38 protein-coding genes and 6 pseudogenes (2 of these 44 running past the window's edge) are annotated in these 57,671 nt (G+C 40.6%); 42 read left to right on the forward strand and 2 right to left on the reverse strand.

Annotation, left to right across the window (positions count from 1 at the left end; genetic code table 11):
- The 12 genes from QM941_RS01140 to QM941_RS01195 all read left to right on the forward strand — a co-directional run.
- Positions 1 to 2,716, forward strand: the final stretch of a protein-coding gene (locus tag QM941_RS01140) for a ZmpA/ZmpB/ZmpC family metallo-endopeptidase (RefSeq protein WP_414337939.1). Its footprint begins 3,206 nt before the window's first position; 2,716 of the gene's 5,922 nt are visible here — the last part of the coding sequence; its start codon lies beyond the left edge, outside the window; its stop codon occupies positions 2,714 to 2,716.
- Between the two features lie 158 nt (positions 2,717 to 2,874).
- Entirely contained in the window at positions 2,875 to 3,435 is a 561-nt protein-coding gene (locus QM941_RS01145; RefSeq protein WP_414337942.1) for a TlpA family protein disulfide reductase, read from the forward strand.
- A 9-nt stretch (positions 3,436 to 3,444) separates the two neighbouring features.
- Positions 3,445 to 4,560: a peptide-methionine (R)-S-oxide reductase MsrB gene (gene msrB / locus QM941_RS01150; RefSeq protein WP_414337944.1), complete on the forward strand. Its 1,116-nt coding sequence runs from the start codon at positions 3,445 to 3,447 to the stop codon at positions 4,558 to 4,560.
- A gap of 279 nt (positions 4,561 to 4,839) precedes the next feature.
- A complete protein-coding gene (locus QM941_RS01155) occupies positions 4,840 to 5,331 on the forward strand; it encodes a hypothetical protein (protein ID WP_414337947.1) in 492 nt (163 codons plus the stop codon).
- Between the two features lie 67 nt (positions 5,332 to 5,398).
- Positions 5,399 to 5,875, forward strand: a complete 477-nt coding sequence (locus QM941_RS01160; RefSeq protein WP_414337950.1) for a DUF2975 domain-containing protein — start codon at positions 5,399 to 5,401, stop codon at positions 5,873 to 5,875.
- A 17-nt stretch (positions 5,876 to 5,892) separates the two neighbouring features.
- Positions 5,893 to 6,096 carry a helix-turn-helix domain-containing protein gene (locus tag QM941_RS01165; protein ID WP_004252288.1) on the forward strand — a complete coding sequence of 68 codons (204 nt, stop codon included), beginning with the start codon at positions 5,893 to 5,895 and terminating at the stop codon, positions 6,094 to 6,096.
- A 151-nt stretch (positions 6,097 to 6,247) separates the two neighbouring features.
- Positions 6,248 to 11,254: an SIALI-17 repeat-containing surface protein gene (locus tag QM941_RS01170; protein ID WP_414337952.1), complete on the forward strand. Its 5,007-nt coding sequence runs from the start codon at positions 6,248 to 6,250 to the stop codon at positions 11,252 to 11,254.
- Positions 11,255 to 11,372: 118 nt separating this feature from the next.
- Positions 11,373 to 13,094, forward strand: a complete 1,722-nt coding sequence (gene pabB, locus QM941_RS01175; RefSeq protein ID WP_414337954.1) for an aminodeoxychorismate synthase component I — start codon at positions 11,373 to 11,375, stop codon at positions 13,092 to 13,094.
- Positions 13,095 to 13,712 carry an alpha/beta fold hydrolase gene (locus QM941_RS01180; protein ID WP_414337956.1) on the forward strand — a complete coding sequence of 206 codons (618 nt, stop codon included), beginning with the start codon at positions 13,095 to 13,097 and terminating at the stop codon, positions 13,710 to 13,712. It begins immediately after the preceding gene.
- Between the two features lie 49 nt (positions 13,713 to 13,761).
- The gene (locus QM941_RS01185; RefSeq protein WP_414337958.1) at positions 13,762 to 14,622 is read left to right on the forward strand and encodes an excalibur calcium-binding domain-containing protein; all 861 of its coding nucleotides are present in this window, start codon (positions 13,762 to 13,764) and stop codon (positions 14,620 to 14,622) included.
- A gap of 105 nt (positions 14,623 to 14,727) precedes the next feature.
- A complete protein-coding gene (locus QM941_RS01190) occupies positions 14,728 to 15,687 on the forward strand; it encodes an ROK family glucokinase (RefSeq protein WP_414337960.1) in 960 nt (319 codons plus the stop codon).
- A 98-nt stretch (positions 15,688 to 15,785) separates the two neighbouring features.
- A complete protein-coding gene (locus tag QM941_RS01195) occupies positions 15,786 to 16,625 on the forward strand; it encodes a thymidylate synthase (RefSeq protein WP_414337963.1) in 840 nt (279 codons plus the stop codon).
- Between the two features lie 43 nt (positions 16,626 to 16,668).
- Here the strand turns inward: QM941_RS01195 and QM941_RS01200 are convergent, their stop codons facing one another.
- Entirely contained in the window at positions 16,669 to 16,839 is a 171-nt protein-coding gene (locus tag QM941_RS01200; RefSeq protein ID WP_060956055.1) for a DUF3042 family protein, read from the reverse strand.
- Positions 16,840 to 16,961: 122 nt separating this feature from the next.
- Here QM941_RS01200 and miaA point away from each other — a divergent pair, with 122 nt between their 5' ends.
- The 21 genes and pseudogenes from miaA to pyrE all read left to right on the forward strand — a co-directional run bounded on the left by miaA (position 16,962) and on the right by pyrE (position 44,588).
- Complete coding sequence (miaA, locus tag QM941_RS01205; protein ID WP_414337966.1) at positions 16,962 to 17,846, forward strand: tRNA (adenosine(37)-N6)-dimethylallyltransferase MiaA; 885 nt, start codon at positions 16,962 to 16,964, stop codon at positions 17,844 to 17,846.
- The gene (gene hflX / locus QM941_RS01210; RefSeq protein ID WP_414337968.1) at positions 17,839 to 19,077 is read left to right on the forward strand and encodes a GTPase HflX; all 1,239 of its coding nucleotides are present in this window, start codon (positions 17,839 to 17,841) and stop codon (positions 19,075 to 19,077) included. The genes miaA and hflX overlap by 8 nt, the downstream gene beginning before the upstream one ends.
- Positions 19,070 to 19,693 carry a cystathionine beta-lyase gene (locus QM941_RS01215; RefSeq protein WP_414337971.1) on the forward strand — a complete coding sequence of 208 codons (624 nt, stop codon included), beginning with the start codon at positions 19,070 to 19,072 and terminating at the stop codon, positions 19,691 to 19,693. The genes hflX and QM941_RS01215 overlap by 8 nt, the downstream gene beginning before the upstream one ends.
- A 14-nt stretch (positions 19,694 to 19,707) precedes the next feature.
- Complete coding sequence (gene rnz / locus QM941_RS01220; RefSeq protein WP_414337974.1) at positions 19,708 to 20,637, forward strand: ribonuclease Z; 930 nt, start codon at positions 19,708 to 19,710, stop codon at positions 20,635 to 20,637.
- A gap of 20 nt (positions 20,638 to 20,657) precedes the next feature.
- On the forward strand, positions 20,658 to 21,413 hold the full coding sequence (locus QM941_RS01225; protein ID WP_414337977.1) for an SDR family NAD(P)-dependent oxidoreductase: 756 nt from the start codon (positions 20,658 to 20,660) through the stop codon (positions 21,411 to 21,413).
- A gap of 189 nt (positions 21,414 to 21,602) precedes the next feature.
- A complete protein-coding gene (locus QM941_RS01230) occupies positions 21,603 to 22,670 on the forward strand; it encodes an ankyrin repeat domain-containing protein (RefSeq protein ID WP_414337979.1) in 1,068 nt (355 codons plus the stop codon).
- 44 nt (positions 22,671 to 22,714) lie between these two features.
- The gene (locus QM941_RS01235; protein ID WP_414338867.1) at positions 22,715 to 23,302 is read left to right on the forward strand and encodes an SMI1/KNR4 family protein; all 588 of its coding nucleotides are present in this window, start codon (positions 22,715 to 22,717) and stop codon (positions 23,300 to 23,302) included.
- A 297-nt stretch (positions 23,303 to 23,599) separates the two neighbouring features.
- The gene (locus QM941_RS01240; RefSeq protein WP_414337981.1) at positions 23,600 to 25,348 is read left to right on the forward strand and encodes a glycoside hydrolase family 13 protein; all 1,749 of its coding nucleotides are present in this window, start codon (positions 23,600 to 23,602) and stop codon (positions 25,346 to 25,348) included.
- Positions 25,349 to 25,645: 297 nt separating this feature from the next.
- Positions 25,646 to 25,793 (forward strand): annotated as a pseudogene (locus QM941_RS01245) (YSIRK-type signal peptide-containing protein); the annotation flags it as partial.
- A gap of 104 nt (positions 25,794 to 25,897) precedes the next feature.
- Positions 25,898 to 31,915: pseudogene (locus tag QM941_RS01250) on the forward strand (Ig-like domain-containing protein); the annotation flags it as partial.
- Between the two features lie 30 nt (positions 31,916 to 31,945).
- Positions 31,946 to 32,776, forward strand: a pseudogene (locus tag QM941_RS01255) (SIALI-17 repeat-containing surface protein); the annotation flags it as partial.
- Between the two features lie 825 nt (positions 32,777 to 33,601).
- Positions 33,602 to 33,788 (forward strand): annotated as a pseudogene (locus QM941_RS01260) (hypothetical protein).
- Between the two features lie 32 nt (positions 33,789 to 33,820).
- Entirely contained in the window at positions 33,821 to 34,408 is a 588-nt protein-coding gene (locus QM941_RS01265) for an ATP-binding cassette domain-containing protein (protein WP_414337983.1), read from the forward strand.
- 3 nt (positions 34,409 to 34,411) lie between these two features.
- Entirely contained in the window at positions 34,412 to 35,596 is a 1,185-nt protein-coding gene (locus QM941_RS01270) for a hypothetical protein (RefSeq protein WP_414337985.1), read from the forward strand.
- 208 nt (positions 35,597 to 35,804) lie between these two features.
- Positions 35,805 to 36,506, forward strand: a complete 702-nt coding sequence (locus QM941_RS01275) for an ABC transporter ATP-binding protein (protein WP_414337987.1) — start codon at positions 35,805 to 35,807, stop codon at positions 36,504 to 36,506.
- A gap of 1 nt (position 36,507) precedes the next feature.
- Positions 36,508 to 39,213: an FtsX-like permease family protein gene (locus QM941_RS01280; RefSeq protein WP_414337989.1), complete on the forward strand. Its 2,706-nt coding sequence runs from the start codon at positions 36,508 to 36,510 to the stop codon at positions 39,211 to 39,213.
- 95 nt (positions 39,214 to 39,308) lie between these two features.
- A complete protein-coding gene (gene murD / locus QM941_RS01285) occupies positions 39,309 to 40,661 on the forward strand; it encodes a UDP-N-acetylmuramoyl-L-alanine--D-glutamate ligase (RefSeq protein ID WP_414337991.1) in 1,353 nt (450 codons plus the stop codon).
- A gap of 1 nt (position 40,662) precedes the next feature.
- Positions 40,663 to 41,721, forward strand: coding sequence for a UDP-N-acetylglucosamine--N-acetylmuramyl-(pentapeptide) pyrophosphoryl-undecaprenol N-acetylglucosamine transferase (locus QM941_RS01290; protein WP_414337992.1), 1,059 nt, complete (start codon positions 40,663 to 40,665; stop codon positions 41,719 to 41,721).
- A 9-nt stretch (positions 41,722 to 41,730) separates the two neighbouring features.
- Positions 41,731 to 43,014, forward strand: coding sequence for an FtsQ-type POTRA domain-containing protein (locus QM941_RS01295; RefSeq protein ID WP_414337994.1), 1,284 nt, complete (start codon positions 41,731 to 41,733; stop codon positions 43,012 to 43,014).
- Between the two features lie 201 nt (positions 43,015 to 43,215).
- Positions 43,216 to 43,917, forward strand: a complete 702-nt coding sequence (pyrF, locus tag QM941_RS01300) for an orotidine-5'-phosphate decarboxylase (RefSeq protein WP_414337996.1) — start codon at positions 43,216 to 43,218, stop codon at positions 43,915 to 43,917.
- Between the two features lie 38 nt (positions 43,918 to 43,955).
- Positions 43,956 to 44,588 (forward strand): orotate phosphoribosyltransferase, encoded by a 633-nt coding sequence (pyrE, locus tag QM941_RS01305; protein WP_036755409.1) that lies wholly within the window; start codon positions 43,956 to 43,958, stop codon positions 44,586 to 44,588.
- Positions 44,589 to 44,700: 112 nt separating this feature from the next.
- On the opposite strand, the pseudogene QM941_RS01310 reads toward pyrE, so the two are convergent.
- Positions 44,701 to 44,871: pseudogene (locus QM941_RS01310) on the reverse strand (IS3 family transposase); the annotation flags it as partial.
- A 639-nt stretch (positions 44,872 to 45,510) separates the two neighbouring features.
- On the opposite strand from QM941_RS01310, the gene QM941_RS01315 reads away from it, so the two are divergent.
- From QM941_RS01315 to QM941_RS01355, 9 genes and pseudogenes are all read left to right on the forward strand, one after another.
- Positions 45,511 to 46,317 (forward strand): hypothetical protein, encoded by an 807-nt coding sequence (locus QM941_RS01315; RefSeq protein WP_414337998.1) that lies wholly within the window; start codon positions 45,511 to 45,513, stop codon positions 46,315 to 46,317.
- A 21-nt stretch (positions 46,318 to 46,338) separates the two neighbouring features.
- Positions 46,339 to 47,586 (forward strand): toxic anion resistance protein, encoded by a 1,248-nt coding sequence (locus QM941_RS01320; protein ID WP_414338000.1) that lies wholly within the window; start codon positions 46,339 to 46,341, stop codon positions 47,584 to 47,586.
- A 332-nt stretch (positions 47,587 to 47,918) separates the two neighbouring features.
- On the forward strand, positions 47,919 to 51,287 hold the full coding sequence (locus QM941_RS01325; RefSeq protein ID WP_414338001.1) for a type I restriction endonuclease subunit R: 3,369 nt from the start codon (positions 47,919 to 47,921) through the stop codon (positions 51,285 to 51,287).
- A 265-nt stretch (positions 51,288 to 51,552) separates the two neighbouring features.
- On the forward strand, positions 51,553 to 52,623 hold the full coding sequence (locus QM941_RS01330; RefSeq protein ID WP_414338003.1) for an AbiH family protein: 1,071 nt from the start codon (positions 51,553 to 51,555) through the stop codon (positions 52,621 to 52,623).
- An 11-nt stretch (positions 52,624 to 52,634) separates the two neighbouring features.
- Positions 52,635 to 53,819: pseudogene (locus QM941_RS01335) on the forward strand (restriction endonuclease subunit S).
- Between the two features lie 172 nt (positions 53,820 to 53,991).
- A complete protein-coding gene (locus QM941_RS01340; RefSeq protein WP_414338005.1) occupies positions 53,992 to 55,593 on the forward strand; it encodes a type I restriction-modification system subunit M in 1,602 nt (533 codons plus the stop codon).
- A gap of 410 nt (positions 55,594 to 56,003) precedes the next feature.
- Positions 56,004 to 56,399 carry a CopY/TcrY family copper transport repressor gene (locus QM941_RS01345; protein WP_414338006.1) on the forward strand — a complete coding sequence of 132 codons (396 nt, stop codon included), beginning with the start codon at positions 56,004 to 56,006 and terminating at the stop codon, positions 56,397 to 56,399.
- Positions 56,400 to 56,409: 10 nt separating this feature from the next.
- Positions 56,410 to 56,781 (forward strand): cupredoxin domain-containing protein, encoded by a 372-nt coding sequence (locus tag QM941_RS01350; protein WP_414338008.1) that lies wholly within the window; start codon positions 56,410 to 56,412, stop codon positions 56,779 to 56,781.
- 9 nt (positions 56,782 to 56,790) lie between these two features.
- Positions 56,791 to 57,671 carry the start of a heavy metal translocating P-type ATPase gene (locus tag QM941_RS01355; RefSeq protein WP_414338010.1) on the forward strand. 1,342 nt of this gene lie beyond the right edge of the window, so the window shows 881 of its 2,223 coding nt (coding positions 1-881); its start codon is at positions 56,791 to 56,793; its stop codon lies beyond the right edge, outside the window.

Below are 57,671 nucleotides of genomic sequence, written 5' to 3' on the forward strand. Positions count from 1 at the left end.
AGATATTGATGCTGACGACTACTTCACTTATTCAAGAACCAAACGTAATTATAGTGTTGATGACGTGAGTGAAGGTAAAAAATCCTTTAACAATTCACGTAAAATTCCAAGTATCTCACTGGCTGAAGCCGAGAAGAAAATTGAAGCAATGGGAATCACTGCTGATAAATTTACCAGCAGCAAGCCAATTGAAGATAAGCTTAATAACAGTCTAAACAAAGACGATCAGTACAAAGCAATTGATAGTTATGATGCAACTCGTGAGCTAGCTTACCGTAATATTGCAAAACTTCAACCTTTCTATAATAAAGAGTGGATTGTAGACCAAGGTAATAAATTAGCTACAGGAAGTCCTCTCTTGACTAAAGAAGTATTGTCTGTAACTGCTATGAAAGGCAATACCTTTGTGACGGAATTGGCTGATGCTGATCATATTATGATCCACTATGCAGATAAGACAAAAGATATCTTTACCATTTCACCTAAAGATTCAAAAGTGAAACAAGTGAAAGAGTACGGTATTGCAGAACTTGGTGAAGTTGTTTATACTCCGAACATGGTTGACAAGGACCGTAGTGATCTCATCAATGCTATTGTTGAAAAATTGAGTCCTGTGGAATTACAATCTGATCCAATCTACACGCACCTTGGTAGAACTGGTCCTAACAAAGTAAATGCGATTAAGAACCTTTACCTCGAAGAAACCTTCAAAGAAGTCAAGGATAATCTGGCGAAATTTGTGAAACAGTTGCTTGAAAATGAAGATCATCAATTAAACACAGATGAAGCTGCTAAACGTGCCTTGATCAAGAAGATTGATGACAACAAGGCTGCTGTTCTTCTTGGTTTGTCTTACCTTAATCGATACTACGGAGTTAAGTTTGATAACTTTAATATCAAGCAACTCATGTTGTTCAAACCAGACTTCTATGGTAAGAATGTAAGTGTATTAGACTTCTTGATTAAGATTGGTTCCAAAGAAAATAACATTAAAGGTGATAGAACTTTAGAAGCTTATCGCGAAACTATCGGTGGAGTTATCGGCATAGGCGAGTTAAACAGTTTCTTAGACTATAATATGCGTCTATTCACAGAAGACAAAGATCTAAATGATTGGTTTATAAAAGCAACTAAAGATAATGTCTATATCGTGGAACCAAAAACAAGCAATCCTGATTTTGCAGATAAGAAACATAGAGCTTACGAAGGATTAAATAACGATATGCATGGCAAGATGATTTTACCACTCTTGAACTTAAAAGATGCCCATATGTTCTTGATTTCAACTTACAATACAATGGCTTATAGTTCATTTGAGAAATATGGTAAGTACACTGAAGCAGAGCGTAATGCCTTCAAAGCTGAAATCGATAAAGTTGCAAAAGGACAACAGAATTACCTAGATTTCTGGTCACGTCTATCTCTAGATAAAGTACGTAATCAGCTCTTGAAGAGCAATAATATGGTTCCAACACCTGTACTGGACAACCAGAATTATAAAGGCATTAGTACTGATCGTTATGGCCATACAAATGGTGGTAAAGATGTGGCACCTATCCGTGAATTGTATGGACCTACCGACCGTTACCACGCAACAGATTGGCGTATGGGAGCTGTGGCTCGCGTTTATGCGAATCCATATAAGGATGATTCTGTCTTCTTTATGGTGACGGATATGATTAGTGATTTTGGGGTATCTGCCTTCACTCACGAAACGACTCACGTCAATGACCGAATGGTTTATCTAGGTGGCTCAAGACACCGTGAAGGTACTGATTTGGAAGCATTTGCTCAAGGGATGTTACAAACTCCGTCAGTATCAAATCCAAACGGTGAATACAAAGCACTAGGTCTCAACATGGCTTATGAACGTCCAAACGACGGAAATCAATGGTATAACACTAATCCAAATGACCTTAAATCACGTGACGAAATTGATCGTTACATGAAGGGCTACAACGACACTCTTATGCTTCTGGATTATCTTGAAGGAGAGGCTGTCCTCGATAAAGCAAATCAAGATTTAAACAATGCTTGGTTCAAGAAGGTTGATAAGCAATACCGAGGAAATAACACCAAGAATCAATTCGACAAGGTTCGACCTTTAAGTGATGAGGAAAAAGCTATTCCTTTACACACAGTAGATGACTTAATTACGAACAACTTCATGACCAACCGTGGTCCAGGTAATAGAGTTTATAATCCATCTGACTTTGATTCTGCTTATGTGAATGTTCCAATGATGACTGGTATCTATGGTGGTAATACAAGTGAAGGTGCTCCTGGAGCGATGTCCTTCAAACACAATACTTTCAGAATCTGGGGTTACTATGGCTATGAAAAAGGCTTCCTGAACTATGCTTCTAACATGCTAAAAGCTGAATCTAAAAAAGCTGGTAAAGATACTCTAGGTGATGACTTCATCATTAACAAGATTTCTGAAGGAAAATTCAACAATCTTGAAGAATGGAAGAAAGCTTACTTCAATGAAGTTGTAACAAGTGCCAAAAATGGAATTCAGTCTATTGAAATAGATGGTAAAACATACAATAGCTATGAAGACTTGAAACGTGCATTTGCTGAAGCAGTTGATAAAGATAAGGCTACTCTAAGTAACGGCGCTGTCAAATTTGACAATACTGTTGCACTGAAAGAAAAAATCTTTAAAAAATTGCTGCAACAAACTGACAGTTTCAAAACCTCTATCTTTAAATAATCAATTGACTCTCACCTGCTAAGCAGGTGGGTGTTTTTTGTGCCCCAAAAGATGCCTTTTTTTCCAAACAGATTTTAAGTATTTTTAGGGTGATAGGTATATAATAGAGCTATAATACAATATCTATATTCATATGATGAGCGAGAAAGGTGATGAAAATGAAAAAATGGCAAGCAACTGTATTGGTCTGCGCTAGTCTGGTCTGTCTATCGGCTTGTAACAATCAGATGGAGAATCAAGCTGATAAGCAAAATAGAGACAAAAATGCACAAGTTAGCTCTCAAACTGCAAAAAAAGGAGAAGAAGTTCCAGACTTTGAGCTTACGGGAGTTGATGGTAAAACTTATCGCCTATCAGATTATAAAGGCAAAAAAGTCTATCTCAAATTTTGGGCATCTTGGTGCTCTATTTGTCTAGCCAGCCTCCCTGATACCGATGAACTGGCAAAAGAAGCTGGCGATGACTTTGTCATCTTGACAGTTGTTTCTCCTGGTCAAAAAGGAGAGCAAGCAGAAGAAGCCTTCCAAAAATGGTATCAGGGCTTGGACTATAAAAATCTCCCTGTCCTTTTAGACCCTTCGGGACAACTTTTAGCGAGTTACGGAGTTCGTTCTTATCCGACTCAGGCCTTTATTGATAAAGAAGGTAAACTAGTTAAGACCCAGCCAGGCTTTATGGACAAGGAAACTATTTTACAGACGCTAAAAAGCATAGATTAGAGGCTCATCATGAATGATAAATTAAAAATAATTGTATTCATTGGAATCATTATTTGCGTTATTATCGGACTTTTATTTCTTTGGGAAAAAAGGAGCGCAAGCTACACAGATACCACTCAAATTGAGAAGGCAGCAGTTAGTCAAGGGCAAAAAGTCACGAAAAAAACTGAGCCAAGTAAAGATGCTGACTTACATGAAATATATCTAGCGGGAGGCTGTTTCTGGGGAGTTGAAGAGTATTTTTCAAGAGTAGCAGGTGTGACAGATGCTGTTTCTGGCTATGCGAATGGCAGAGGAGAAACAACCCAGTATGAATTGATCGGCCAAACGGGGCATGCTGAGACTGTTCATGTGACCTACGATGCCAATCAAATTACTCTAAAAGAGATCTTGCTCCATTATTTCCGCATTATCAATCCAATTAGTAAGAATAAGCAAGGAAATGATGTGGGGACTCAGTACAGAACGGGAGTCTACTATAAGGACGAGCAGGACCTAGAAGTCATCAATCAAGTCTTTGAGCAAGTTGCTCAAAAGTATGAGCAGCCTCTAGCGGTTGAAAAGGAAGCCTTAAGAAATTTTATCGTGGCTGAGGACTATCACCAAGATTATCTCCAGAAAAATCCCAATGGATATTGCCATATCAATGTCAATCAAGCATCCTATCCTGTTATTGATGCGAGTAAATATCCAAAACCGAGTGACGATGAATTAAAAAAACTCCTATCTCCAGAGGAGTATGCAGTGACTCAAAATAGTCAAACAGAACGGGCCTTTTCAAATCGTTACTGGGATAAATTTGAAGCAGGCATTTATGTAGATGTAGCAACTGGCGAACCACTCTTTTCTTCGAAAGATAAATTTGAATCGGGCTGTGGTTGGCCAAGCTTTACCCAGCCTATCAGTCCAGATGTTGCGACCTATAAGGAAGACAAGTCGTACAATATGGTCAGAACAGAAGTCAGAAGTAGAACTGGAGATTCCCATCTGGGACATGTCTTTACAGACGGACCTAAGGACAAGGGAGGGCTCCGCTATTGTATTAACAGCCTGTCTATCCGTTTTATTCCAAAGGATCAAATGGAAGAAAAGGGTTATGGTTATTTGTTAGATTATGTTGAGTGAACCTGATATACTTACAAAAGAGTTTACTAGAAAAATGTTTTAGATTCATATTTGATTTTTTAGAAGTCTTGACTATAATATTTGAAGTTTCATTACTCTTAAATAAAGATATTTTTAAATAAAAGAAAAAAATTATCAAAAAACGATAAAAAAGTGTTGCGTTTCAAAAAAATTATGCTATACTAGATATATCGATAAACAATAATAAGTTTTCGAGTAGTAACAAAAAGAGCTCATTTGTTGCTAAAACAAAAATATTTTATAATAGAGGAAATCATCATGAAAAAAACTACATCAACTAAAATCGTAAACTTTACTAAATCACTTGTTACATTAGGCTCTAATTTCGGAATCTTTACCCTCAGTTTCTTTAGTATCGCTTCCTTAGTTCTTCTCCTTGGTCAATTTGATATCAGCCAACTAATGCCTGAAAGTGCAGAGGTAACAAGATCAGGCTACGAAGCGTGGGGAGGAGTTAATGCCTTTGTTCTAACCTTTTTTGCTGGTAATACACTTCTAACTTATGGCCTTATCAAATTAAAACAGTTTGCTAAGGACTTTAAGGAAAGCGATTTTTTTGAAGATACAACCATTTCATTCTTGAAAAAAGGTGCAGTTTTAATGACACTAGTAGGAGCAATCCAAGGTATTACAGAACTTATTCTTAACCCAGCTCATATTATTTTTAACTTCTCGATTGCAGCATTTTTGTTTCTTGCTAGCTTGGTGCTTACCTCTATCAAAAATCAATTTTCAGATAAAGTAGCATAATACATATACGTAAAACTTACTAATATTGTATAATATAGTAGAGATTAGAAACGAGGTTTTGAAATTAATGTCTAAGAAAAATTCCTACTTACCATTTGCTTTAGGTTTTATTAATATCCTACTTTTTATCTTGGGAGTGTCTTTAGTTATATCCATCCTTTTAACAGTTTTCAATGTAACTGAGATTAGCCTATTTAACCTTGGAACTATTTACTTAAAACCTGATATGGTGAATACTTCAATACTAGTGAGTGCTTTGTCCTTTATCAATAGCTTTATCATTCTGTTTGTACTATTCTGTGTTAGACAGTTCTTCCAAAATATCATTCATGAACAGATTTTTACAGTTCATAATGTCAAACTTGCTAATCGTATTTCTCTTTCCCTCTTTATTGCCTCATTTCTAGGAGATGGGATTTTGACACTCAATGGTTACTCATTCTTAAATATAACATTCATGGTTACTGCTCTCGTTGTTTGGACAATTGGAAAAATCCTTGAAAAAGCAAACGAAATTGCAGAAGAGAATGAGTTTACAATTTAGAGAAAGGAGACTATCCTATGATTGTTATTAATCTAGATGTTGAATTAGCAAAGAAAAAAATGCGTTCAGGAGATTTAGCAGAACGTGTAGGTATTACTCCCGCAAATCTTTCAATACTGAAGACAGGTAAGGCTAAAGCTATTCGTTTTTCAACGCTTGAAGCCATCTGCAAAGAACTTGGGTGCCAACCTGGTGATATATTGGAATATGTACCAGACTAAAAATGTGGTTCAGCGAATGCTGATCCGCTTTTTTATTTAAAAATAATCAATTTATCTCGAAAATATTTTGTAAAAAAATCAACAAAATATTATAATAAGATTATAAAAGCGGAACAAAGGAGATGTCTTTAAGGACAAGAACAAAGCTGACATGGAAGATAGAAAAAAACTACAAAAATTTGCCATTCGCAAACTGAGCATGGGAGTTGGATCGGTATTGATTGGACTTGCCTTCATTGGAGGAACACTTGAACCAAAACTGGTTCAGGCTGATGAAACCAAGCAAGTTTCCTTTCACTATTTAGCGGAATCGGAGTTGACAGCTGCTGAACGTGAACTCATTCACCATGAATTGCCACAAGATCTTAGCCAAGAGAGCTATTATCTAGTTTATCGCAAGCAGGGACCAGCCATCTTACCTCAAACAGGATCTGTCACCTTCCCCTTGGCTGGTCTTGGTCTTTTGACGGCTAGTTTGGTGCTTTTCCTATTTTCTAAGAAAAAGCCCTCGAAGATAGTTGGAGTGCTATTGATTGCTGCGGTGGGTAAGAGTTTATTACTCCCTTATCATGTATTTGCTTTTGAGCACAAGGACTTGCTAGCTTATGATCAGACTAAAACCCTTGTGTCTGCAGATGGCTTATCTCAAGGGATTATTGACATTAAAGGCTATGAATATGTCGGCTATTTATTAGAGTCGGATTTAAGAGGAATAGGCCAAGATCTAACATCTAGTGCAAGCCCAGAAATTCCTGCAAAACCAGTAAATCAAGCAGCTGTTCATGAAATTCCCGAATTTACAGGTGGCGTATCAGGCGAGTCCTTGGTTGAGCCAACAAAACCAACATTTGAAGGTGGGATCAATGGAGAAAGTACCGTAGCTGAATCCTTACCAGAGTATACACCAGAATTTAGTAGCCAAAGTGGCGTCCCAGAAGTCCACAACAAACAAGAGTTTACAGGCGGAGTATCTGGCGAATCATTGGTTGAGCCACCTAAACCAACATTTGAAGGAGGAGTCAATGGCTCAGGTACAGTAGCTGAAGCCTTGCCAGAGTATACACCAGAATTTAGTAGTCAAAGTGGCCTACCAGAAGTTCATGACAAACCCGAATTTACAGGTGGGGTATCAGGCGAATTCTTGGTTGAGCCGTCTAAACCAATATTTGAGGGTGGAGTCAATGGCCCAGGTACAGTAGCTGAAGCCTTGCCAGAGTATACACCAGAATTTAGTAGCCAAAGTGGCGTCCCAGAAGTTCATGACAAATCAGACTTTACAGGTGGGATATCAGGCGAATCCTTGGTTGAGCCAACAAAACCAATATTTGAAGGAGGAGTCAATGGCCTAGGTACAGTAGCTGAAGCCTTACCAGAGTATACACCAGAATTTAGCAGTCAAAGTGGCATCCCAGAAGTCCATGACAAACCAGACTTTACAGGCGGTGTATCAGGCGAATCCTTGGTTGAGCCAACAAAACCAACATTTGAGGGCGGCGTCAATGGCCAAGGAGCAGTATCCGAAGCCATACCAGAGTATGAAGGAGGTGCAGTTCCAGTTGATACTTTGAAACAGGAACTCCCTGAGTTTACAGGTGGGGTATCAGGCGAATCCTTAGTTGAACCAACAAAACCATCATTTGAGGGTGGCGTTAATGGTCCGGGTACAGTAGCTGAAGCCTTGCCAGAATATGAAGGAGGCGTAGTTTCAGTTGATGCTCTGAAACAGGAACTCCCTAGCTATAGTGGTGGTGTGAATGCTACTGAAGCGCTAGTTTTAGATGCAAAACCGACTTTACATATTGAAGTCCGAAAAGAGTTGATTCCTAAACAAACTAGGGAAAAGATTGATCCAGACATGCTTGTCGGTGAAACAAGAATCGAGCAAGTCGGTCAAGATGGTGAGAAAGAGATTGTTACCAGCTATGAGGAAAAAGATGGGAAACGTATTTCAGAGCCGAAAGAAATAACACGGATTTTAACAGAAGCTAAAGATCAGGTTATCATCCGTGGAAGTAAGGAAAAAGAAGAAATTAAACCTGAACCTGTCCTAACTCTTTCAAATATTACTGGAAATTCGATGGGCCGTTCAGCTCGCTTAAGCTATAACTTGGACAAGGCAGATGGCGTTACCGTTTCAAAAATCAGTGCCACTATTAAAGCCAAGGGGCTAGAGGATCAGACTCTGGACTTGACGAGTGATCAGCTGGAAGCAACAGTTGATAATCTAAAACTCTACACGGACTACACTATTTCTACAAGGATGGTCTACAATCGTGGTAAGGGTGAGGAGAGCACTCTGCTTGAGGACAAGAAGCTTCGTTTAGAGCTTAAAAAGCTAGAAATAAAAGATATCAAGGAAACAAGCCTTGTTAAGGTTGAAAATGGCAAAGAGTCTGTGATTCAGCACTTGACAGAAGTGCCAAGAAACTTGGAAGACTATTACCTCAAGATTAGTTCAGAGAGCCATAAGACCAGCCGTTTAGCCATCAAGTCTATTCAAACTGAGAGAATTGATGGAAAAGAATATTATAAGGTGAATGCTGAAGCAACTGACTTGATTCAACGCAATGCTCAGAAAAATTTTGAAGAAGGCTTTAGCTACTATCTGGCTAAGTCAAGTGCTGATTCTCCTACGATTGCTAATGTAAAAGAATACGCTTATAAGGATATTCAAGATTATGATAGTCGCCATGATCAAGCCTATCGCAACCTTGAAAAATTGCAACCGTTCTACAATAAAGAATGGATTGTGAATCAAGGAAATAAACTGGATCTTGATCACAATCTAGCCAAGAAGCAGGTAGTCTCTGTTATCGCCATGAAAGGGAAAGATTTTGTGACGGACCTGTCAGCGGCAGACCATATCATGGTTCATTATGCAGATCAAACCAAGGATATATTTGCAATCACCTCACAAAATTCTGGCTTGACTGCCATCAAGGAATACAAGATTGCTGACTTGGATCTGCTTTATACTCCAGATATGCTGGTTAAGAATCGTTCAGCCTTAGCCAAGGAGATAACATCTATCCTGAAAACAGTGGACTTACAGTCGGATGGAGTTTATCGAATCCTAGATGATCAAGCCACTAGCCTTGATAAAAAGGTTGAGGCAGTGAAGAACTGGTATCTAGAAGAAAGCCTTGCAGAGGTCAAAGCGAAGCTAGGAATCCTGGTTGATAAGTTACTTACAAATCTAGACTACCAGTGGAATGAATCGCCTGCTAGAACTGCTGCCTTGAAGAAAAAAGTTCAGGACAATCAATCAGCTATCATGCTGGGACTTGCTTATCTCAATCGCTATTACGGTATCCGATTTGCGGATTACAATCTGAAAGAACTCATGCTCTTTAAACCACATTTTTATGGCCAAAATGTGGATATCTTGGATCGATTGATTGAACTTGGTTCAAGAGAGAACAACCTAAAAGGCGACCAGACTCATGAAACCTTTGCCAGAGTCCTAGCCAAAGATACAAAATCTGAAGATTTACATGCCTTCTTAGACTACAACAGACAGTTATTGACGACTGACAAGGATATGAATGACTGGTTTGTGAATGCCACCAAGGGCCATGTCTACATAGCAGAGCGAGCTTCGAAGAATCAAGAAATTGCAAATCGAAAGCATCGGGCTTATGACAATCTTAATAACTGGTTGCATCGCAATATGATTCTGCCTTTGTTGAATGTCAAGAAGGCACAGATGTTCCTGATTTCCAACTACAATACCATTACCTTCGGATCAGCTGATAAATCTGGCAAAACCATAGACCAGATGAAGGCTGACATTGATCTAGTAGCGGACCGTCAGTTGACTTACTTGGACTTCTGGTATCGACTTGCTGCTGATGAAGTTAAAGACCGTATGGTTAAGAGTGATTTTAATGTAGCTACACCAGTTTGGGAAGGTTATCGCGTTGATAGACGTGGCTGGGTAGAGCGTTATGGACATACTAGTGGTATGGAAGACTACGCGCCAATTCGTGAAGTATTTGGACCAGCAGGACGTTACTATAAGGACAATAAGCTAGGGGCTTATGCTTCTATCTATCCTAAGATAAATGCCAGAGATGCTGTTCACTTTGTGGAAATCGATATGATGAGTGAGTATGGTTTGTCTGTCTACACCCATGAGACAACTCACGTCAACGATCGTATTGTCTATCTGGGTGGCTACAAACATCGTGAAGGAACCTATGTAGAAGCCTATGCTCAGGGCATGCTTCAGTCGCCAGCTGAGGAAGGTCATCAGGGTGAGTACGGGGCCCTCGGTCTCAACATGGCTTACATGCGACCAAATGATGGGGACCAATGGTACAATCCTGATCCAACTAAGTTGCAAACACGCCAGCAGATTGACCACTACATGAAGGGTTATAACGAGGCCTTGATGCTTCTAGATTATCTGGAAGGAGAAAGAGTTCTGGCTAAGAATGATCTCGCTTTGAAGAAGGCTTGGTTCAGCAAGATGACCAAGCAAATGCGCTATCAGGACCAGGATAATAAACTCCTTGCTCCTAACCAGTGGGATTATGTCCGTCCATTGACAGATGAAGAAGCCAAGACTCAGCTAAATTCTGTGGATGACTTAATCAAACATAACATCATCACCAATAGGCATTATCAGGGAACTTACCGACCAGAAGAACTCAAGACAGCTTATGTCAATGTCAAGATGGTGGATGCTATCTACGGTGGAAATACCAGTCAGGGAGCTCCAGGAGCCATTTCCTTCAAGCATAATGCCTTCCGTATGTGGGGATATTATGGCTACGAAAATGGTTTCCTAGGCTATGCTTCTAATAAATACAAGGATGAGGCGTTAAGCGAGGGGCATGACACCCTTGGAGATGATTTCATTATCCAGAAGGTTTCGAAGGGCAAGTTCCAGAACTTAGAAGAATGGAAGAAGGCCTGGTTTGACGCTATTATTGCCAAGGCAAAACGAGGAATTCATAGTTTTGAAATTGATGGCCAACAAATTGATTCTTACGAGAAATTGCAAGATTTGTTTGACCAAGCAGTAGAAACGGATTACCGAAACTTTAAGTATGGAGGCTCAGTTGCAAACTATACAGTAGCTCTGAAGAAAAAAGTCTTCCAAAAACTATTGCAGGTCACAGATGCCTTTTCATCCGAACTCTTTCCCAAATGATAGATAAAAGAGAGTGTGTTTTTAGATTTGCTAAGGAAGTGAAATCTACTTTAGCATTCTCAGAGAATAAAATTGCCAGATTCCTGTTGGGGTCTGGCTTTTATGGTATACTTAGGATATGCATAGAAAAACAGTGATTGATTTTAGGGCTTTGGGCGAGCGATACACCTTTACCCAGCCTATTAAAGAGTTAAAAACCAGAAATTTAGCAGAAGTGACGGACTTATTAGCACAAGTGGAAAGCTATCAAGAGCAAGGCTATTATGTGGTAGGCTATGTCAGCTATGAGGCTGCGCCAGCTTTTGAGGAAACATTAGCAGTACACTCAGCTCCCTTACTGGGAGAATATTTACTTTACTTCACTGTTCATGACAGTGTTGAAATCTCTAGCATTCCTCTGACTTATGAGGAGGTGGATTTGCCATCAAACTGGCAGGAAGTAACATCTGCTGAGGACTATGAAAAGGCAATTGCTCAGATTCACCATCATTTACGACAGGGCGATACTTATCAGGTCAATTATACGGTTCAACTCAAGCAGGAGTTGTCTGCCAATCCTTTTGCTATCTACAATCGTATGGTGGTTGAGCAGGAGGCGGGTTACAATGCTTACATAGAGCATGACGACATGGCAGTGATTTCCATGAGCCCAGAGCTTTTTTTCGAGCAAAATGGTCGTGAGTTGACGACTCGCCCTATGAAGGGAACGACTAAACGTGGTTTGAATGATGATGACGACTTGAAAGAAGCAGCTTGGTTGGAGCAGGACCCCAAAAATCGTTCAGAGAATATGATGATAGTGGACCTCTTGCGCAATGACATGAATCGTCTGTCTGAGGTGGGTAGTGAGTATGTAGAGCGTTTATGCCAAGTAGAGCAGTATTCTACAGTTTGGCAGATGACTTCAACTATCAAGAGTCAGTTACGACCAGATGTTGACCTAGTTGAAATCTTCCGTTCACTCTTTCCATGTGGCTCCATTACAGGAGCTCCCAAGATAGCGACCATGGAAATTATCAAGAACTTGGAACCACAAGCTAGAGGAGTTTACTGTGGAACTGTTGGCCTCCTACTTCCCAATGGACGACGGATTTTCAATGTGGCTATTCGAACTATTCAACTGCATGGAGGGCAAGCTATCTATGGTGTCGGAGGTGGCATCACTTGGGATAGTACTTGGGAGTCAGAATACCGTGAAGTCCATCAAAAGGCAGCTGTTCTTTACCGAAAACAACCTCGTTTTCAATTGATTACGACAGGGAAAATCAGCCAGAAAAAATTGTTCTTTGAAAAGCAACATCTAGAAAGATTGCAAAAGGCTAGTCGTTATTTTGCCTTTCCATTTGACCAAGAAGTTTTGAAACAAAAAATAGAGAAGGAGTACCAGTCTTGTGGCGTCCATCAAGATTATCGGATACGAATCAGTCTCAGCAAATCTGGAGAGATTGAAATTGAACGACAAGTATTGACAACGCTTAGCTCTAGTTTTTGTCAGGCCAAGCTTTGTCAGCAAGAAGCTGATTTGGAGCAGGCCTTTACCTACTTTAAGACGACACACCGACCACATTTGACAGTGGGAGAGCAGGAAATCATCTATCACACTGCTGATGGAAAATTGCTTGAAACCTCTATTGGGAATTTGGTCTTAAAAATGGATGGCAAGCTCTATACACCTCCTAGTCAGCTAGGCCTGTTACCAGGGATTTATCGTCAACACTTGCTTGAGAGCAGGCAGACAGAAGAAAAGGTTTTAACCATAGGAGATTTGAAACAGGCAGAAGCCATCTATGCTTGTAATGCAGTGAGAGGTTTGTATGAGTTATCATTGCAGGAGAACTAAATGAAACTAATATTTTTACATGGACTAGGTCAGTCAGCGGAGAGTTGGCAAGAAGTGCAAGAATTGCTTGCAGATTATCCCTCTGAAGCCCTTGACTTATTCCCTACTGGAGTTACTAGCTATCAAGAAGTCAAGGAGCACATTTATCAGCACTTATCAAAGGAGACAGAACCTTTTATCCTAATCGGTTTGTCCTTAGGAGCTGCCCTTGCATTAGAGCTGTCAAGTTATGATTTGCCAAATCTTCAGGCCTTGGTTTTATCAGGTTGTCCATTGAAACTAGCGGGCAATATCCCTTTTTACATTCAGGTGCTGATATTTAAATTGCTGCCTAAGAGGATATTTGAGAAACAGGGAGCAGATAAGGCTCTTATGGTTGGAGTTTCTGAGGAATTAAAAACACTTGATTTAAGAGAGAGTGCACGGAATTGTCCCTATCCAAGCTTGTTAGTTTGTGGTAGTCAGGATAAGCCTAATCTCAGTTCAATGAAAGCTATTCAAGAACTGATGCCAAATTCCCAGTTTCAGATTATCCCTGACGGCCCTCATATTTTGAATAGGGCAAAACCAAAAGAGTTTGCAGAAATAACTAGAAATTTTCTTGAATTGCTGAAATAAGTTTGATAAAATAATATTGAAGTTGATATTATAATTTTAGGAGAAAATCATGAACAAACGTCATTTATTAAAACTAGGCCTAGCTTCTTTACCTGCTCTAGCTTTGTTTTTACATCCAGTTGTGGCAGATGAAAGTATCCATTTTTCAAGCTGTAAGGAAGCTTGGGAGAATGGTTATGCAGATATTCATAAGGGAGAACCAGGGTATTCTGCTACTCTAGATAAAGATCATGATGGGATTGCCTGTGAATCAAAGAATGCGCCTAAGGGTGTTTTAAAAGAGAAAAAGTCGAGTACATCTCAAGCTAACACCAATGTAGCACCTGATAGTGTAGCACCAAATAGTGCAACACCTACCCCAAGTGTAGCAGCTGAAAGTGGCTGGGTTCGTCAGAATGGATCTTGGTACTATTTTTCTGAAAATGGGAAACCAGTAACAAATACTTGGCAGGGTGCATACTATCTCAAGTCAGATGGAAGAATGGCTGAGAATGAGTGGGTATACGATAACTATTACCAAGCCTGGTATTACCTCAAATCAGATGGTTCTTATGCACGCAATACTTGGCAAGGAAGTTACTACCTCAAATCAGATGGTAAGATGGCTCAGGGTGAATGGCTTTATGATTCTTACTACAAAGCTTGGTATTACCTCAAATCAGATGGATCTTATGCGCGTAATACTTGGCAAGGTGCATATTACCTCAAGTCAAATGGGAAAATGGCTCAGAGTGAATGGGTTTATGACTATTCTTATCAATCTTGGTACTACTTAAAATCAGATGGCTCTTATGCTCGCAATGCATGGCAAGGAAACTACTATCTCAAATCAGACGGCAAAATGGCTAAGAATGAGCGAGTGGATGGTGGACGCTATTATGTAGATGCTTCTGGTTTGTGGAAACCATAGAATAGAAAAAAATCTGGAAAGTTAATGCAAACCTTTGCACAGATAGGCGGATTTTGGTATACTAGTACTGTAAGCATTTTCAATTTATAATAAAAGGAGAAAAAGATGAGTCAAAAGATTATCGGGATTGACCTTGGTGGGACATCTGTTAAGTTCGCAATTTTAACTCAAGAAGGAGAAATCCAAGAAAAATGGTCTATCAAGACTAACATTTTGGATGAGGGAAGCCATATTGTAGACGATATGATTGAATCTATTCAACATCGTTTTGAATTGCTTGGATTGTCTGCAGCAGATTTCCAAGGGATTGGTATGGGTTCACCTGGTGTGGTTGATCGTGATAAGGGAACTGTTATCGGTGCCTATAACCTCAACTGGAAAACTCTTCAACCAATCAAAGAAAAGATGGAAAAAGCCTTGGGTATTCCATTCTTTATCGACAATGATGCTAACGTAGCCGCACTTGGTGAGCGTTGGATGGGTGCCGGTGAAAACCAACCAGACGTTGTCTTTATGACTCTGGGTACAGGTGTTGGTGGCGGTATCGTGGCAGAAGGTAAATTGCTTCACGGTGTTGCAGGTGCTGCTGGTGAACTTGGACACATCACAGTTGACTTTGATCAACCAATCGCATGTACTTGTGGTAAAAAAGGCTGTCTTGAGACAGTAGCTTCAGCGACAGGTATTGTCAATTTGACTCGTCGTTATGCGGATGAATACGAAGGCGATGCAGAGTTGAAACGTTTGATCGATGACGGTGAAGAAGTAACAGCTAAAACTGTCTTTGACTTGGCAAAAGAAGGGGACGATCTTGCCTTGATCGTTTACCGTAACTTCTCACGTTACTTGGGTATTGCATGTGCCAACATCGGTTCAATCCTAAACCCATCAACAATCGTTATCGGTGGTGGTGTATCAGCTGCGGGGGAATTCCTTCTCCAAGGCGTGCAAAAGATTTATGATGAAAATACCTTCCCACAAGTTCGTACAACAACGAAATTAGCTCTTGCAACTCTAGGAAATGATGCTGGAGTTATTGGGGCAGCATCTCTTGTATTGCAATAAAAAGTAAAAAGGAGAAAAACACTAACTTAAAGCTAGTGATTTTCTTCCTTTCTTTTTTTATGCTATACTAGTTAAGACAATAATAGAGGTGAGAGTAAATGACAAAAGCAGATACGATTTTTAAAGAAAATATTGAGCGAATTCTCAATGAAGGTGTCTTTTCAGAACAGGCTCGTCCCAAGTACAAGGACGGGACAGTTGCCAACTCTAAGTATGTAACTGGAGCTTTTGCGGAGTATGATTTGTCAAAGGGGGAATTTCCCATCACAACTTTGCGTCCTATCGCTATTAAATCAGCTATTAAAGAAGTGCTTTGGATCTACCAAGATCAGACCAATAGTTTGGAAGTTCTCAATGACAAGTACAATGTTCACTACTGGAATGACTGGGAAGTTGGAGATACAGGGACTATTGGGGAACGTTATGGGGCTGTTGTTAAGAAGCATGACATCATTAACAAGATTCTCAAACAGTTAGAAGCCAATCCTTGGAACCGTCGTAATATCATTTCACTTTGGGATTATCAGGCTTTTGAGGAGACAGATGGCCTTCTTCCTTGTGCCTTCCAGACCATGTTTGATGTCCGTCGTGTAGATGGGGACATCTATCTGGATGCAACCTTGACCCAGCGTTCTAATGATATGCTGGTGGCCCACCATATCAATGCTATGCAGTATGTGGCTCTTCAAATGATGATTGCTAAACACTTTGGTTGGAAAGTTGGGAAATTCTTCTACTTTATCAACAACCTTCACATCTATGACAATCAATTCGAACAAGCTCAGGAATTGCTCCGTCGTGAACCTTCAAATTGCCAACCACGTTTAGTCTTGAATGTACCAGACAAGACTAATTTCTTTGATATTAAAGCAGAGGATTTTGAGTTGATCGACTATGATCCTGTGAAACCGCAATTGAAGTTTGATTTGGCTATTTAATAAATAAAAAGAAGTTGGAATTTCCAACTTCTTTTTTAAATTATTAGCGTGATACGCGACGACGAGCTGCTTTTTTACGATTTTCTTCGATGAAAGCTGCTTTTTGTTCTTCTGGTTCGATCACTTTCTTTTTAACTGCATAAACTGCACCTGCAACAGCAGCAACAGTTCCTGCGACACCTGTTACGAGACCTTTAGCAAAACCTTTAGCCATTAGTCTTCCTCCTTTAATTTATATATCAGGCAGAATTAGCTAGAAATATAGCATTTTTCTGCCTGTCTATTTTGTGATATAATAATAGTAACGAAAAAATGGGAATTTTTCAAGGAAAAACGATGAAAAGCAAAATAATTGTGATTGTTGGCCCAACAGCTGTTGGAAAGACTGCCCTAGCCATTGAAGTTGCTAAGCGTTTCAATAGTGAAGTAGTTAGTGGAGATAGCCAACAAGTATACCGAGGACTGGATATTGGAACAGCCAAGGCTAGTCCGGAGGAGCAGGCAACTGTCCCTCATCATTTGATTGATGTGAGAGATGTAACCGAGTCTTACTCGGCTTTTGATTTTGTTTCTGAAGCCAAGATGGCCATCGAGGATATTCAAAATCGTGGTAAACTTGCTATTATCGCTGGTGGAACAGGACTTTATATTCAGAGTCTACTAGAGGGATATCATCTAGGTGGAGAGATACCACACGAGGATATTTTAGCCTACCGAGCTAGTTTAGAGCCTTTTTCAGATGAGGAGTTAGCCCATCTGGTAGATCAAGCAAGTCTTGAAATTCCCCAATTTAATCGTCGTCGTGCCATGCGTGCCTTGGAAATTGCCCATTTTGGTAAAGACTTGGAAAATCAAGAAAGTTTATATGAACCGCTGATTATTTGCTTGGATGATGAGCGTAGTCATCTTTATGAACGGATTAACCACCGAGTGGATTTGATGTTTGAGGCTGGACTTTTGGAGGAAGCTAAGTGGCTGTTTGACCATTATCCAGATGTTCAAGCTGCTAAAGGAATTGGTTATAAGGAACTCTTTCCTTATTATCGTGGAGAGCAATCCTTGGAAGAAGCTAGTGACAGCCTAAAACAGGCGACTCGTCGATTTGCCAAGCGTCAGCTGACCTGGTTCCGCAATCGTATGCAGGTGACCTTTTATCAGATAGGAGAATCTGGTGTGAAAGACCGTATTTTAAGCCAGATTGAGGAGTTTTTAAATGATTGAAACGGAGAAAAAAGAGGAGCGTGTCCTGCTTATTGGAGTTGAACTCCAAGGCATGGATAATTTTGACCTCTCCATGGAAGAACTGGCTAGTTTAGCCAAGACAGCTGGTGCGGTCGTAGTAGATAATTACAGACAAAAACGTGAAAAATATGACACCAAGACCTTTGTTGGTTCTGGAAAGTTGGAAGAAATAGCGAAAATGGTGGATGCAGAAGAAATCACGACTGTCATCGTCAATAACCGTCTGACACCTCGACAAAATGTCAATTTAGAGGAAGTCTTAGGTGTTAAAGTTATTGACCGTATGCAGTTAATCTTAGATATCTTTGCCATGAGAGCTCGAAGCCACGAAGGGAAGCTCCAAGTTCATCTTGCCCAGCTCAAGTACCTCTTGCCTCGTTTGGTTGGTCAGGGGATTATGCTTAGCCGTCAGGCTGGGGGAATTGGTTCCCGTGGTCCTGGTGAAAGCCAGCTGGAGCTGAATCGTCGGAGTGTTCGCAACCAGATTACAGATATCGAACGACAACTCAAGGTGGTTGAGAAAAATCGGGCGACAGTTCGGGAAAAACGTTTGGAGTCAAGCACCTTTAAGATTGGCTTGATTGGTTATACAAATGCTGGGAAATCGACCATTATGAACACTTTGACCAGCAAGACCCAGTATGAGGCTGATGAGTTATTTGCGACTCTGGATGCGACAACTAAAAGCATCCATCTTGGTGGGAATCTCCAAGTAACTTTAACGGATACCGTTGGATTTATCCAAGACTTGCCGACAGAGTTGGTGTCAAGTTTCAAGTCAACCCTTGAAGAAAGCAAGCATGTAGATCTCTTGGTCCATGTCATCGATGCTAGCAATCCTTATCATGAGGAACATGAAAAAACAGTTCTCTCCATCATGAAAGACTTGGACATGGAGGATATTCCTCGCTTGACCCTTTATAATAAAGCGGATTTGGTGGAGGATTTCACGCCTACTCAAACGCCGTATGCCCTCATTTCTGCCAAGTCTGAGGATAGTCGTGAGCAGCTGCAGGCTTTATTTTTAGAAAAAATCAAGGATATTTTCGAACCCTTTACCCTGCGCGTGCCTTTTTCGAAATCCTACAAGATTCATGATTTAGAAAGCGTGGCAATCCTTGAAAGCCGAGAATATCAAGAGGACGGGGAAGTCATTACAGGCTACATTTCAAAGAAAAACAAATGGAGATTAGAAGAATTTTATGACTGATATCAAAACTTTGGCACTCAAGTATGGTGGCTATACAAGTCTAGACAAGGTCTATCTGGACCAACTTTTAGCTGGTAAATCTGAGCAGGAGCAGCTAGCCCTCATCACTCCTCCACCCAGTGTAGTCAATGCCTACTTTGCAGAACTCTACCAGAAAAAGAGCCCCGATGCTGCGACCGATTATTTTGCAGAAGTCAGCCAAGAACTGAACCTCTATAATGCTGAACCAAGTTTCACTGTAGAAAGCAAGCCCTTTATTCGCCTCAATCTATCTGGTAAATCCTTTGGATTTTGCTACGAGAAAGAAGGTCTTGGTCGCATTTTCTCAGAGAACGAGGAAGCAATTACGGATGAATTACTCTTTGAGATCGCGCAAATTTTTCCCCATCAGCTAGTTTTTGTGGAGTCTGGTAAGATTTACATGAAGGTGATTGGAGAAGAGGATGTTGTTAACGTGGAAAATCTCACAGCCTTGACAGATCTGGAAAATTTAGCAGATGGAAGAAAGCGACTTAAAGGGTACAGCCAAGAGGATTTACTACAAGAAGCTAGAGCTTTTTCTGGCAAATTTTATTACCGCTCGGAAAATAGAACTGCTATGTTATATATTGATTAATTAGAAAGTATCGAATGGATATTCAATTTTTAGGAACGGGGGCTGGTCAGCCCTCTAAAGCCCGCAATGTTTCAAGTCTCGCCCTGAAACTCTTGGACGAGATTAACGAAGTTTGGCTCTTTGACTGTGGAGAAGGAACGCAAAACCGCATTCTGGAAACCACGATTCGACCACGTAAGGTCAGCAAAATCTTTATTACCCACTTACATGGAGATCATATTTTTGGTTTGCCTGGTTTTCTTTCTAGCCGCGCTTTTCAGGCCAATGAAGAGCAGACAGATTTGGAAATCTATGGCCCTCAAGGTATTAAATCTTTTGTCTTGACCAGTCTACGAGTGTCAGGTTCACGCTTGCCCTATAAGATTCATTTCCATGAATTTGACCAAGCTTCTCTAGGGAAAATTCTTGAAACCGATAAATTTACAGTCTACGCGGAAGAGTTGGATCACACTATTTTCTGTGTGGGTTATCGTGTCATGCAAAAGGACCTAGAAGGGACCTTGGATGCTGAAAAACTCAAGGCTGCCGGTGTACCATTTGGACCACTTTTTGGGAAAATCAAGAATGGTCAGGATGTTGTTTTAGAAGATGGGACTGAGATCAAGGCAGCAAACTACATCTCAGCTCCACGACCAGGTAAGATTATCACTATCTTAGGTGACACTCGCAAAACCAATGCCAGTGTGCGTCTGGCTGTCAATGCGGATGTCCTTGTCCATGAGTCCACTTATGGCAAGGGTGATGAGAAAATTGCCCGCAATCACGGTCACTCAACTAACATGCAGGCAGCGCAAGTTGCAGTAGAAGCAGGAGCCAAACGACTCTTGCTCAACCATATCAGCGCCCGTTTTCTTTCAAAAGATATCAGCCAGCTTAAGAAAGATGCTGCAACGATTTTTGAAAATGTCCATGTGGTTAAAGACTTGGAAGAAGTGGAAATCTAGTTTCTAGAGAAAGGAGAATCATGCGAACCATTCTCATTACAGGTGCTAGCGGGGGTCTAGCCCAAGAAATGGTCAAACTCTTGCCTCAAGACCAACTCATTTTGCTAGGTAGAAATAAGGAAAAACTAGTTCAGTTATACGGAGATCATCCTCAGGTAGAATTGATTGAAATTGATATTACCGACGCTCAAGCATTAGAAGAACTAGTTGCTGAACTCTATCAGAGTTATGGCAAGATTGATGTTTTAATTAACAACGCTGGTTATGGGATTTTTGAAGATTTTGACAAGATTTCTGATCAAGACATTCATCAAATGTTTGAGGTTAATACCTTTGCTTTGATGAATCTGTCTCGTTTGGTTGCTTCTCGTATGAAGGAGATTCGAAAAGGGCATATCATCAATATCGTCAGCATGGCAGGATTGATTGCGACTGCTAAGTCTAGTCTATACTCTGCGACCAAGTTTGCGGCCATTGGTTTTTCAAATGCTCTTCGCCTTGAGCTCATGCCCTATGGTGTCTATGTGACAACGGTTAATCCAGGTCCAATCCGTACAGGATTTTTTGACCAGGCAGACCCAGATGGGACCTACCTCAAATCGGTTGACCGCTTCCTACTCGAGCCAGATGCTGTCGCGCAAAAAATTGTTAAGATCATCAGAAAAAACAAACGCGAGCTCAATCTCCCGATTTTGCTTAATTCAGCTCATAAATTTTATACCCTCTTTCCTAAGTTAGCAGATAAGTTGGCAGGAGAAACTTTTAATTATAAGTAAAAAAGCTATTCCTTTAAGGAATAGCTTTTTGATTTAATTTCATGAAAGAAGAGTGTTTTAAAATTAAAAATCAAGCTTATTAGTGCCTATTCATAGCTTTTAGGGTATAATACAAATAAAAGAAATCAAGAAGATACTTAGAGTACAATCTAGGTACAAAAAGATAGAATGATGGATACAGGAGAAAAAATGGCAAAAAAGAAAAGAGTTACCTTACCCAAGGACTTTAATGAACTACTAACTGATGGCAATATTGACCAATTAAAGGCCGTATATGATAAGTGTGAGTTAACTGCCCATGATGGTAGATATAGCTTAAGTACGGCTCTCCATTTCGGTGGTGTACCTGATGAACTGGTTATTTGGCTTGTAGAAGAGGGCTTGGATATCAATATCCCTGATTATTATGGAGCAACTCCTTTGTATCGTCAGGCAACCGTGGGAAGAGATACTGTAAAACTCTTGCTCGAATTGGGTGCAGACATTGAAAAAACCAATACTTATGGCAATACACCCTTGCATGTGGCAGCTCAGTTTTTTCATCCTAAGACCGTTGCACTTCTCATAGAAAAGGGAGCAAATGTCAACCCTAAAAATGATAGGGGACAGACCCCACTAGACTCCGTACTCACTGTCTGTCGAGGAATCTATATTGCCCAAACAGCTGAAATTGCCTCTATGCTGCTGGATGCAGGTGCTAAGAAAACATCTGCTATGAAAGAAAAGGTTGAAAATATTGGTAAGGATTTTGAATTTCATAGAGAAGGGATCAATCCCGACTATCTAGAAGCAGCAGATCAGGGTCTAGAAAAACTTTATGCTTTGTTTGATGTCAAGCCGGTAGCAAAACGAATAACCCACGATGGAGTTTCTCCGATTCTCGTAAAAGAAGGTAGCTGGGAGGAGCAATATGAGGAACTATGGTCTTTCTTGATTCCTTCAAGTGGAGCAGCCAAAACTGTTCAGGGAGAAGTTGTCCGTATCCCAGGCAGAGTTCGAGATGAACTGGATCGAAACGGTGGGGCTAACTGGGACAGAGACTACCGCAAGATGCTACAGGCTCTCCCTCAATACTTGTCTCTAGGAATCCCACTTTCAGAACAGGAATTAGCAGAGACTAAAGAGCTTATTGCTCAGGTTTATGGGAAAGATTTTGATGACGAGCCTCGCTTAGACCGCCTGTGTCAGCTAGCTATTGCTTGGATTGAGCAAAATCCTGAACCCCTTCCCCTAGAAGAACCAAGTTATAAGCGGTAAAAGGAATTTGAAGCTAGTTAAAATAAAGAACTCAAGGTGAAATGATGCAACTAATTGATCAAGTTAAAAAAATAGAAACTTATATTTGTGAGTGTTTTGAAGACTGGGATTTGGATGATCCTGTAGAGGAAGGATATCTGGAAGATTATCAGGGCATTTCTGGTGCTTCTGAGGCAGAGCTTCAAGCCTTTGAGGAAATATTTGGCATTCGTCCACCTAGTGACTTCAAAGAGCTTTATAGTTATAAAAATGGGAGTAAATACTTCTCTATTTTACCTTGTGTAATTGACCAGAGAGAGCTGACTTTTTCTCTCATGAGTCTACAGGAAATTGAGACTTGTAAAAAGTACTTTCAAAATAGAGATGCTCTGTTAACCGAATTTCCCGACTATTTTTCTAGTCAAGACTTAGAAAACATGCATGATAGTAGAATTAAGCCCTATCTTTTTAATAAAAAATGGCTTCCTTTTGCTCAGTATTGTGACTCTTGTTATCTTATGCTGGATTTTGATCCAGACCAGGAGGGTCAGGAAGGACAGGTTATTTGCTATATCCATGATCCTGATCAGGTGATCTATGTGGCTAAAAGCCTTACAAATCTGATTGAAGGGATCATGGATGAGATAGTATGAACGGACAAATGTACCAAGTTCAAAATATAACAGATAACATTTGTTTAACCTTCCTGTACGACAGAGGATTAAAAGAACTTGCCCTTTGTCAGATTGACTAGGCTGTGAGGCTGAATTTGGGAGCTTTTTATTGATAGGTGCTGATATTTCTTGATTAGTCTACAGTATCTATTTTGAGTTGTTTTCTTGTCAAATTTGACCAAGTATTGCAATTTAAGTCTTAAAATAGTATACTAGTTCTAATATTCATGAAAACGTTTGCGTTTTTGCTGATGATGATTATTTAGGAGACAATACATGGAATTGACAGCTATTTATCATAGGCCAGAATCAGAGTATGCTTATCTGTACAAAGAAGGTCAGCTACATATCCGAATTAGAACCAAGAAAAATGATGTCCAGCAGATCATTTTACATTATGGAGATCCCTTTATCTTCATCGAGGATAAGTATGAAGCCAAGAAGGAGATGACCAAAGTAACCTCGGACGCCTTGTTTGATTATTGGCAGGTTACGGTCTCTGTTGATTTTGCTCGCATTCAGTATCTCTTTGAGCTCCTTGATAAAGAAGGTCAAGGTGTTTTCTATGGTGATAAGGGTTGTGTAGAACATACTCAAGAAAACTTGGATGCTGATGGAAACGGCTTTAAGCTTCCTTATATTCACGAAATCGACGGATGTCAGGTTCCTGACTGGGTTTCAAATACCGTTTGGTATCAGATTTTCCCAGAACGATTTGCTAATGGAAATCCTAATCTGACTCCAGATGGAGCTCGAGAGTGGGATGCTGCCATTGCACCTAACATGGATAATTTTTTTGGTGGAGATTTACAAGGGATTATTGATCATTTAGACTATCTTAAAGATTTGGGAATCACTGGACTTTACCTATGTCCGATTTTTGAAGCTACGACCAATCACAAGTACGATACGACGGATTATTTTGAAATCGACCGTCACTTTGGAGACAAGGAAGTCTTTCGTAATCTAGTCGAGAAAGCTCATAAACGTGGCATCAAGATTATGCTAGATGCTGTTTTCAATCATATCGGCTACCAGTCTGCCCAATGGCAGGATGTTCTAAAGAAGGGAGAAAAGTCACCATATAAAGATTGGTTCCATATCCAAGAATTCCCAGTTACTGAGGATAAACTTCAGAATCCAAGACAACTCCCTTATCATACCTTTGCCTTTGCTAGCTATATGCCTAAGTTGAATACAGCTAATCCGGAGGTTAGGGACTATCTTCTCAGTGTTGCAACTTACTGGATTGAAAATTTTGATATTGATGCTTGGCGCTTGGACGTTGCCAATGAAATTGACCATCAGTTCTGGAAAGATTTTAGAAAGGCAGTTCTAGCTAAAAAGCCTGATTTGTATATTTTAGGTGAAATCTGGCATACGTCTCAGCCTTGGCTACAAGGGGATGAGTTCCATGCGGTCATGAACTACCCACTCTCTGAAAGTATCAAGGATTATTTCTTGCGTCAGCGTAAAAAGACGGAGCAATTTATTTCAGAAATCAATAGCCAGTCTATGTACTACAAGCAACAAATCTCAGAGGTAATGTTTAACCTTTTAGATTCTCATGATACAGAGCGTATCCTCACAACTGCCAAAGGAAATATTCAGCATGTCAAGGCTGCTCTAACTTTCCTCTACCTTCAAAAAGGGACTCCTTGTATCTATTACGGAACAGAGTTGGCCCTAATTGGTGGACCAGACCCTGACTGCCGTCGTGTCATGCCTTGGGAGCGTGTGTCTGAGGATAATGATATGCTGAATTTTATGAAACAGTTGATTCAAGTCCGTAAGGAAGTTGCAAGTATGATTCAGCATGGAAATTATCGCTTGGAAGAGGTGAAACCAGATGTCCTATCTTTGAAGTGGAACTACCAAGGAAAAGAAGTTCAGGCAATCTTTAATCAGTCTTCTGAGAATTTTGTTTTAGAAAGAGACTCTGTTGATTTAGCGAATCATTGCCAGCTTGAAGATGGTCAGCAAGTCATCTTGCCAGATGGTTTTATCATTACTGTTTCGAAATAAAGCAATCAACTGGAACAAGTATCTAGTTACAAAATAAAAAGAAGTGATTATTTGACTTTAGATGCAAAAAAACAAGAAGCTGTCCTATAGTGGGACAGCTTTTTGGGTAATTAAATTAAATGTACATTCAGCTTTTTATAATTTTCTACAAATTTTAGAAAAAACATTCAAAAGTATGAATTTTATAGGGCAACTATTGAAAATTCCTATATTATTTTATAGAATAAAAGTATTATACAACAAAAGTTAAGCGCTTTCCTTTTATAAATGGAAGCGGTTACTAAAAAGGAGAATCTTATGAGAAAAGATCATTGGAATCGTAAAAGAGTTTATAGTATCCGTAAATTTACGGTAGGTACTTGCTCAGTAGTCATTGGTACTTGTTCGGTATTATTTGGGGCAAATCTAGCTAGTGCAAGTACTGTATCTGCGGATGAAACTCCATCCGCTGTTGCTACAGAAAAAGTGGAGAAAGAAACTCCTGAAGAGGAAGCTGTAGATTCAAAAGCTTCTGAACAACCTGTAACAACAGAAACTGTTAACAGTGAAGCAGTAGAAACTAATCATGAAGTAGAGAAAAAAGAGGAAGCCCCAACTACTGAGACTACTCCTGAGAAAAAAGAAACCTCTGATGTAGAAAAGCAAGCTCCAGCTGTGACTCAGGATCAATCTGCTCAAACAGAAAAACCAGAGCTCAAACCTGCTACTAATGATGAGGTAAAACAGTTGATCGATGATCGCAAATTAGAATTTAACCAAAACTGGCACTTTAAACTTAATGCCAATTCTAAAGAGGCTGTCAAGCCAGATGCTGATGTCAGCACCTGGAAGAAATTAGATCTTCCACATGACTGGAGTATCTTTAATGATTTTGATCATAATTCACCTGCCCAAAATGAAGGTGGGCAACTTAATGGTGGTGACGCTTGGTATCGCAAGACTTTTAAACTAGATGAAAAAGATCTCAACAAGAATGTACGCATTACATTTGATGGGGTTTATATGGATTCACAAGTCTATGTAAATGGTCAATTAGTTGGTCACTATCCAAATGGATACAACCAGTTCTCATATGATATCACTAATTATTTACATAAAGATGGTCGTGAAAACGTCATTGCAGTACATGCAATCAACAAGCAACCAAGTAGCCGTTGGTACTCAGGAAGTGGTATCTATCGTGATGTTACCCTTCAAGTGACTGATAAGTTACATGTTGAGAAAAATGGTACAACCATCTTAACACCTGAACTTGAAAAACAACAAGCAGGTAAAGTTGATACTCATGTATCAAGTAAGATCGTTAATACTGATGATAAAGACCACGAAATTGTAGCTGAGTATCAAATCATCGAACGTGGAGGACAAGCTGTAAGTGATCTAGTTCGTACAGCTAGTCAAGTCTTGAAAGCTCATCAATCAGCTAGTTTGAATGCTATTTTACAAGTTGATAAGCCAAAACTTTGGACAGTACTAAGCGACCAACCAGCTCTTTATGAGTTAGTGACTCGTGTTTACCGTGATGGCCAGTTAGTTGATGCTAAGAAAGATATGTTTGGTTACCGTTACTACAACTGGACACCAAACGAAGGCTTCTCTCTTAACGGCGAAAAAATGAAATTCCATGGTGTTTCTCTTCACCATGACCATGGGGCTCTAGGAGCAGAAGAAAACTACAAGGCAGAATACCGTCGTCTTAAACAGATGAAGGATATGGGTGTGAACTCCATCCGTACAACCCACAACCCAGCTAGTGAGCAAACCTTGCAAATTGCTGCTGAACTTGGATTGTTGGTTCAAGAAGAAGCTTTTGATACTTGGTATGGTGGTAAGAAACCCTATGACTACGGACGTTTCTTTGAAAAAGATGCAACCCACCCAGAAGCTAGAAAAGGTGAAAAATGGTCTGATTTCGACTTGCGTACCATGGTCGAGAGAGGTAAGAATAACCCAGCTATCTTCATGTGGTCTATCGGTAATGAAATCGGTGAAGCTTCAGGAGATCCACATTCTTTAGCGACTGTTAAGCGTTTGGTTAAGGTTATCAAGGACGTTGACAAGACTCGCTATGTTACAATGGGAGCAGATAAATTCCGCTTCGGTGATGGTAGCGGTGGACATGAAAAAATCGCTGACGAACTGGATGCGGTTGGATTTAACTATTCAGAAGACAACTACAAGAAACTTCGTGCTAAACATCCAAACTGGTTGATTTACGGTTCAGAAACTTCTTCTGCAACTCGAACACGTGGAAGCTATTTCCGTCCAGAACGTGAATTGGTGCATAGCAACCAAGCTTATCGTAATTATGAGCAGTCAGACTACGGTAATGACCGTGTTGGTTGGGGTAAAACTGCAACAGCTTCATGGACTTTTGACCGTGATAATGCAGGCTATGCAGGTCAGTTTATCTGGACAGGTACAGATTATATTGGTGAACCAACTCCATGGCACAACCAAAACAACACACCAGTTAAGAGTTCTTACTTCGGTATCGTAGATACAGCCGGCATTCCAAAGAATGACTACTACTTGTACCAAAGCCAATGGGTTTCTGCTCAGAAGAAACCAATGGTTCACCTCCTTCCTCACTGGAATTGGGAAGATTCTAGTCTAAAAGAGAATGTAGCGGATGCAGATGGTAAGATTCCTGTTCGTGCATTTTCAAATGCCGCCAGTGTGGAACTATTCTTGAATGGTGAGTCCCTAGGTAAGAAAAACTTTAACAAGAAACAAACAAGTGATGGACGTACTTACCAAGAGGGTGCTAATGCAAATGAACTTTACCTTGAGTGGAAAGTTGCTTATCAACCTGGAACACTGGAAGCAGTAGCTCGTGACGAAGCTGGTAATATCATTGCTCGTGATAAGATTGCGACTGCTGGAGAACCTGCAGGAGTTCGCTTAGTCAAAGAAGAACATGCTATCGCAGCTGATGGAAAAGACCTCACTTATATCTACTACGAAATTGTAGACCGTGATGGCAATGTAGTACCAACTGCTAATAATCTTGTACGCTTCCAGTTGCATGGACAAGGTCAGATTGTCGGTGTGGATAACGGGGAACAAGCCAGCCGTGAACGTTACAAAGAACAAGCAGATGGTTCATGGATTCGTAAAGCCTTCAATGGTAAAGGTGTTGTAATTGTTAAATCAACGGAGCAAGCAGGTAAATTCACCTTAACTGCCCACTCTGATTTCTTGAAATCTGGTCAAACAACTATCTTCACAGGTAAGAAAGACCAAGAGGAAAAAACTGTTTTAGGTACAGAGGTTCCTAAAGTTCGTACAGTAATCGGTCAAGCAGCGAAAATGCCTTCAAAAGTAGGATTTATCTACAGTGATGGCAGTCGTGCAAAACTTCCAGTAGAATGGTCTGCAGTTGATGTCAACCAACCTGGTATTTTTACTGTTAAAGGTGTGGCAGATGGTCGTGATGTAGAAGCGCGTGTTGAAGTCTTAGCACTCGAAGCAGAATTACCTGTAGTTAAGAGAATTGCTCCAAATACAGACCTAAACTCAGTCGACAAATCTGTATCTTACGTATTATCAGATGGTACTCTAGGAAGCTATGACGTTGATAAGTGGGAAGTTGCAGCTGAAGACCAAGCTAAATTAGCTATCTCAGGCTCTCGTATCCAGGCTAAAGGAATTTCAGGTGAAGATGAAATCGATGCGACCTTTGTAGTCGCAGAAGGTCAAGCATCTGCACCAGTAGTTCCAAGTGTAACCGTAGCCGACCAAGCTGTAGAAGGTCTTTCAACTGAGCAACCAGTAAAATACCATAAACTTGCTTATGGCGTAGCTTTGCCAGAAGTTAAAGCTACAGCTGAAAATGCGGAAGTGACTGTTATTCAAGCTAGTGAAGCGACTGGTATGCGCGCAATTATCCATGTTCAACCTAAGGATGGTGGGGAATCTCAAACATATGCTATCCAATTCCTACAAGAAGCTCCACAAATTGAGCGTTTGAGCTTAGAGGTAGAGAACGAGTCTGCACTTAAAGAAGACCAAACAGTTGGTATCAAAGTATTGGCTCACTACCAAGATGGTACGCAGGCAGTTTTGAAGGCCGACAAGGTTAGCTTCTCAACTACAGGTGAGGGAGATGTAGCCGTTCGTAAAGGTATGCTTGAATTTCATAAACCAGGGCAGGTGACTTTGAAAGCTCAGTTTGAAGGAGCAGAAGGTCAGATTGACTTGAACATCCAAGCAAACACTGAAAACAAAGTAGTACAAGCAATCCGTCCAGTCAGCGTAGTGACAGGTTTGAATCAAGAACCAAGTCTCCCAGCTACAGTAACTGTAGAGTATGACAAAGGATTTCCAAAACTTCATAAGGTTACTTGGCAACCAGTTGCCAAAGGAGACCTTGCTAAGTATCATAGCTTTGATGTTCTTGGTAAAGTAGAAGGTATAGACCAAGAGGCTCATGCCCAAGTATCTGTTGAAGGAATTATTGCTGTTGAAGAAGTTAGTGCGACAACACCAGTAGCTGAGGCTCCACAACTTCCAGAGAGTGTTCGTACTTACCATTCAACTGGTCAAGTTTCTTCAGCTAAGGTGACATGGGATGCTATCGATCCAAGCCAGTATGCAAACGAAGGTAGCTTTACTGTTACTGGACATGTTGAAGGAACAACGTTAACGACAAAACTTCATGTTCGTGTATCTGCTCAGACAGAAACCGGTGCTAATATCTCTGACCAATGGACGGGTTCAGAATTGCCACTTGCCTTTGCATCAGATTCAAATCCTAGCGACCCAGTTTCGAATGTCAATGATAAATTGATTTCTTATAATAACCAACCAGCTAACCGTTGGACAAACTGGAACCGAACAAGTGAAGCATCAGTAGGGGTACTCTTTGGAGATTCTGGAATCTTATCGAAGCGTTCAGTGGACAATCTTAATGTTGGATTCCATGAAGATCATGGTGTTGGTGCACCTAAGTCTTACGTGATCGAATACTATGTTGGTTCAGAAGTTCCAACAGTTCCTAAGGATCCAAGTTTTGTTGCTAGAGAAGATCATGTCTTTAACAATCCTAACAACTGGAAACAAGTGACTAATCTTAAGGCTCCAGATCAATTGAAAGCTGGAGAAATGACTCACTTTAGCTTTGATAAAGTTAATACTTATGCAGTCCGTATCCGTATGGTTAGACCAGATGGAAAATGGGGTACTTCGATCACAGAAGTGCAAATCTTCTCTAAACAAGTAGCTCCAGCTAAGAAAGCTCAAGCACAGATTCAAGTTGACGGAAAAGAAGTACCAGGATTTAACCCTGCTTTGACTGACTACTACCTTGAAGCTAAGGAGGGTAACCTACCAGCTGTTACAGCAAGCGTCACTGAAAATGGTATCGCTACAGTTGTTCCAAGCGTACGTGAAGGTGATCCAGTACGCGTAGTTGTTAAGGCTGAAAATGGCGATATCCTAGGTGAATACCGTCTACACTTTACAAATGATAAAGATTTGCTAGTAAGTAAACCTCTAGTTGCTGCTAAGTCTTCACGTCTAGTTGCAAAAGGACAAGCGCTTGAATTGCCAACAAAAGTACCTGTTTACTTTACAGGAAAAGATGGCTATGAAGTTAAGGACTTGGCTGTCGAATGGGAAGAAGTACCAGCAGAAAATCTAACAAAAGCTGGTGAATTTACAGTTCATGGTCGCGTTCTGGGTACTGATCTATCTGCTGAAGTGGCTGTACGTGTGACAGACAAACTCGGTGAAAACCTATCAGACAACCCAGACTTCGATGATGACAGCAACCGCTCATTTGCTTCAGCAACCAATGACATTGATCCAAATTCTCATGACCGTGTGGACTATGTCAACGATGGTTCAGATGATGAAACCCGTCGTTGGACTAACTGGTCCCCAACTCCATCTTCTAATCCTGAAGTTTCAGTAGGGGTTATCTTTAGAGAAGCTGGTCAGATTGTTGAGCGTTCGGTTGCAGAAGGAAAAATTCGCTTCTTTGCTGATGGTGGAACAGATGCACCTTCTAAACTCGTATTAGAGCGCTATGTTGGTCCAGAATTTAATTTGCCTGAATATTACTCTAACTACCAACCATACGATCCTGATCACCCATTCAACACTCCTTCTAACTGGGAGAAAGTTGAATACCGTGCTGATCAAGAGATTCAAGCAGGAACTGACATCCATGTAACCTTTGCACCAGTCAAAGCTAAAGCTATGAGATGGCGCATGGACAGAAAAGCAGACAAGAATGGTGTGGCTATCACTGAAATGGCCTTTATTGCACCAAGTGAAGCACCTAAGGACAATACAGCTTCTAAACTTCTTGTGGATGGTAGAGAGCTTGCTGACTTCTCAGAAGATCGTGCTGACTACCAAGTAACCTATAGTGGAAACCGTCCTAAAGTGACAGTGGAAGCTGGTGAAAATGTAGCGGCGACAGTTGTTGATAGTGGGGACGATAAACTTCCAGTCTTGGTACGTCTTGTTTCAGAGAGTGGTAAGAACGTTAAAGAGTATCGAATCCAATTGAAGAAAGAAGAAGTTGAATCTGGTAAGACAGACCCAGCTGTCCATGAAGTCCCAGAATTCACAGGCGGCGTTAATGGAGCAGAAGGTTCAGTTCATGAAGTCCCAGAATTTACTGGTGGTGTGAATGGAGCAGAAGGTTCAATTCATGAAGTTCCAGAATACACTGGAACTATTGGAACAGCAGGTGACGACCCAGCTCCAACAGTAGAAGTACCAGAATACACAGGTCCGATTGGCACAGCAGGTGACGTGCCAGCTCCAGTAGTAGAAGTGCCAGAGTACACGGGAGCAATTGGCACAGCAGGTGATGCGCCAGCCCCAGTAGTAGAAGTTCCAGAGTACACAGGAGCAATCGGCACAGTAGGTGATGCGCCAGCTCCAGTAGTAGAAGTTCCAGAATACACAGGAGTTATTGGCACAGCAGGTGATGCGCCAGCTCCAGTAGTAGAAGTCCCAGAATACGCAGGAGCAATCGGCACAGCAGGTGATGCACCAGCCCCAGTAGTGGCAGTCCCAGAATTCACTGGTGGCGTTAATGGAGCAGAAGGCTCAGTTCATGAAGTTCCAGAATTCACTGGTGGTGTGAATGGGGCAGAAGGTTCAGTTCATGAAGTTCCACGATTTGAAGGTGGCGTTCCTGGTGGAGAAGGGACAACTCATCAAGTTCCAGAATTCACTGGTGGTGTGAATGGAGGAGAAGCAGCTGTTCACGAATTGTCTGGTTACAAGGTAGAGCAGTCATTAGTAGCTCAAGCTATGTCACAAGACAGAACTTATAAAGCGCCTGCAAGTAGTCACCAAATTCTCCCAGAGACAGGCACTAAAGAAAATGCTACCCTTGCCACCGTAGGTGTTGTTGGAGCACTTCTTGGCCTCTTTGCAATGGGGAAGAAAAAAGACGACGAATAAGATGATGTAAAAGCATTCGAGTCATAGAGAGTGGGACAGAAATCGGTAATTCGTTAGAATTCGATTTCGTCGTCCCACCTCCGCACAGTTGAGTAGGGCTGTAAAAGCTGATGAAATCAGCGTAGTAGAGCCCACTCAACCACTGCGTCTTGCTCGACAATGCAAAGACAATTGAGAAGCTAGGACTTTTGTCCCAGCCTCAATCATAAAAAGCGGACAAAACTAGTTTTCTGATCTACAGAGACTGGTCTTGTTCGCTTTTTTGGCTCATTGTCAACTGTAGTGAACAACAAGAAAGTATAATACTCTTCGAAAATCTTTTCAAACCGCGTCAACGTCGCCTTGGATTGTATATGTGACTGACTTCATCAGTCTTATCTACAACCTCAAAGCAGTGCTTTGAGCAACCTGCGGCTAGTTTCCTAGTTTGCTCTTTGATTTTCATTGAGTATAAGACAGAGCTGGCTTCTTATTCATAAATTACCTTTCATTTGATAGCAGGTTCCCTTGAAGGTGTTTAGTCAGCTAAACCAAGGCTAGTCTTAGCCTAAGCCTAAGCCATTTTATCAAATGAAATCACATCCCATATTTTCTCGATGCTAGTTAAACAAACTTATTTTTAGAAAGTATGACTAGCTAACTTCTACGTGTTATATATTATTAAAACAAATGGGAACTGTTGTATAAAAAAGGGAAAAATGATATAATAAAAGCGTTTCCAATGGTAATGATATAAATGCAATGAAAACCATGAAAAAATCAGCAAAAGTCGTTTTATTGGTTAGTTTGTTATCTATTGGTCTTTTTCAAACCAGTGTATCTGCTATAACAGTCACTAAAAGTTACCGGTATGATCGGAATACCGCTTTTGAGTATAGTATGAATTACCACGAACATAAATACGTAAACATTTCAAGATGGTCTGCTTATTGTTCTATAATGACTATAAAGTTGGTCCGATTGGCATTATGTTCGCTATGAGGTTATAAACTACTATACTGGAGGTTATTAATCGTTAAAGAGTGAGAAAAAGGAGGGCTGTATATGATAACTCTTACTCATGTTACCTTAAAAACGCGACAAGTCATCTTGCAAGATGTTGATTTCACCTTTAAAAAAGGTAGGATTTATGGCCTTCTTGCTATCAATGGCTCGGGAAAGACGACCCTGTTCCGAGCTATTAGCAAGCTGCTTCCCCTTAGTAGTGGACATATCGCAGCCCCTCCTTCTTTGTTTTATTATGAGAGCGTTGAATGGCTGGATGGAAACTTAAGTGGGATGGACTACCTTCGTCTCATAAAAAATATCTGGAAGTCAGACCTAAACTTGGGAGACGAAATCGCCTACTGGGAAATGTCTGACTATATCAGCCTTCCCATCCGCAAGTATTCCTTAGGGATGAAGCAACGCTTGGTGATTGCTATGTATTTCCTCAGTCAGGCGAAATGCTGGCTCATGGATGAGATAACAAATGGCTTAGATGAGTATTATCGACAGAAGTTTTTTGATAGACTATCACAAATCGATAGACAAGAACAGCTGGTTCTTTTGAGTTCCCACTACAAAGAGGAGTTAATGGAGATTTGCGATAGCATCGTAACCATTCATCAGGGGCAAATAGAAGAGGTTTAGTTTATGAAAGATGTTAGTCTATTTTTATTAAAAAAAGTTTTCAAAAGTCGCTTAAACTGGATTATCTTAGCTTTATTTGTATCTGGACTCGGTGTTACCTTTTATTTTAATAGTCAGACTGCAAACTCCGTCAGCTTGGAGAGCGAGTTGGAAACCAGTCTTGTAAAACATGAGAGAGTCATCAATGAATATGAAGAGAAACTCTCCCAAATATCTGACACCAGCTCGGAGGAATACCAGTTTGCTAAAGAAAATTTAGACTCGCAAAAAAATCTTTTGACGCAAAAGAAAGAAATTCTGGCTTTGTTAAAAGAAGGACGCTGGAAAGAAGCCTACTATTTGCAGTGGCAAGATGTAGAGAAGAGTTATGAAATTTTATCAAAGGAACCGACTGCTAGTTCTGACTTAAAAATGGCGGTTGACCGCGAACGAAAGACTTACCAAGCCCTATATCCCTTGAACATAAAAGCCCACAATTTAGTTTATCCGACCTACGGGATTGATCAGATTGTCTGGATTTTAGAGGCTATCATCCCAAGCTTGTTTGTAGTTGCTATTATTTTTATGCTAACGCAACTATTTGCAGAAAGATATCAAAATCATCTGGACACAGCTCAGTTATATCCTTTTTCAAAAGTGACATTTGCCCTGTCCTCTCTTGGAGTTGGAGTGGGCTATGTAACTGTACTGTTTATCGGAATCTGTGGTTTTTCTTTTCTAGTGGGAAGTCTGATAAGTGGTTTTGGACAGTTAGATTATCCCTACCCGATTTATAACTTAGTGAATCAAGAGGTAACTATTGGAAAGATACAAGATGTGTTATTTTCTGGCTTGTTATTAGCTTTCTTAACTTTTATCGTCATTGTGGAAGTAGTGTACTTGATTGCTTACTTTTTCAAGCAAAAAATGCCTGTCCTCTTTATTTCCTTAATTGGGATAGTTGGCTTATTGTTTGGTATCCAAACCATTCAGCCTCTTCAGAGGATTGCACATCTGATTCCCTTTACTTACTTGCGTTCAGTGGAGATTTTGTCTGGAAGATTACCTAAACAAATTGATAATGTCAATCTGAATTGGAGCATGGGGATGGTCTTACTCCCTTGCCTAATTATCCTTTTGCTATTGGGAATTCTATTTATCGAAAGTTTGGGAAATTCACGAAAAAAGAGTATGTTAAATAGGTGTTAGTTTTCCTATTTCCACTTGATAACTACTTCATGCAATCAAGAATAAGAAAGAACATCCGAATCATTGATAGCTATGAAAAATGAGGGGAAACGAATCTCAGGAGACTCTCAAAATATGAGCTCACTAAAAAAGTCATCATTAGATGGCTTTTTTGCTATCAAAAGAGTTATAATAAAGATGAAAATAGGGATAGAAGAGAGGAGATAGGATGGCTTACATTGAAATGAAAAATAGCTATAAGAGGTATTATAGTGGAGAAACAGAAATCGTAGCCAATCGTGATGTCAACTTCGAGATTGAAAAGGGAGAACTGGTCATTATCCTTGGTTCATCTGGAGCAGGAAAGTCAACGGTCTTAAATATTCTAGGTGGTATGGATACAAATGATGAAGGGCAAGTCTGGGTTGATGGGACTAACATTTCTGACTATACCTCCCATCAGAGAACCAACTATCGCAGAGATGACGTTGGCTTTGTCTTTCAGTTTTACAATTTGGTTTCTAACTTGACTGCTAAGGAAAATGTTGAGCTAGCTTCAGAAATTGTTGCTGATGCCTTGGATCCAGAACAGGTTCTCAAGGATGTAGGCTTAGGTCACCGTCTCAATAACTTTCCAGCCCAGCTATCAGGTGGTGAGCAACAACGAGTTTCTATTGCAAGAGCTGTGGCTAAAAATCCTAAAATTCTCCTCTGTGATGAACCGACGGGAGCTTTGGACTACCAGACTGGTAAGCAGGTTCTAAAGATTCTCCAAGATATGTCACGTAAAAAAGGGGCCACCGTTATCATCGTGACCCATAATGCTTCCCTTGCTCCTATAGCTGATCGCGTGATTCAGATGCATGATGCTAGTGTCAAGAGAGTTGTTATCAATCCTAAACCACAGGATATTGATGATTTGGAGTATTGAGATGAAAAGAAAGACATATTGGAAAGACTTGCTCCAGTCTTTCACAGGTTCAAAGGGACGTTTTTTATCCATCCTAACTCTGATGATGTTGGGTTCTTTGGCCTTGGTTGGTCTCAAAGTAGCTAGTCCCAATATGGAGCGAACAGCATGGGATTATATTCAAAAAGCTAACATAGCTGATATTACTGTCATAGCAGATTATGGGCTTGATCAGGCTGACCAGGAAGAACTTAAAAATCTTACTCGAGCATCCGTTGAGTTTGGTTATATGACGGATTTGACTCTAGAAGGTAGTCAAGATGCCATACGGATTTTTTCTAAGACAGAAAGAATTTCAAAATTCCAAGTAACTCAAGGACGATTGCCTGAGAAAGAAGATGAACTAGCCTTGGCAGATTTTTGGAAAGATCGCTATCAGATTGGTCAAGTTATTCATTTGAGTCAAAAAAAGGGCAGTAATTCTCAATTAAAGCGGGATAGTTATACCATTACAGGTTTTGTCCACTCACCAGATATCTTTTCAAAATCAGATATGGGGAGTTCAGCCAGTGGGAATGGGAACTTGGTTGCTTATGGTGTCGTAACTGAAGATAATTTTAAGAGTCCTGTATACACGATTGCCCGCATGAGATTTGCTAGTCTAACAGATTTGAATCCATTTTCCGGTGATTATGAGAAGAGGCTAGAGCAAGAAGAAGCGACTCTCAAGGAACAACTTGCTGATAATGGTCAAGCGCGGCTAGAAAAAATGAAGAAGGATGCTCAAGAGTCCCTTGATGAGGGAAAGAAACAACTGGACGAGGCTGAAAATAATTTGCTAGCTGGCAAGAGTCGCCTGCAGGAAATCGAAACGCGTCTACAAGCTCAAGAAAATCAAGTGAGCCAACTACCAGAGCCCTACAAAAGTCAAGCATCTAGTCATTTAGACCAGGCCAAAGAGCAATTAGCTCAAGAAAAGGAAAAGCTGAGCCAAGCCGAAACAGATCTTACTAACGAAAAGGCTAAATGGCAGACCAGTCAGGATGAAGTCAATGCTCTGACAGAGCCAACCTATCATGTCTACAATCGAAAGAGTTCTCCAACTGGTCAAGGTTATCTCATGTATAGTAACTCGGCCATGAGTATTCGTGCCGTAGGGAATATTTTTCCAGTTGTTCTCTATGCCGTAGCAGCCATGGTTACCTTTACCACCATGACACGATTTGTAGACGAGGAAAGAACCAATGCTGGCATCTTCAAGGCCTTGGGCTATCGGAGTAAGGATATTATTGCAAAGTTTGTCATCTATGGCTTGGTGGCAGGTTCCATAGGGACTTTCTTGGGAATTTTTATTGGTCATTACATACTAGCTCCCACAATCTCGCATATCATCACTGAGCGAATGATCGTTGGTGAGAGTCAGCAGCATTTCTACTGGACCTATAGTTGTTTAGCTCTGGGGCTAAGCTTAATAGCTAGCGTTTTACCTGCCTACCTTGTATCTCGCAGAGAATTGCATGAAGAAGCAGCACAATTATTACTACCCAAGCCACCAGCCAAGGGCTCAAAGATTATCTTGGAGCGGATAACCTTTATCTGGTCCCATTTGAGCTTTACCCAAAAGGTAACTGCCCGCAATATTTTCCGTTACAAACAACGCATGCTGATGACCATTTTTGGAGTTGCAGGTTCAGTAGCCCTCCTCCTTGCGGGTCTCGGTATTCAATCTTCTGTGGTAGGAGTGGCTGACAGGCAGTTTAAGGACCTGCAAGAGTACCAGTTGGTGCTTACAGTCAGGAATCATGCTTCTGCCTCAGATCAGGCTCAACTGGAAACCAAGTTACAAGCCGACGCAGTGGACAAATACCGCTTGATTTACTCCAAACAAGTAGATGAAAAATATGCTGGCAAGGCTGGTGTCCAAACAGTGACCATCATGGTTACTGATCAGGATGACTTGGATCCCTTTGTTCATCTAGAAAAAAATGGGGAAAAACTCAGCTTGTCTAATGGTGTTGTCCTGACAGAAAAATTAGCCCAGCTAGCAGGTGTGACTCTTGGTGACACCTTTAAGATAGACGGTAAGGAATTTACGGTAGCAGCCATCACTGAGCACTATGTCGGCCACTATATCTACATGAATCAAAAGACCTATGAGGCTATTTATGGACAGGTTCCAAAGATGAATACCTATCTAGTAAAGCTCAAGGACAAAAGTCAAGTCAATACTGAAACATTAGCTGGTCAATTTATGGAGCAGCCAGCGGTTACTAGTGTTGTACAAAATGCTTCGACTATACGTCTCTTTGAGACCTTTGCTAGTTCCCTTAATCAAACCATGGCAATCTTAGTAATTGTTTCTGTACTTTTGGCTATGGTCATCCTATATAATTTGACCAATATCAATGTTGCTGAGCGTATCCGTGAACTCTCCACAATAAAGGTTCTTGGTTTTCACAATAAGGAAGTAACTCTCTACATCTATCGAGAGACTATCCTATTGTCACTAATTGGAATGATTGTAGGATTGGTATCAGGCTTTTATCTCCATCAATTTCTCATTCAGATGATCGCACCCGGTACCTTCCGTTTTCAACCAAAGGTAGGCTGGGAAGTGTATCTCATCCCAGTTCTAGCAGTCAGTGTCATTTTGACCATCCTAGGATTTTTTGTCAATCACTATCTCCGAAAGGTGGATATGCTAGAAGCTCTCAAGTCTGTAGAATAGTCCTTAGAGGATAAAAACAAATAAGAAAGCCCTTTGTGGCTTTTTTATTTTCATAAAAATGGTAAAATAGTAAGAGTAGAAATGGAGTTCTAGCTATGAAAAGAATTGATCAATTTAAAAATAAGAAAGTTTTAGTCCTTGGTTTGGCCAAATCAGGTGAGTCTGCAGCTCGTCTCTTGGACACTCTAGGTGCCATTGTCACCGTAAATGACGGCAAACCTTTTGAGGAAAATCCAGCTGCTCAAAGTCTTTTAGAAGATGGGATCAAAGTAGTAACAGGGGGGCATCCCTTGGAATTGCTAGATGAAGAATTTGCTCTCATGGTGAAAAATCCAGGAATCCCCTACTCCAATCCCATGATTGAAAAAGCTTTGGCAAAAGGAATTCCAGTTCTGACAGAAGTAGAATTGGCTTACTTGATTTCAGATGCACCAATTGTAGGGATTACGGGTTCAAACGGAAAGACTACGACTACAACTATGATTGGAGAAGTTCTGACTGCTGCTGGACAAAATGGACTCTTATCTGGTAATATTGGTTATCCTGCTAGTCAGGTGGCTCAAACAGCGACTAATAAGGATATCCTTGTCATGGAGCTATCTTCTTTCCAATTGATGGGGATTCAAGCCTTTCATCCTGAGATTGCTGTTATTACCAACTTAATTCCATCTCATATTGACTATCACGGTTCTTTTGAGGAATATGTGGCAGCCAAGTGGAATATCCAAAAAAATATGACAGCAGCTGATTACTTAGTATTGAACTTCAACCAGGAATTGCCTAAAGAACTTGCGACAAAGACAAACGCGACTGTAGTACCATTCTCAACCCTTGAAAAGGTGGATGGGGCTTATCTCGAAGATGGTCAACTCTACTTCCGTGGTGAAAAAGTCATGGCAGCTGACGAAATCGGTGTTCCAGGTAGCCACAATGTGGAAAATGCTCTTGCAACTATTGCCGTTGCTAAACTTCGTGGAGTAGACAATGAAACTATCAAGGAAACCTTGTCAGGCTTTGGTGGAGTCAAACATCGTCTCCAGTATGTGGATGAAATCAAGGGTGTTAAATTCTATAACGATAGCAAGTCAACCAATATCTTAGCGACTCAAAAAGCCTTGTCTGGATTTGACAATAGCAAGGTTATCTTGATTGCTGGAGGTTTGGACCGTGGCAATGAATTTGACGAATTAGTCCCAGACATCACAGGTCTTAAGAAAATGGTCATCCTCGGTCAATCTGCAGAACGTGTGAAACGTGCTGCAGCCAAGGCAGGAGTAGCCTATGTCGATGCGTCAGATATCGCAGATGCGACACGCAAGGCTTTTGAATTGGCTCAGGAAGGAGATGTAGTTCTCCTCAGTCCTGCCAATGCCAGCTGGGATATGTATGCCAACTTTGAAGTGCGAGGAGATCTTTTCCTTGCGACAATAGCGGAGCTTAAAGGATAATATGAAAAAAATAGTCTTTACAGGGGGAGGGACGGTCGGACACGTCACCCTCAACCTTTTGTTGATGCCCAAGTTCATCGAGGATGGCTGGGAAGTTCATTATATCGGTGACAAACATGGTATCGAACATCAAGAAATTATTAAATCAGGATTAGATGTGACCTTCCATTCTATTGCAACTGGTAAATTACGTCGCTATTTCTCATGGCAGAATATGCTAGATGTCTTTAAGGTAGCATGGGGAATTGTTCAATCCTTCTTTATCATGCTGATAATTCGACCTCAGGCCCTCTTTTCAAAGGGAGGTTTTGTATCCGTTCCACCTGTTATTGCAGCCCGTCTTTTATGGGTTCCAGTCTTTATCCATGAGTCAGACCTATCCATGGGCTTAGCCAATAAGATTGCCTATAAGTTTGCGACTAAGATGTATTCAACCTTTGAGCAAGCTGCCGGTCTTATCAAGGTTGAGCATGTAGGAGCAGTGACTAAGGTTGCAGGCCCTATCACGGAAGAGCCTGAGGAAATGGTGGATATCCGTACCTATTTTGATGCGACATTACCTACCTTGCTCTTTGTTGGTGGATCAGCTGGTGCGCGTGTCTTTAACCAACTAGTAACGGATAACAAGCAAGAATTAACAAAGCACTACAATATCATTAACCTAACAGGAGACTCTAGCCTCAATGAACTAAGTCACCATCTCTACCGTGTTGACTACGTAACAGACCTCTATCAACCGCTTATGAATATGGCTGATGTAGTTGTTACTCGTGGTGGTGCCAATACTATTTTTGAGCTTTTAGCCATGGCTAAATTACATGTGATTGTGCCACTTGGTCGAGAAGCAAGTCGTGGAGATCAGATTGAAAATGCAGCCTATTTTGTTAATAAAGGCTATGCAGAAGAGTTGCAAGAGAGTGAATTGACCTTGTCAACTTTGGAGGAAAAAGTTAGTGTACTTTTGAATCACAAAGAAATCTATCAAAACACCATGAAAAATTCTCATGAATTAAAATCTGTAGCTGATTTTTATGAGCTACTAAAAAAAGATCTATCATAAGGAAAATTGATGTCAAAGGATAATAAGAATCAACCGACTCAAGGCAAGGAATTGTCAGAGTGGCAAAAACGAAATCAAGAATATCTTCGAAAAAAAGCAGAAGAAGATGCCAAGTTAGCTGGGCAAGAAGCAAAAACAGGCCAAAATTCAGAAGATGGAGCCAAGCCTTCCTTAACTAGCTCCCAAGAATTGTCAGAATGGCAAAAACAACATCAGGAATATTTACGTAAAAAGGCAGAGCGAGAAGGTAAAGAAACTGAAAAAGAAGTAGAAGAAGAGGAAAAGGCTGAAACTGACTCAGAGGAAGATGCAGAGCAAGACTTAAGCTCTGATCCAGATGAAGAAGTAGCTAAATCTGAGGGGGAGACTTCTACAGAAGCTGACTCAGAAAACTCTGACCAAGCTATTGAAGAAGAGAATGAAACTGATGAAGTTAAGGAAGAAAAGGGTGATAAAAAAGCTAAAGGCAACCCTAAATCACCTAAACCTTCTATTCCAGCGATACATATATGGCGAGCTGTTTCAATCTTAATTCCAAGTTTCCTAGTCTTCTTATTTTCTATTTACCTTTTGACGCCTTATGCTACTCTTAAAAATATCGAGGTAACAGGAAACGTTCAGACCAGTGTAGAGCAGATCAAAGAATTATCAGAAATTCAAGATAGTGACTATACGATTAGTTTATTTTTAAATAAAGATAAGCACGCCGAAAAGATCAAATCAAATTACTGGATTGAATCTGCTAACATTCACTATCAATTTCCGATCAATTTTACCATCCAGGTCAAGGAATACGGGATTGTAGCCTATTATGTTTCTGGAGAGGACCATTATCCGATTCTTTCTAGTGGGACGGTGGAAACCAGTCCAGTTAGTCTAGTCAGTCTTCCAGAAACCTATATGTCCGTACTCTTTAACGATGAGCAGCAAGTCAAAACCTTGATTGAACAACTGGCTGAAGTCAGCCCAGAGATTAAGCAGGCGATCAAAACGATTGAATTGGCACCAAGTAAAGTGACCAGTGATCTTTTGAAGATTACTATGATTGATGGGGATGAGATACTGGTTCCTCTATCTGAATTGGGTAAAAAATTACCTTATTACAGTAAGATAAAACCTCAATTAACCGTGCCAAGTGGTATCGATATGGAAGTTGGGATTTATAGCTATAGCTTGGCCGACATGGCTGTAGAAGAAGCAAGACTCAAGGCTATAGAAGAAGCGAAGAAAAGACAGGAAGAAGAAAAGAAAAAGCAAGAAGAAACGTCAACAACTATAGAAAAACAAGAATAGACTCAGTTACTTGTTTTTGCTTGACAAGTTTAACTTTAAATAATAGAATAGTAAAAAACCTTTAAAGCAGTCCAGAGAGGCAGCTAAGGTTAAACGGTGAAAGGGTGGAGACTACCCATTTTTCGTGGAACCTTGCTGTAGCAGGTTCCTTTTTTATGTCAAAAAAGGAAGGGCTGATAGAAAGTATAAGAGGAGAAAGATATGCGTGAAAGTCGCCCAGTTATAGCGCTAGATTTTCCAAGCTTCCAAGAAACCAAGGAATTTTTAGCTCTTTTTCCAGCAGAGGAAAAGCTCTATGTCAAGGTAGGAATGGAAATCTACTACGCAGTTGGTCCAGAAATTGTTCGCTACTTGAAATCCTTGGGGCACAGCGTATTTTTGGATTTAAAACTACATGATATTCCCAATACGGTTAAATCAGCCATGAAGGTCTTGTCTCATCTGGGCGTTGATATGACCAATGTTCATGCAGCAGGTGGCGTTGAGATGATGAAAGCTGCGCGTGAAGGCCTTGGGAAAGAAGCAAAATTGATTGCAGTCACTCAGTTAACATCAACCTCTGAGGAACAAATGAGAGACTTTCAAAATATCCATACTAGCCTCAAAGACTCTGTTATTCACTATGCAAAGAAAACAGCTGAAGCTGGCTTAGACGGAGTTGTCTGCTCAGCCCAGGAAGCCCAGCTAATCAAGCAAGAAACCTACGATGATTTTATCTGCTTGACGCCAGGTATTCGTCCAGCAGGGGCAGATGTGGCTGACCAGAAAAGAGTAGTTAGTCCAGGACAAGCCTACCAAATTGGAAGTGACTACATTGTAGTCGGACGTCCCATTACCCAAGCGCCAGATCCAGTAGCAGCCTACCATGCTATCAAAGAAGAATGGACACGGGACTGGGTTTAAAAAGAAGATTCATTTAACTTTATAAAAAGGAGCACACTATGACACTTGCTAAAGATATTGCTAGCCATCTATTGAAAATTCAAGCCGTATATCTCAAACCAGAAGAACCCTTTACTTGGGCATCAGGCATTAAGTCACCGATTTATACGGACAATCGTGTAACGCTTGCTTATCCAGAGACACGTACCTTGATTGAGAATGGTTTTGTGGAGGCCATCAAAGCTGAATTCCCAGAAGTAGAAGTAATTGCAGGAACAGCGACTGCAGGTATTCCTCATGGTGCCATCATCGCTGATAAGATGAATCTGCCATTTGCCTATATCCGTAGCAAACCAAAAGACCATGGAGCAGGCAACCAAATCGAAGGCCGTGTAGCCCAAGGACAAAAAATGGTCGTTGTTGAAGATTTGATTTCAACTGGGGGATCAGTTTTAGAAGCCGTAGCTGCAGCCAAACGTGAAGGTGCAGATGTATTAGGTGTCGTAGCAATTTTTAGCTATCAATTACCAAAAGCAGATAAAAACTTTGCAGATGCTGGTGTCAAACTAGTAACACTTTCAAACTACAGCGAGCTCATTCACCTAGCCCAAGAAGAAGGCTATATCACACCAGAAGGCCTTGACCTCCTAAAACGCTTCAAAGAAGACCAAGAAAATTGGCAAAATGCTTAGAGCATAGAAAAATCAGGTAGTCACTAGGAACTGCTAACTGTCAGGTGGACAATGACATAATAAAAGATTAAGCAAGGGCCTTGTTCCTCATTTCAAAAGGGGCAAGGCCCTTTTAGCTAACTTGAAAACGTTTGTTATTATAAAAGTAGATGTAGTTATCAATACCAGTGACAACTTCTTCAAAAATGTCTTGCTTCTTAATATCATCACTCTCTGTTTTAAAGTGTCCAAAGAAGCTCTCAATAGGGGCATTATCAATACATTTACCAACTCTAGATATAGAGCAGAGGTGACCATCCAGTATTCTCGTGTGTGTATAAGCTGATTCACGGTTACTATGAATCAGCGAAGTTGCGTCTAGATTAGGCTTTATAGATTTTCCATAACTAAGGGATAATCGTATATAGCCTCTTCCTTGAATTAAGTAATGTTGATGATATAAATCTGATATAATATTTTAGCCCCTCAGTTTAAGAAAGGGAGGAGTTATATATGCTAGAATTATTTTCCCTTTTTCCAGCTCCGTTACTTGTTAATGTACTATCTGAGCTTTTTAAGCTATGGATAAAGAGACGTAGCAAGTAACTCTTAACCCTTTAAGAAGGTAGCAAAAAAGCCCCATCGCTGGAACGGTGGGACTTTTTTAGTTATATAAGCTAGAAGCATTATTTTCCCTTTATGCTTTCATTCTAATATATAACCCCTGATATTTCAAGCATTTATTTCACTTTTCGTGTAGAACTAACTGGGTAAACCTGGATTGCTGAAACTTGTAATTTAAGTCTATACAACTTAAATAATAACATGTGCTACTGAGTCCCATTAGACAATAAATAAATCAACTTTTTTCTAGGGGATTTTCCGCCCTCATTTTTGTCTTTTGTGCTAAAATAGACTTATAAATTGAAAATAAGGAATGTTTATGAAATCGGGTAATAGTTTTTGGAAAGGCTGTCTCTATTTTTGGGGCTTCTTGTTCTTACTGGGCCTTTTGGTCCAATATGCTCTTCCGCTTGCGGCTTGTGTCCTGCTAGGCTATGGTGGTTATCGTCTCTATAAACGTTGGCGCTATCCTCTTTTGCAGGATCGTTCGCTCGATGATCGGATTGAGCTTTTAAAAGCTCGGATTCGTCAAGCAGACAAAGATATTCAGCAACTAGAGGGAATCTTGGCTGAAAAAGGTTCAGAATCTTATAAGAGTCTGGCTAATCAAGTATTGATTGAGTTGCGGGAAATCCATCAGGAAGCGGATCGTCTCAAGTCCTATATCGATGCTGATGTTTACAACCGTATTGACAAAAAGGTTCGTACAGTGCGGTCAACTATCGATGTTCAGCTAGAACGTTTGGATAGAGAAAGTCAGGTAGATCTTGAAGATGCAGAGCCAGAGGAATTAGCTCCAGAACTGTCCCAGACCTTGGCCAATATTGCCATTGACCATCAGGCCATTTTAGATAAGATTGCTACCTCTGCTGAGGGTGATAAGGAAGAACTGACTGCTATTCATAGTTTGAAAATGGAGAAATTCCAAACGATTTTAGAAGGCTATTTAAAGATTAAGGCCAATCCTAAAAACTATAATCGGGCAGAAGAACGCTTAGAGCAAGCTAAAGCAGCCATCGAACAATTTGACCTTGAGCTGGATCAAGTTTTGAGAGAACTCAATGAAACAGATATGCGTGATTTTGATATCAGTCTGCGTATCCTAGAAAAAGATCGTAAAGAATAGGATATAAATAAAGGAGTAACCATGACAGAATTTAATTTTGATATTGACCAGATTGCCAACAATACGGTAGCTAATGTGGATAAAACAACCCAAATCATCGAGACCAATACTGGCTCAGACAAGACCTTGACCTTCCTTGAAAAGTTGAGCCCTGAGCAACAAGAAGGAATTAAGGCGCGTGTGCCCCAGTTAGTAGACCAGTTTGTCACCAATCAAAATGCGCTCTTAGATTTTGGACAATCTGCTGTCGAAGGTGTGAATAATACAGTTAACCGTATCTTGTCAGAACAAAAGAAATTGCAGATTCCCCAAGTGGATGATCTACTCAAGAATACCAACCGTGAGTTGCAAGGCTTTGTAGTCAAATACAAGAACGCTGAAATTGCTGAGTTGGAAGAAAAACCAAACTTTTTGCAACGATTGTTTAACAAGAGTAAGAATACCCTCCAGGAATTTTACTTTGACTCAAAAACAGTGGAGCAAAAGCTGGATGGCATGGCTGCCGTAGTGGTCAAGCAAGAAGATGTGCTAGCTCGAAATATCGTCTCAGCTGAGATGTTGATTGAGGACAATACCAAGTCCATTGAAAATCTAGTGGGAGTGATTTCCTTTATCGAAGCCAGCCAGACAGAAGCTGGCAAGCGCGCTGCAGAACTGAAAGCTCAAGTTGACAAACTCGATACAAGTACAGTAGAATACCAGACCAAGTCACAAGAATTGGCTCGTATGGCAGAAGTGGTCAATACCCTCGAACAACAGCACACTGAGTATGTCAGCCGTCTCTATGTTGCTTGGGCAACAACACCTCAGATGCGCAATCTTGTGAAAGTGTCATCTGATATGCGCCAAAAATTGGGCATGCTTCGTCGCAATACGATTCCGACAATGAAGCTTTCCATTGCCCAACTGGGTATTTTGCAACAATCAATGAAATCAGGTGTTGTGGCAGATGCTATTGTCAATGCTAATAATGCTGCCCTCCAGATGCTAGCTGAAACCAGCAAGGAAGTGATTCCGCAGATGGAACGAATTGCCCAAAGTCCGACAGTCGCTGTCGAATCTGTTACCAAGCTGGCTGAAAGTCTGGTCGCTCAAAACCAAGGTATCGTCGCTGCTATTGAGTTGGGACGCCAGAAACGTGCCCAACTAGAAACAACCATCTTCAAGTCCGCAGAAATGATCAACGATTCTGTTAAACTACGCGATGAGAAAATCGTCCAAGCCCTTCTAGACCAAGGCAAGGCCGCCCAGAAAGAAGTACAAGAATAATACACAAATCCCCTGTAAGTATAGCTTGCAAGGGATTTTGCTTGTTTTAGTAGAAGTTTGAAGGTCAGGGAATTATTGCTAGATTCAGAGAGAATACCCTAGAAAACCTTTTCACTACTAGTCTTTTATGATACAATAGAAGGAAGTGAAGGCGCTGTTTTTCGATCTTATTAACGCCTTGGATGAATGAAAAGGAAAAGTCCCTATGGTTTTCAGATTTAAGCAAATAACTAGCTTGCATATATATATATATATATAAATTCACGTTTTCATACCCATTTTCAAAACCTACCAATGTTTTTGGTAGGCTTTTTGCGTTGTAGAAATGGGGTATGAACATGATTTACACCTTATCAAAAGAATTAGAACAAGAGCTCATCGTTTCAGCACCTGAGTTGCAGGCTAGTTATACTGCCATCGTAGAATACCTAGAAGCTATCAACCAGAAAGAAGCATCTGGAAGCAATTCTCAGGAACTCCATAACCAGCTTGCTATTCAGCTGAGACGTTTAGAAGATTTGGTCCAGGGCTATATCCAGATAAAGAAGAACCCACATCACTACCTAGATGCAGATAAAGATCTGACGGCAGCCTATCAAGCTATAAAAGGGACGGAGCAAGATCTTCTCAAAAAATTGCAACATCTCAATCAAGCAGCCTTGCAGGATTTCCATATCAGTCAGAGGCTCTCTCCTAAAGACGAGACTGCTATCCCTGTAGCAGGTAAAGCCAAAACCAAACAGGAATTGGCTATCGAGCGGGATTTGATTAACCAACTGACAAAGGGAGAAAGTCAATGGGTGTATCGACCTGAGTTAAATACAGAAGACCTCCTATGGGGAAACTTTTTTGCCAAGCTAGAAGCCAATAATGTCCGCATCTTGCAAGACCATCCCCTTACAAATTCAGAGAAAAATCAAATCAAAAATCAGCTCAATTTCGTTAACTTCTACGAAGCAGCCAAGTGGATAGCAGGGGAAAACGGTATTGCCAAGGTTCAGGTTCAACGTGAAGATGCTAGTTTAGGCACCATTCGCTTGGAAGTCTTGTGGAGAAACAATGTCGCTGGTGGCAAATCCAGCTATGAGGTTGTCAACCAAGTCATCACAGGTGGGGAAGGGATTCACCAGCGCCGTGGGGATGTTACTTTGCTGATCAATGGTCTGCCCATGATTCAAATCGAACTGAAAAGCCGTTCTCATCCTTATATGGATGCCTTTCGCCAGATTAAGAAATACGACCAAGAAGGACAGTTCAGAGGCATTTTTTCAAGTCTTCAGATGTTTGTTGTCTCTAATGTTACTGACACTCGCTACATCGCAGCTGCCAAAGCCAACAAGCTAAATGAACGTTTCTTGACCAAGTGGGTGGATAGTGAAAATAGAACTCAACCCCAACTATTTGACTTTGCCGAGTCTGTCTTGTCCATACCGAGAGCCCATGAGATGGTCATGCAGTATTCTGTCATCGATGATGACAAGAAGGCCTTGATTTTATTGCGTCCCTATCAGGTTCATGCTATTGAAGCCATCCGTGAAGCCAGTCGCAAGCGCCAGTCGGGCTATATTTGGCATACGACTGGTTCAGGAAAGACCCTGACCTCCTATAAGGTTTCGCGCAATCTGCTCCAGATACCATCCATCGAAAAGACAATCTTTGTGATTGATAGGACAGACCTTGACCAGCAAACGACTAACTCCTTTCAGTCCTACGCAGAGAACGATATGATTGATATCGACGAGACCGATGATACACAGGAATTGGTTAAAAATCTGGCTTCTGATGACCGCCGTGTCGTTGTGACGACCATCCAGAAAATCAATGCTATGATTCGCCAGTTTGATGAAGGGCGTCACCAAAAGGTCTACAATCGTATCAAGCAACTTAAACTAGCCTTTGTCGTCGATGAATGCCATCGCGCAGTGACTCCTGAACGCCAGCGCCACCTAGAGCACTTCTTTACAAATTCTCTCTGGTATGGGTTTACAGGGACTCCCATCTTTACAGAAAATAAACGTGAACAAAAAGGAGACCTTGCTCAGACTACCGAAGAGCAGTACGGTGACTGCCTCCACCAATATACCGTAAAAGAAGCCATCCATGACAAGGCGGTTCTTGGCTTTAATGTGGAGTATCAGACAACCATGCCTGGTTGGGCAGAAGATGAGATTGACGAGGAGCGTTATGATGACGAAGGCCATATGCTTGCCGTTTTAGATGCCATTCTCAATCGCTCAAGACGCAAACTCGGTTTCCAAAATGGGGTAGGAAAAACCTATGAAGCCATTTTGACCGTTAAAAGCATTGCCCGTGCGCAGTCCTATTATAACCTGATTAAGCAAGTCAAAAATGGAGAGAAGTCTCTAAGCATCTCGGAAAATGTTAAAAAGGTCTTACCAGACTTTCCTAAGGTTGCTATCACTTACTCTGTGACAGAGAATGAAGCAGACTCCTATGTCAACCAAGCCTACATGGAGGAGAGTTTAGAAGACTACAATGCTATGTTTGGCACACACTTTAGCCTAGCCACCATTACTTCTTACAATAGTGACCTCAACGACCGCTTGGCTCGTAAGAAAGAACGCTTTGCCTTCCGTGAAGAACAGCTGGATCTGGTTATCGTGGTGGATCGCTTGTTGACAGGCTTTGATGCCCCTTGTCTATCGACCCTGTTCATGGATCGTCAACCCATGAAACCCCAGCATATCATTCAGGCCTTTTCACGAACTAATCGCCTCTTTGATGAAGGCAAGAAATTCGGCCAAATCGTTACCTTCCAAACTCCTGATCGTTTTAAAGAAAAGGTGGATGAAGCTCTGAGCCTCTATTCAAATGGTGGTGAAACCAGTGTCTTAGCCCCAGAATGGCAGGAGGAGAAGGCCAAGTTTCTTGACAAAGTTCATCAACTACTAGCTATCGCTCCAAGTCCAGAGCAGGTACCTGATTTGGATACAGCGACAGATGCAGAATTAAAACGCTTTGCCAAGGCCTTCCAAGAATTTGACAAGCTCCTATCTTCTATACAAGTCTATTCGGACTATGATGAGAAAGTCATCCTCAGAGAGATTGGCCTCAGCCTAGAAGACATCGAGAACTTTGCCGGCCAATATCAAAATGTCATCGAAGAACTCCGCAGACGCAGAAAAGAAAACCAAGAAGATGAAGGTGTTCTGCTGGATATTGAGTATGAGCTCGAATCCATCCGCACCGACGAGATAAACTATCACTATATCCTCTCTCTCATCCAAGCCCTGATTGAAAATCGGGAAAACCTCATTGGTAAAAAGGAAAAGAGTCTGGTAGATAACTATATCGAAGATTTGAACAAATCCAATCCTAAGTTATCCAACCTCATCTCCCAACTCTGGCAGGATGTTCAAGCAGATGCTAAGAGCTATCAGGGGCAGTCTGTGACTCATAAGTTGGATGAGATGATTGAGCTAACAACCCAGAAAAAGATTCGTGAAACGGCAGATTATTGGCAGATAGGAGAGGACGAACTCCAGTTCGTAGTGGATAACTACCGCATCGGACACGACAAGCAAAATGGCGAAAAAGCCATCACCGAGTCTCAGGACTATCTGGCCTATAAGGAAGCTCACGGAGACAAGGCACTACCAAAACTCAAATACAAAAAAGCCCTCAAAGAGGACTATATGCGCATGATTTCAGAGGATATCCTACCCTTAAGGGGGAGATAAACTACCGATTTGACTTTTCTTATTTGCTAAATGTTTAACTTTATCTTGTCAAATCAGACCTTCTATTGTTTAAAAATAGTCAAAATTGAAGAATGGGATAGCGTAGTTGTCGTTCTAAAGTGCAAAAATGGCCGAAATTGAACAATAGAAATGACAGATGGACGTCCTAAAGTTCAAAAATAGGTAAAATTGAAGAATAGACATTAGAAAAATAAAATCTAAAGTGTAGAAATAAGAAAATGGAGTAATAGAAAGAAGGAACATTATGGAAAAATTATTTATTATTGGGAATGGTTTTGATATAGCACATGACTTAAAGACAAACTATCTATATTTCAAGAAGTTCGTTTATCAGCAGGCTTATGGAAAAGATGAACTGTTAGAGTCGTTGGAAAGTGAAAATGCCATAAAATTGTACCTAAATAGTATTGATGAAGAAATATTACAAGAAGAAATAGACGATTATAGTATCCCTGAAATGCAAATGGGACCAGATGGGGGAGACATATATCCAGATGATGTAGATTTGTATAAGTTGTTGTACCAGTTAATGGGTCAAATTACAGAAACTGAGAAATTTTGGTCTGATTTTGAAGCGAAATTAGCAGATTTTAATAAAGTGTCTATTGCTACCATGGATTTTCTGGATAGTGATGGCGATTTGAATGGTTCTTTGATGGCTAATAATGCTAATGAGTTAGGAGAAACTCTTGGTAAATATGTATTATATTCTTTAAATAAATTATTTAAATTGTGGATAGAAGAAACATATTCTGATTGGAAGGATAGAATTCTGACTAAAAGCGAAGAATCAAACTATAAATTATTAAAAGATACTGTTTTGAAAAATTCTGAAGCATTATTTATCAACTTCAATTATACAAAAACGTTAGAAGATTTATATAAAATTCCTGAAGAGCAAGTTTTTCATTTACATGGAGTTATTGGTGGGAGAGAATTTATTTTTGGACATGGTTTTGATGATGAAGTAGAGGATCCCAATCCTCTAGATGTAGGAGCGTATCTTGAAGAAGTTGTTAAAAAGTTAAAGAAACCAGTTGACAATGTACTGACTAATTACAATGAACTTTTTGAAGGATTATCTTCTGTCAAAGAAATTTACTTCATCGGTTTTGGAATTCATTCGGAACAAATATGGGTAGACAGTCCATATTTAAAAGCAATATTTAAGGAGACTCCGAATGCAGATATTTTACTTGATAGTTATTATCGATTTGGAAATATAGTACAAATAAAAAGAACTCTGAAAAAATTAGGTGCAGATAAAGCATATAAACTAAGATTGATAGATACAAGAGACGATCGATTAATATAAGGAGCGTAAACATGACAAAGAAACCAAGTTATCGCTTTGCGGGATATACCGAACCTTGGGAAGAGAAGAAGTTGGGGGAAGTGTTTGATATTGTTACTGATTATGTAGCTAATGGGAGTTTTGAATCTCTAAGAAATAATGTGAAAACTTATGAAAAAGATAATTTCGCATACATGATTAGATTACAGGATGCCTCAAATAGTTGGAAGGGACCATGGCTTTATACAGATGAGAAAGGTTACAATTTTTTATCTAAGAGTAGATTGTTTAAAGATGACATATTGATGTCGAATGTAGGGACAGTTGGGAGATTTTTCCAAGTTCCTGAATTAGATAGACCTATGACGTTAGCTCCCAATTCCGTACTCATACGAAGTACTTCAAGTAATAATCAGTTTTTATATTTTATGATGCTGACAGCAAATATTCAAGATCAAATTACTATGAGGAAGACACCAGGTGTACAAGACAAAATAAATAAGACAGATTTTAAAAAGGTAATTGCAACTCTTCCCTCCCTCCCTGAACAGGAAGCTATTGGTTCTTTCTTCCAAGATATTGACCATCTTATTAGCCTTCAACAGCGTAAGTTAGAGGTGTTCAAAGAGCAGAAGAAAACCTACCTCAAGCTCCTCTTCCCAGCCAAAGGACAAATCAAACCAGCCCTTCGCTTTGCAGGATTTGAAGATGAGTGGAAGGAAGTGAAGTTGGGGGAGTATTGTGATATTGCTACTGGGAAATTAGATGCTAATGCGATGGTCACAGATGGAGAGTATGATTTCTATACATCTGGGATACAAAAATATAAGATAGATGTAGCTGCATTTGAAGGTCCTGCAATAACGATTGCTGGCAATGGGGCAACTGTTGGATATATGCACTATGCAGATGGTAAATTCAATGCTTATCAGAGGACATATGTTCTATCTAATTTTTAAGTTGATAGAAGTTTTATTTATTCAGAAATTGGTAGAAAACTACCTTCTAAAATTCAGCAGGAAGCTCGTACTGGAAATATTCCTTACATTGTTATGGATATGCTTACAAAATTAGATATCTGTCTCCCCTCTCTCCCTGAACAAGAAGCCATCGGTTCTTTCTTCCAAGACCTAGACAAGGCCATTGCCAAGCATGAGGAAAAAGTCAATCAACTCAAAGAAAGCAAACAAACCCTACTCAGAAAAATGTTTATATAAGATACAAAGACCGTCAAAAGCCCAGTAAAAATAGGAAACTTGCGCAGTCTTCGATGAAGGCCAGACAGTTTATCTTTTTTACCCAGCTTTTAGGTCGTGTTCGATTCATAAGATACAAAAACCGCAAAAAGCTACACTAAACGAATGAAAGTAGAAATTGATAGGAGACCCTATGTCACAAACAGATTTATCAAGAGAACTCTACCAATCCCTATGGAATGCGGCAGATATCCTGCGGGGCCAGATGGAAGCCAATGAATACAAGTCCTACCTCTTGGGCTTGATTTTCTACAAGTACCTATCCGACAACATCCTCCAAGCCGTCTGTGATAACTTGGACGAGACCTTTGAGTCCTTCCAGCAAGCGCAGCTTCTCTACGAGGAAAACTTTGCGGATGCAGATGTCCGTGAAGACCTCATCGAGGTCCTAAATGACGAGCTAGGCTACGTGATTGAGCCTTCTCTGACCTTTACCAAGCTGGTTCAGTCTATCCACGAAGGAACCTTCCAGCTAGAGTCCCTAGCCCAAAGTTTCCGTGATATCGAGCAGGCCAATGAAAAATTTGAAAATCTCTTCGAAGATATCGACCTCTATGCCAAAAAGCTAGGCAACACACCACAAAAGCAAAACAAGACCATCTCTGAGGTTATGAAACAGCTCAACGACCTCAATGTCTCTGGTCATGCTGGTGATATCTTGGGTGATGCTTATGAGTACTTGATTGGCCAGTTTGCCAGTGATTCTGGGAAAAAGGCTGGTGAGTTCTATACACCTCAAGCAGTCTCTCACCTCATGACTCAGATTGTCTTTTCAGGGCGTGAGCATCAAAAGGGGATGTCGGTTTACGACCCGACCATGGGCTCTGGTTCCCTCTTGCTCAATGCCAAGCGCTATAGTAAGGAAGCTTCGACGATTTCTTACTACGGTCAAGAATTGATTACTTCGACCTTCAACCTTGCTCGCATGAATATGATGCTTCATGGAGTTGCGATTGAGAACTATCACCTCAGCAACCACGATACCCTAGACGAAGATTGGCCGACTACGGAGCCGACAGACTTTGATGGGGTTTTGATGAACCCACCTTATTCAATGAAATGGTCAGCTGATAGTGGCTTTCTGCAAGATCCTCGTTTTTCAAGTTATGGAGTTCTTGCACCTAAGTCTAAAGCGGATTTTGCCTTCCTTCTTCACGGTTTTTACCATCTCAAGCACAATGGTGTCATGGCCATTGTTCTTCCTCACGGAGTTCTATTTCGAGGAGCGGCTGAGCAAAAGATCCGCCAGCACCTGCTAGAAGAAGGTGCTATTGATACAGTTATCGGCTTGCCAGCAAATATCTTCTACAATACCTCTATCCCGACAACTATTATCATCCTTAAAAAGAATCGCACCAATAAGGATGTCTTCTTTATCGATGCCTCAAAAGAGTTTGAAAAAGGGAAAAGTCAAAACAATATGACCGAAGACCATATTGCCAAGATTTTGGAGACCTATCAAAAACGCGAGAATGTCGAGAAGTTCGCCCATCTAGCCAGCTTTGAAGAGATTGTCGAAAACGACTACAACCTTAACATTCCGCGCTATGTTGATACCTTTGAGGAAGAACCTGTTGTTCCCCTCGCCGACCTCGCAGACCAACTCTCAGAGATTGATAAAGAGATTAGAGAGGTAGAAGCTAGACTCGCACACAAGCGCAGCCAGCTAGTAGGCACAACACCAGAAGCCCAAGCAGAATTAACCGCCTATCTCGAAAAATTGAAAGAGATTTAGAGAGTGGGACAGAAATCGGTAATTCGTTAGAATTCGATTTCGTCGTCCCACCTCCGCACAGTTGAGTAGGGCTGTAAAAGCTGATGAAATCAGCGTAGTAGAGCCCACTCAACCACTGCGTCTTGCTCGACAATCCAAAGACAATTGAGAGGCTAGGACTTTTGTCCCAGCCTCTTTTGTATTTCGTTGTATTACACATCATGTATAATATAGGTGAAAATGACGACATCGGTTAAGTAGAGTTTGAATGAAATCTACTTTGGATAATATGTATTTAATATCACAATGATAGACAAAATCTATTGGAAAGGGAAATTTTAAAAATTTAAAGAATTTTAATTGACAAATGTAGATTTTAAGAGTATACTGATAATTGTAATTGACAAATGTAGATTTAGGAGGAGATAACCATGCAGATTTCGGATGCAGAATGGCAGGTCATGAAGATTATCTGGATGCAGGGGGAGCAGACTAGTACTGATCTTATCAAAGTATTAGAGAAAAGATTCAGCTGGTCTAAGTCCACGATTCAGACGCTCTTGGCCCGTTTAGTGGAGAAAGAATGTTTGACTCGGGAAAAGCAGGGTAAGTCCTTCGTGTATTCGTCCCTTTTAACTCTAGACGACAGTAGAGGTTTATTGGTTCAGGATATCAAAGACAAGCTTTGTTCCCGCAGGATGAAGCAGTTACTTGCCGATTTGATTGAAGAATGTGATTTCACCCTAGCTGACTTGAAAGGCTTGGAAGAAGTGATTTCAAAGAAAAAAGCAAGTGCTGTAACAGAAGTAAAATGTAATTGTATGTAAAGGAGACGCTATGTTAAATCTATTTGTATCTATTATTGTTCTAGGAATGATTGCTTTTATCCTCTTTTGGTTTTTCAAAAAACCGCAAGAAGATGCTAGGAGAGCTCAACAAAAGAATGGCTATCAGGAAATTCGAGTGGAGGTCATGGGAGGATATACTCCAGAAACCATTATCCTCAAAAAATCGCAACCTGCTCGCATTATTTTCGATCGAAAAGATCCTTCACCTTGCTTGGACCAAATCGTTTTTCCAGACTTTGGAGTGCATGCAGATCTGCCTATGGGAGACCAATATATGGTTGAAATTACTCCTGAAGAAGCAGGTGAGTATGGTTTCTCTTGTGGCATGAATATGATGCACGGTAAGATGATTGTAGAATAGGAGAATGATATGACTGAAATTGTAAAAGCAAGTCTTGAAAATGGTGTTCAAAAAATCCGTATCACGGCAGACAAAGGCTACCATCCAGCCCACATTCAACTGCAAAAAGGAATTCCTGCTGAGATTACCTTTCATCGTGTGACACCATCAAATTGTTATAAAGAAGTTCTCTTCGAAGAAGAAGGGATCCTAGAACCAATCGCTCAAGACGAGGAAAAAGTCATTCGCTTTACTCCTCAAGACCTGGGTGAGCATGAATTTTCATGCGGCATGAAGATGCAAAAGGGGACCTACACCGTTGTTGAAAAAACTAAAAAGTCTCTCAGTCTTTTACAGCGTTTTTGGATTACTAGTATCTTTACTGTGCCTCTTGTGATTCTCATGATTGGGATGTCTACAGGAGGAATTAGTCACCAAGTCATGCGTTGGGGCACCTTTTTAGCCACAACACCCATTATGCTGGTAGCTGGAGTTCCATATATCAGAAGCGCCTGGGCTAGTTTTAAAAAGCACAATTCCAACATGGATACCTTGGTTGCTCTGGGAACCCTAGTGGCCTATTTCTATAGCTTAGTTGCCCTCTTCACTGGTCTGCCCGTTTACTTTGAAAGTGCTGCATTTATCCTCTTCTTCATTCTTTTGGGAGCAGTTTTTGAGGAAAAAATGCGAAAAAATACTTCGCAGGCAGTCGAAAAATTATTAGATTTACAAGCAAAAACAGCAGAGGTTTTGCGTGATGATGTTTATGTTCAAATACCTCTAGAACAAGTCAAAGTTGGGGATCTCATTCGCGTTCGACCAGGTGAAAAAATTGCCGTTGATGGGACTGTGTTAGAAGGTGAAACGAGTATTGATGAATCAATGGTGACTGGGGAAAGTATTCCAGTCGA

Origin of the sequence: Streptococcus timonensis, from assembly GCF_047460355.1 — a bacterium.
Lineage (GTDB): Bacteria > Bacillota > Bacilli > Lactobacillales > Streptococcaceae > Streptococcus > Streptococcus timonensis_A.

Coding starts and splice junctions, on each gene's coding strand:
- rnz (WP_414337974.1), top strand. CDS start 19,708: ATGGATATTCAATTTTTAGGAACGGGGGCTGGTCAGCCCTCTAAAGCC.
- QM941_RS01320 (WP_414338000.1), top strand. CDS start 46,339: ATGACAGAATTTAATTTTGATATTGACCAGATTGCCAACAATACGGTA.
- QM941_RS01185 (WP_414337958.1), top strand. CDS start 13,762: ATGAACAAACGTCATTTATTAAAACTAGGCCTAGCTTCTTTACCTGCT.
- QM941_RS01155 (WP_414337947.1), top strand. CDS start 4,840: ATGAAAAAAACTACATCAACTAAAATCGTAAACTTTACTAAATCACTT.
- QM941_RS01195 (WP_414337963.1), top strand. CDS start 15,786: ATGACAAAAGCAGATACGATTTTTAAAGAAAATATTGAGCGAATTCTC.
- pyrF (WP_414337996.1), top strand. CDS start 43,216: ATGCGTGAAAGTCGCCCAGTTATAGCGCTAGATTTTCCAAGCTTCCAA.
- QM941_RS01160 (WP_414337950.1), top strand. CDS start 5,399: ATGTCTAAGAAAAATTCCTACTTACCATTTGCTTTAGGTTTTATTAAT.
- QM941_RS01275 (WP_414337987.1), top strand. CDS start 35,805: ATGGCTTACATTGAAATGAAAAATAGCTATAAGAGGTATTATAGTGGA.
- QM941_RS01340 (WP_414338005.1), top strand. CDS start 53,992: ATGTCACAAACAGATTTATCAAGAGAACTCTACCAATCCCTATGGAAT.
- pyrE (WP_036755409.1), top strand. CDS start 43,956: ATGACACTTGCTAAAGATATTGCTAGCCATCTATTGAAAATTCAAGCC.
- QM941_RS01240 (WP_414337981.1), top strand. CDS start 23,600: ATGGAATTGACAGCTATTTATCATAGGCCAGAATCAGAGTATGCTTAT.
- QM941_RS01325 (WP_414338001.1), top strand. CDS start 47,919: ATGAACATGATTTACACCTTATCAAAAGAATTAGAACAAGAGCTCATC.
- QM941_RS01265 (WP_414337983.1), top strand. CDS start 33,821: ATGATAACTCTTACTCATGTTACCTTAAAAACGCGACAAGTCATCTTG.
- pabB (WP_414337954.1), top strand. CDS start 11,373: ATGCATAGAAAAACAGTGATTGATTTTAGGGCTTTGGGCGAGCGATAC.
- QM941_RS01190 (WP_414337960.1), top strand. CDS start 14,728: ATGAGTCAAAAGATTATCGGGATTGACCTTGGTGGGACATCTGTTAAG.
- murD (WP_414337991.1), top strand. CDS start 39,309: ATGAAAAGAATTGATCAATTTAAAAATAAGAAAGTTTTAGTCCTTGGT.
- QM941_RS01170 (WP_414337952.1), top strand. CDS start 6,248: ATGGAAGATAGAAAAAAACTACAAAAATTTGCCATTCGCAAACTGAGC.
- QM941_RS01225 (WP_414337977.1), top strand. CDS start 20,658: ATGCGAACCATTCTCATTACAGGTGCTAGCGGGGGTCTAGCCCAAGAA.
- QM941_RS01345 (WP_414338006.1), top strand. CDS start 56,004: ATGCAGATTTCGGATGCAGAATGGCAGGTCATGAAGATTATCTGGATG.
- QM941_RS01295 (WP_414337994.1), top strand. CDS start 41,731: ATGTCAAAGGATAATAAGAATCAACCGACTCAAGGCAAGGAATTGTCA.
- QM941_RS01180 (WP_414337956.1), top strand. CDS start 13,095: ATGAAACTAATATTTTTACATGGACTAGGTCAGTCAGCGGAGAGTTGG.
- QM941_RS01215 (WP_414337971.1), top strand. CDS start 19,070: ATGACTGATATCAAAACTTTGGCACTCAAGTATGGTGGCTATACAAGT.
- QM941_RS01315 (WP_414337998.1), top strand. CDS start 45,511: ATGAAATCGGGTAATAGTTTTTGGAAAGGCTGTCTCTATTTTTGGGGC.
- QM941_RS01350 (WP_414338008.1), top strand. CDS start 56,410: ATGTTAAATCTATTTGTATCTATTATTGTTCTAGGAATGATTGCTTTT.
- QM941_RS01280 (WP_414337989.1), top strand. CDS start 36,508: ATGAAAAGAAAGACATATTGGAAAGACTTGCTCCAGTCTTTCACAGGT.
- QM941_RS01270 (WP_414337985.1), top strand. CDS start 34,412: ATGAAAGATGTTAGTCTATTTTTATTAAAAAAAGTTTTCAAAAGTCGC.
- QM941_RS01230 (WP_414337979.1), top strand. CDS start 21,603: ATGGCAAAAAAGAAAAGAGTTACCTTACCCAAGGACTTTAATGAACTA.
- QM941_RS01330 (WP_414338003.1), top strand. CDS start 51,553: ATGGAAAAATTATTTATTATTGGGAATGGTTTTGATATAGCACATGAC.
- QM941_RS01235 (WP_414338867.1), top strand. CDS start 22,715: ATGCAACTAATTGATCAAGTTAAAAAAATAGAAACTTATATTTGTGAG.
- msrB (WP_414337944.1), top strand. CDS start 3,445: ATGAATGATAAATTAAAAATAATTGTATTCATTGGAATCATTATTTGC.
- QM941_RS01200 (WP_060956055.1), bottom strand. CDS start 16,839: ATGGCTAAAGGTTTTGCTAAAGGTCTCGTAACAGGTGTCGCAGGAACT.
- miaA (WP_414337966.1), top strand. CDS start 16,962: ATGAAAAGCAAAATAATTGTGATTGTTGGCCCAACAGCTGTTGGAAAG.
- QM941_RS01290 (WP_414337992.1), top strand. CDS start 40,663: ATGAAAAAAATAGTCTTTACAGGGGGAGGGACGGTCGGACACGTCACC.
- QM941_RS01165 (WP_004252288.1), top strand. CDS start 5,893: ATGATTGTTATTAATCTAGATGTTGAATTAGCAAAGAAAAAAATGCGT.
- hflX (WP_414337968.1), top strand. CDS start 17,839: ATGATTGAAACGGAGAAAAAAGAGGAGCGTGTCCTGCTTATTGGAGTT.
- QM941_RS01145 (WP_414337942.1), top strand. CDS start 2,875: ATGAAAAAATGGCAAGCAACTGTATTGGTCTGCGCTAGTCTGGTCTGT.